53 protein-coding genes and 5 tRNA genes (2 of these 58 running past the window's edge) are annotated in these 55,079 nt (G+C 67.6%); 23 read left to right on the top strand and 35 right to left on the bottom strand.

What is annotated here, in order from left to right:
- The 4 genes in view from K344_RS0115695 to K344_RS0115680 are tightly spaced (at most 38 nt apart) and all read right to left on the bottom strand, a layout consistent with a single transcriptional unit that may run on beyond the window.
- Window positions 1-3,969 carry the 5' portion of a DEAD/DEAH box helicase gene (locus tag K344_RS0115695; protein WP_028081464.1) on the bottom strand. The gene continues 1,308 nt to the left of window position 1, outside the view, so 3,969 of the gene's 5,277 nt are visible here — the first part of the coding sequence; its start codon is at window positions 3,967-3,969; its stop codon lies beyond the left edge, outside the window.
- Entirely contained in the window at window positions 3,966-4,181 is a 216-nt protein-coding gene (locus K344_RS0115690; RefSeq protein ID WP_157623010.1) for a hypothetical protein, read from the bottom strand. The genes K344_RS0115695 and K344_RS0115690 overlap by 4 nt, the downstream gene beginning before the upstream one ends.
- Window positions 4,182-4,219: 38 nt before the next feature.
- On the bottom strand, window positions 4,220-4,561 hold the full coding sequence (locus K344_RS0115685; protein ID WP_028081462.1) for a helix-turn-helix domain-containing protein: 342 nt from the start codon (window positions 4,559-4,561) through the stop codon (window positions 4,220-4,222).
- A complete protein-coding gene (locus K344_RS0115680; protein ID WP_028081461.1) occupies window positions 4,558-4,920 on the bottom strand; it encodes a type II toxin-antitoxin system RelE/ParE family toxin in 363 nt (120 codons plus the stop codon). Before K344_RS0115680 ends, K344_RS0115685 begins: the two co-directional genes overlap by 4 nt.
- Window positions 4,921-5,079: 159 nt before the next feature.
- Here K344_RS0115680 and K344_RS0115675 point away from each other — a divergent pair, with 159 nt between their 5' ends.
- On the top strand, window positions 5,080-5,745 hold the full coding sequence (locus K344_RS0115675) for a hypothetical protein (RefSeq protein WP_157623008.1): 666 nt from the start codon (window positions 5,080-5,082) through the stop codon (window positions 5,743-5,745).
- 22 nt (window positions 5,746-5,767) lie between these two features.
- On the opposite strand, the gene K344_RS0115670 is transcribed toward K344_RS0115675, so the two are convergent.
- The 3 genes from K344_RS0115670 to K344_RS0115665 form a co-directional block, all read right to left on the bottom strand.
- Window positions 5,768-6,364, bottom strand: a complete 597-nt coding sequence (locus tag K344_RS0115670; protein WP_157623006.1) for a hypothetical protein — start codon at window positions 6,362-6,364, stop codon at window positions 5,768-5,770.
- Window positions 6,361-6,576 carry a hypothetical protein gene (locus tag K344_RS24185; RefSeq protein ID WP_157623004.1) on the bottom strand — a complete coding sequence of 72 codons (216 nt, stop codon included), beginning with the start codon at window positions 6,574-6,576 and terminating at the stop codon, window positions 6,361-6,363. Before K344_RS24185 ends, K344_RS0115670 begins: the two co-directional genes overlap by 4 nt.
- Before the next feature lie 351 nt (window positions 6,577-6,927).
- A complete protein-coding gene (locus K344_RS0115665; protein ID WP_028081458.1) occupies window positions 6,928-7,383 on the bottom strand; it encodes a heavy metal-binding domain-containing protein in 456 nt (151 codons plus the stop codon).
- 189 nt (window positions 7,384-7,572) lie between these two features.
- On the opposite strand from K344_RS0115665, the gene K344_RS0115660 reads away from it, so the two are divergent.
- On the top strand, window positions 7,573-7,854 hold the full coding sequence (locus K344_RS0115660) for a helix-turn-helix domain-containing protein (RefSeq protein WP_028081457.1): 282 nt from the start codon (window positions 7,573-7,575) through the stop codon (window positions 7,852-7,854).
- A 26-nt stretch (window positions 7,855-7,880) separates the two neighbouring features.
- On the opposite strand, the gene K344_RS22055 is transcribed toward K344_RS0115660, so the two are convergent.
- The 6 genes from K344_RS22055 to K344_RS0115630 form a co-directional block, all read right to left on the bottom strand.
- Window positions 7,881-8,288 carry a hypothetical protein gene (locus K344_RS22055; protein ID WP_043114702.1) on the bottom strand — a complete coding sequence of 136 codons (408 nt, stop codon included), beginning with the start codon at window positions 8,286-8,288 and terminating at the stop codon, window positions 7,881-7,883.
- A complete protein-coding gene (locus tag K344_RS24180; protein WP_157623002.1) occupies window positions 8,288-8,503 on the bottom strand; it encodes a hypothetical protein in 216 nt (71 codons plus the stop codon). The genes K344_RS22055 and K344_RS24180 overlap by 1 nt, the downstream gene beginning before the upstream one ends.
- Complete coding sequence (locus tag K344_RS0115645; RefSeq protein WP_028081455.1) at window positions 8,500-8,742, bottom strand: hypothetical protein; 243 nt, start codon at window positions 8,740-8,742, stop codon at window positions 8,500-8,502. Before K344_RS0115645 ends, K344_RS24180 begins: the two co-directional genes overlap by 4 nt.
- Window positions 8,743-9,277: 535 nt before the next feature.
- On the bottom strand, window positions 9,278-9,781 hold the full coding sequence (locus K344_RS0115640) for a helix-turn-helix domain-containing protein (RefSeq protein ID WP_169729305.1): 504 nt from the start codon (window positions 9,779-9,781) through the stop codon (window positions 9,278-9,280).
- Window positions 9,782-10,492: 711 nt separating this feature from the next.
- Window positions 10,493-10,569, bottom strand: a tRNA-Arg gene (locus K344_RS0115635).
- A gap of 12 nt (window positions 10,570-10,581) precedes the next feature.
- On the bottom strand, window positions 10,582-11,631 hold the full coding sequence (locus tag K344_RS0115630) for a site-specific integrase (protein WP_028081453.1): 1,050 nt from the start codon (window positions 11,629-11,631) through the stop codon (window positions 10,582-10,584).
- Between the two features lie 162 nt (window positions 11,632-11,793).
- On the opposite strand from K344_RS0115630, the gene K344_RS0115625 reads away from it, so the two are divergent.
- Window positions 11,794-12,663: a fused MFS/spermidine synthase gene (locus tag K344_RS0115625; RefSeq protein ID WP_028081452.1), complete on the top strand. Its 870-nt coding sequence runs from the start codon at window positions 11,794-11,796 to the stop codon at window positions 12,661-12,663.
- 243 nt (window positions 12,664-12,906) lie between these two features.
- Here K344_RS0115625 and K344_RS23160 read toward each other — a convergent pair whose 3' ends face one another.
- From K344_RS23160 to K344_RS0115610, 3 genes are all read right to left on the bottom strand, one after another.
- On the bottom strand, window positions 12,907-13,464 hold the full coding sequence (locus K344_RS23160; protein WP_051362298.1) for a VOC family protein: 558 nt from the start codon (window positions 13,462-13,464) through the stop codon (window positions 12,907-12,909).
- A gap of 94 nt (window positions 13,465-13,558) precedes the next feature.
- Window positions 13,559-14,428, bottom strand: a complete 870-nt coding sequence (locus K344_RS22045; RefSeq protein WP_043114700.1) for a lysophospholipid acyltransferase family protein — start codon at window positions 14,426-14,428, stop codon at window positions 13,559-13,561.
- Window positions 14,429-14,540: 112 nt separating this feature from the next.
- On the bottom strand, window positions 14,541-15,416 hold the full coding sequence (locus tag K344_RS0115610) for a sterol desaturase family protein (RefSeq protein ID WP_028081451.1): 876 nt from the start codon (window positions 15,414-15,416) through the stop codon (window positions 14,541-14,543).
- A 129-nt stretch (window positions 15,417-15,545) separates the two neighbouring features.
- On the opposite strand from K344_RS0115610, the gene K344_RS0115605 reads away from it, so the two are divergent.
- Entirely contained in the window at window positions 15,546-16,544 is a 999-nt protein-coding gene (locus K344_RS0115605; RefSeq protein WP_028081450.1) for an AraC family transcriptional regulator, read from the top strand.
- On the opposite strand, the gene K344_RS0115600 is transcribed toward K344_RS0115605, so the two are convergent.
- Together K344_RS0115600 and K344_RS0115595 are read right to left on the bottom strand one after the other, a co-directional pair.
- On the bottom strand, window positions 16,537-17,364 hold the full coding sequence (locus tag K344_RS0115600) for an ABC transporter permease (protein ID WP_051362296.1): 828 nt from the start codon (window positions 17,362-17,364) through the stop codon (window positions 16,537-16,539). The genes K344_RS0115605 and K344_RS0115600 overlap by 8 nt on opposite strands.
- Entirely contained in the window at window positions 17,361-18,128 is a 768-nt protein-coding gene (locus tag K344_RS0115595; protein ID WP_028081448.1) for an ABC transporter ATP-binding protein, read from the bottom strand. Before K344_RS0115595 ends, K344_RS0115600 begins: the two co-directional genes overlap by 4 nt.
- 206 nt (window positions 18,129-18,334) lie before the next feature.
- On the opposite strand from K344_RS0115595, the gene K344_RS0115590 reads away from it, so the two are divergent.
- From K344_RS0115590 to K344_RS0115580, 3 genes are all read left to right on the top strand, one after another.
- A tRNA-His gene (locus tag K344_RS0115590) sits at window positions 18,335-18,410 on the top strand.
- Window positions 18,411-18,427: 17 nt separating this feature from the next.
- A tRNA-Lys gene (locus K344_RS0115585) sits at window positions 18,428-18,502 on the top strand.
- A 66-nt stretch (window positions 18,503-18,568) separates the two neighbouring features.
- Window positions 18,569-20,488, top strand: a complete 1,920-nt coding sequence (locus K344_RS0115580) for a SurA N-terminal domain-containing protein (protein WP_028081447.1) — start codon at window positions 18,569-18,571, stop codon at window positions 20,486-20,488.
- 150 nt (window positions 20,489-20,638) lie between these two features.
- On the opposite strand, the gene fabV is transcribed toward K344_RS0115580, so the two are convergent.
- The 10 genes from fabV to K344_RS0115530 form a co-directional block, all read right to left on the bottom strand.
- Window positions 20,639-21,853 (bottom strand): enoyl-ACP reductase FabV, encoded by a 1,215-nt coding sequence (gene fabV, locus K344_RS0115575; protein WP_028081446.1) that lies wholly within the window; start codon window positions 21,851-21,853, stop codon window positions 20,639-20,641.
- Between the two features lie 156 nt (window positions 21,854-22,009).
- Window positions 22,010-22,987: an AgmX/PglI C-terminal domain-containing protein gene (locus K344_RS0115570; RefSeq protein ID WP_028081445.1), complete on the bottom strand. Its 978-nt coding sequence runs from the start codon at window positions 22,985-22,987 to the stop codon at window positions 22,010-22,012.
- Complete coding sequence (locus tag K344_RS0115565) at window positions 22,984-23,490, bottom strand: ExbD/TolR family protein (RefSeq protein ID WP_245586241.1); 507 nt, start codon at window positions 23,488-23,490, stop codon at window positions 22,984-22,986. Before K344_RS0115565 ends, K344_RS0115570 begins: the two co-directional genes overlap by 4 nt.
- Complete coding sequence (locus tag K344_RS0115560) at window positions 23,487-24,008, bottom strand: ExbD/TolR family protein (RefSeq protein WP_245586240.1); 522 nt, start codon at window positions 24,006-24,008, stop codon at window positions 23,487-23,489. Before K344_RS0115560 ends, K344_RS0115565 begins: the two co-directional genes overlap by 4 nt.
- Before the next feature lie 28 nt (window positions 24,009-24,036).
- The gene (locus tag K344_RS0115555; RefSeq protein WP_028081442.1) at window positions 24,037-24,666 is read right to left on the bottom strand and encodes a MotA/TolQ/ExbB proton channel family protein; all 630 of its coding nucleotides are present in this window, start codon (window positions 24,664-24,666) and stop codon (window positions 24,037-24,039) included.
- Between the two features lie 84 nt (window positions 24,667-24,750).
- Window positions 24,751-25,143 carry a hypothetical protein gene (locus tag K344_RS0115550; protein WP_028081441.1) on the bottom strand — a complete coding sequence of 131 codons (393 nt, stop codon included), beginning with the start codon at window positions 25,141-25,143 and terminating at the stop codon, window positions 24,751-24,753.
- Window positions 25,140-25,841 (bottom strand): tetratricopeptide repeat protein, encoded by a 702-nt coding sequence (locus K344_RS0115545; protein ID WP_084197516.1) that lies wholly within the window; start codon window positions 25,839-25,841, stop codon window positions 25,140-25,142. The genes K344_RS0115550 and K344_RS0115545 overlap by 4 nt, the downstream gene beginning before the upstream one ends.
- Window positions 25,825-28,716 (bottom strand): tetratricopeptide repeat protein, encoded by a 2,892-nt coding sequence (locus K344_RS0115540; protein ID WP_245586239.1) that lies wholly within the window; start codon window positions 28,714-28,716, stop codon window positions 25,825-25,827. Before K344_RS0115540 ends, K344_RS0115545 begins: the two co-directional genes overlap by 17 nt.
- A complete protein-coding gene (locus K344_RS0115535; protein ID WP_157622997.1) occupies window positions 28,709-30,529 on the bottom strand; it encodes a tetratricopeptide repeat protein in 1,821 nt (606 codons plus the stop codon). Before K344_RS0115535 ends, K344_RS0115540 begins: the two co-directional genes overlap by 8 nt.
- The gene (locus K344_RS0115530; protein ID WP_157622995.1) at window positions 30,526-31,092 is read right to left on the bottom strand and encodes a hypothetical protein; all 567 of its coding nucleotides are present in this window, start codon (window positions 31,090-31,092) and stop codon (window positions 30,526-30,528) included. Before K344_RS0115530 ends, K344_RS0115535 begins: the two co-directional genes overlap by 4 nt.
- A gap of 441 nt (window positions 31,093-31,533) precedes the next feature.
- Between K344_RS0115530 and K344_RS0115525 the strand changes: the two genes are divergently transcribed.
- From K344_RS0115525 to K344_RS0115515, 3 genes are all read left to right on the top strand, one after another.
- The gene (locus K344_RS0115525; RefSeq protein ID WP_028081436.1) at window positions 31,534-31,806 is read left to right on the top strand and encodes an HU family DNA-binding protein; all 273 of its coding nucleotides are present in this window, start codon (window positions 31,534-31,536) and stop codon (window positions 31,804-31,806) included.
- 58 nt (window positions 31,807-31,864) lie between these two features.
- Window positions 31,865-31,940: transfer RNA gene (locus K344_RS0115520), tRNA-Val, on the top strand.
- An 11-nt stretch (window positions 31,941-31,951) separates the two neighbouring features.
- Window positions 31,952-32,028: transfer RNA gene (locus K344_RS0115515), tRNA-Asp, on the top strand.
- A gap of 95 nt (window positions 32,029-32,123) precedes the next feature.
- Here the strand turns inward: K344_RS0115515 and K344_RS0115510 are convergent.
- Complete coding sequence (locus K344_RS0115510; protein WP_028081435.1) at window positions 32,124-32,492, bottom strand: rhodanese-like domain-containing protein; 369 nt, start codon at window positions 32,490-32,492, stop codon at window positions 32,124-32,126.
- Between the two features lie 75 nt (window positions 32,493-32,567).
- Between K344_RS0115510 and K344_RS0115505 the strand changes: the two genes are divergently transcribed.
- From K344_RS0115505 to K344_RS22040, 7 genes are read left to right on the top strand one after another with little or no spacing between them, the layout of a single operon-like run.
- Window positions 32,568-33,356: an alpha/beta hydrolase gene (locus K344_RS0115505; RefSeq protein ID WP_028081434.1), complete on the top strand. Its 789-nt coding sequence runs from the start codon at window positions 32,568-32,570 to the stop codon at window positions 33,354-33,356.
- Between the two features lies 1 nt (window position 33,357).
- A complete protein-coding gene (locus K344_RS0115500) occupies window positions 33,358-34,134 on the top strand; it encodes a DUF3450 domain-containing protein (RefSeq protein WP_043114696.1) in 777 nt (258 codons plus the stop codon).
- Window positions 34,131-35,510: a MotA/TolQ/ExbB proton channel family protein gene (locus K344_RS0115495; RefSeq protein ID WP_028081432.1), complete on the top strand. Its 1,380-nt coding sequence runs from the start codon at window positions 34,131-34,133 to the stop codon at window positions 35,508-35,510. The genes K344_RS0115500 and K344_RS0115495 overlap by 4 nt, the downstream gene beginning before the upstream one ends.
- The gene (locus K344_RS0115490) at window positions 35,497-36,027 is read left to right on the top strand and encodes a MotA/TolQ/ExbB proton channel family protein (protein ID WP_028081431.1); all 531 of its coding nucleotides are present in this window, start codon (window positions 35,497-35,499) and stop codon (window positions 36,025-36,027) included. The genes K344_RS0115495 and K344_RS0115490 overlap by 14 nt, the downstream gene beginning before the upstream one ends.
- A 2-nt stretch (window positions 36,028-36,029) precedes the next feature.
- Entirely contained in the window at window positions 36,030-36,443 is a 414-nt protein-coding gene (locus K344_RS0115485) for an ExbD/TolR family protein (protein ID WP_028081430.1), read from the top strand.
- Window positions 36,444-36,470: 27 nt separating this feature from the next.
- Window positions 36,471-37,205 carry an energy transducer TonB gene (locus K344_RS0115480; RefSeq protein ID WP_028081429.1) on the top strand — a complete coding sequence of 245 codons (735 nt, stop codon included), beginning with the start codon at window positions 36,471-36,473 and terminating at the stop codon, window positions 37,203-37,205.
- Window positions 37,206-37,207: 2 nt separating this feature from the next.
- Window positions 37,208-39,766, top strand: a complete 2,559-nt coding sequence (locus K344_RS22040; protein ID WP_245586238.1) for a DUF1329 domain-containing protein — start codon at window positions 37,208-37,210, stop codon at window positions 39,764-39,766.
- Between the two features lie 154 nt (window positions 39,767-39,920).
- Here the strand turns inward: K344_RS22040 and K344_RS0115470 are convergent, their stop codons facing one another.
- Window positions 39,921-40,448 carry a DUF6918 family protein gene (locus tag K344_RS0115470; protein WP_157622993.1) on the bottom strand — a complete coding sequence of 176 codons (528 nt, stop codon included), beginning with the start codon at window positions 40,446-40,448 and terminating at the stop codon, window positions 39,921-39,923.
- Between K344_RS0115470 and K344_RS0115465 the strand changes: the two genes are divergently transcribed.
- From K344_RS0115465 to K344_RS0115450, 4 genes are all read left to right on the top strand, one after another.
- Window positions 40,375-41,784, top strand: a complete 1,410-nt coding sequence (locus tag K344_RS0115465) for an ABC1 kinase family protein (protein WP_028081427.1) — start codon at window positions 40,375-40,377, stop codon at window positions 41,782-41,784. The two genes, K344_RS0115470 and K344_RS0115465, sit on opposite strands and share 74 nt — an antisense overlap.
- A 132-nt stretch (window positions 41,785-41,916) precedes the next feature.
- Complete coding sequence (locus K344_RS0115460) at window positions 41,917-43,272, top strand: DUF1329 domain-containing protein (RefSeq protein ID WP_028081426.1); 1,356 nt, start codon at window positions 41,917-41,919, stop codon at window positions 43,270-43,272.
- Window positions 43,273-43,343: 71 nt separating this feature from the next.
- Window positions 43,344-43,835, top strand: coding sequence for a DUF2505 domain-containing protein (locus tag K344_RS0115455; protein WP_028081425.1), 492 nt, complete (start codon window positions 43,344-43,346; stop codon window positions 43,833-43,835).
- A gap of 101 nt (window positions 43,836-43,936) precedes the next feature.
- Window positions 43,937-45,697 (top strand): DUF885 domain-containing protein, encoded by a 1,761-nt coding sequence (locus K344_RS0115450; protein ID WP_051362293.1) that lies wholly within the window; start codon window positions 43,937-43,939, stop codon window positions 45,695-45,697.
- A 274-nt stretch (window positions 45,698-45,971) separates the two neighbouring features.
- Here the strand turns inward: K344_RS0115450 and K344_RS0115445 are convergent, their stop codons facing one another.
- The 5 genes from K344_RS0115445 to mutS form a co-directional block, all read right to left on the bottom strand.
- Window positions 45,972-47,543: a DHA2 family efflux MFS transporter permease subunit gene (locus tag K344_RS0115445; RefSeq protein WP_028081423.1), complete on the bottom strand. Its 1,572-nt coding sequence runs from the start codon at window positions 47,541-47,543 to the stop codon at window positions 45,972-45,974.
- A gap of 1 nt (window position 47,544) precedes the next feature.
- Window positions 47,545-48,645, bottom strand: coding sequence for an HlyD family secretion protein (locus tag K344_RS0115440; RefSeq protein ID WP_051362292.1), 1,101 nt, complete (start codon window positions 48,643-48,645; stop codon window positions 47,545-47,547).
- A 49-nt stretch (window positions 48,646-48,694) separates the two neighbouring features.
- Window positions 48,695-50,005, bottom strand: coding sequence for a TolC family protein (locus K344_RS0115435; protein ID WP_028081421.1), 1,311 nt, complete (start codon window positions 50,003-50,005; stop codon window positions 48,695-48,697).
- A gap of 28 nt (window positions 50,006-50,033) precedes the next feature.
- Window positions 50,034-50,522 (bottom strand): MarR family winged helix-turn-helix transcriptional regulator, encoded by a 489-nt coding sequence (locus K344_RS22035; protein ID WP_051362291.1) that lies wholly within the window; start codon window positions 50,520-50,522, stop codon window positions 50,034-50,036.
- Window positions 50,523-50,603: 81 nt separating this feature from the next.
- A complete protein-coding gene (gene mutS, locus K344_RS0115425) occupies window positions 50,604-53,204 on the bottom strand; it encodes a DNA mismatch repair protein MutS (RefSeq protein WP_028081420.1) in 2,601 nt (866 codons plus the stop codon).
- A 153-nt stretch (window positions 53,205-53,357) separates the two neighbouring features.
- On the opposite strand from mutS, the gene K344_RS0115420 reads away from it, so the two are divergent.
- Complete coding sequence (locus K344_RS0115420; protein ID WP_028081419.1) at window positions 53,358-54,389, top strand: Lnb N-terminal periplasmic domain-containing protein; 1,032 nt, start codon at window positions 53,358-53,360, stop codon at window positions 54,387-54,389.
- Window positions 54,386-55,079, top strand: the 5' portion of a protein-coding gene (locus tag K344_RS0115415; RefSeq protein WP_028081418.1) for a DODA-type extradiol aromatic ring-opening family dioxygenase. It continues 122 nt past the right edge of the window; 694 of the gene's 816 nt are visible here — the first part of the coding sequence; the start codon lies at window positions 54,386-54,388; its stop codon lies off the right edge, out of view. Before K344_RS0115420 ends, K344_RS0115415 begins: the two co-directional genes overlap by 4 nt.

Below are 55,079 nucleotides of genomic sequence, written 5' to 3'. Positions count from 1 at the left end.
GCGCACGACACGGAATGCGCGACCCTCGTGATACACGAGGCTGCGTGGGCCGAACTCCGCAATGCCGAGGAATCGGGGACGCTGCAAGAAGGTCTGGTTGCGCGAGCCATCACCGCTGCCCGGCACGTAGGCCATTAGCGGCAGGCGCGGGAAGTTGTAGCCCGGCAGGAAGCCCTCGGTCGCCAGATAGCGGTAGGTATAGAAGTCGCTGGAGAGTGTTTCCTTGCCGTGCAAGAGTAGCTCAATCTGTTCGATGGCTTGCCGATGCCGGCGCTTGGCGGCGTCCTTCTCCTTGGGATCGCGGATCGTGAAGTCGTTGATCGTGGCCTGGGCCTGATCCCGCTGGCGAACTGCGGCGGCGAAGAGATTGCGCCAGCGATCGAAGGCCCGTTCGAAAGACGCGATTGCGCTGCCGAGAATCCGCGCGGCAAATGCCTCGGGACCGTCGTACCAAGGTGCATCGCGCGGCGTCAGAATTTCGCTCAGTCTCTGCAGGATGGGGATCGCCTGAGCCTTTGCATGCACGGAAACGCTGGCTTGGCTGAACGCCTCGATCACTTCCCGGCGGACCGGAAGACCCGGCTGTTCGGGTTGAACGACCTCGGCGATCGCTTTGCCCAGTGCCGTGCCACTGGCGGCCAGCCAGATCGCATGAAGGTGACTCTCAAGGAGTTGCCGATTCGCCAGTTCGATGAGTGGTGCGCGCACCTCACCGTGAACCATCTGGCGGGGCTCACGGAAGAAGAACTGGTCGTGTGGGCTGCGTGCCGCGCAGTAGGTAACCACAAGGGCCGCCTGACCGCTGCGTCCGGCACGTCCCGCTCGCTGCGCATAATTGGCGGGCGTTGGCGGCACATTTCTCAGGTAGACAGCGTTGAGCGCCGAGATGTCGACGCCGAGTTCCATCGTGGGTGAGCAATAGAGCACTGGCAGGAAGCGCGTGCTCTCGCCCATGCTGCGCGCGGTTTCCCCGAGCTTGCCATCCAGCGCCTCGCGATCTTTGTCGCTCTGGCGGAAGCGGGCCTCGCGGATTTCACGAATGCTGGCATCGACCTGCGCCGTATGCTCGCGACCCTCGAATCGGAAAATCGCTGCGCCGCCACCCTGCAAGGTCTGGGCTAGTGTGCGATACAGCTCCGTGAAGAACGCGTTGGCCCTGCCGCGTTCCAGAATCCCGTCGCCAGTCGTCAGGAGCACCGCGTTGCTGCGCAGTCGCCAGCCGGCCCGCGCGAATGGTGTCGCCTCATCACGCCGCACAAAGCCCTTGGCAGCTTGGAGCATCCATTCCAGAAGTTCGCGGTATGCATCCCTCCCAAGGGGTTTGTCAGCGCCCCATAGCGACGCCCTGCGCAGCTCCTTGCCAAGCGGACTCTGCAGGCCTGCACGCAGAATCAGATCCTCATCGCGCCCCTGTCGCTGGCCACCGCCAGGCGGGTCCAAGAACAGCCAACGGGCAGAGCGCAATTGCTCGTCGCGACCGAAGGCCCACGGCAGACGCAGAAACTTGCGACTTTCGTCCGCGAGCTTGCGCAGCTCCTGGTCGTCCAAGGCTGCAGCGTCTACGGCAAGCCCCCGGCGCAGGTAGTCGAAAAGCTCGTTAAACGCGCGTCGACGAGTCTCGTGTGACGCGCCTTTCAGGACCGAAGGCGCGTTCTTGAAGCGGTCGTCGCTCGCAACGAACGTATCGAGGTCGCGATAGGACACCCGCAGCATGACCAACTGCTCAAGATTCGGATTCGTGTATCGCCAACCACGCCGCTGATCGAACCAGGCGCGATATGCGAGAACCTGCCGAAGGATGTTCTTCGCGTCCTGCAAATCGCGACCCGAAAGCGCCGGGTCCTGCAGCCATTCGGCGAGGTGTGTCGTCGCGGGATCAGCGCTGGCAGGGATAGGTTGATCGAAACCCAGCGCGCCCACCATCTGCTCGCCCAGATCGGCATCCGTGATGCCTTCCTTCTTTGCATTGATCGCGCCGAAGAAGGCCGACCGAATGAGGCTCACGAAGATGAAGTCGTTGAAGTGGCCGGCCTGAAGCGCCGCATCCTGCCGGTTATCCGTGAAGCCGAGCAGCTTACGGGTGTGCCGGGTGAATCCGGCACTTTGTTTGTGCATCCACTCCAGGATGGACGTGGTGAGGACTGTCGTCGCGGAGCTGCGGCCCTCAGCCGACAGCGAAGCCAGCCGGTTGATGTCCTTGCCTTGCACGCTGTGGGCAGCCCTGCACCGCAGGCAGAAACGGAACTTCCCGGGCAGGAAATACGACGGCACTCCGCTGCCCACCTTGCCGTCGGCAGCAACGTCGAGTGGCACGGCTCTGAGCTTGCGGTAGGTTGGCCGCAGACGTGGGGTATTGGCAGGACCGATCTCCAGCCAGGTCTCCGGGTAATCCTCGATTTCGCCCGTGAACGTAAAGTCCGCATCGCCGGGACTGGCCAGCAGAAAGCCGGTCTTTTCGCCCTCGCTATCCTCGTCGGCTTCGTCTTCGTCCTTGACTGCGGCGACATCATCAATGTCGCGCGGGAGCACGAAAGACGTGTTGTTTTCGGTGCGGACCCGAACGCAGTAGTAGTCCTGGCCGCAGTCTCGGCAGAAGTAGGTGGGATACAGACGCTTGGTGTTTTCCGAGCCCGGCAGATATTGCTGGCCTTCCAGCTGAACTGTGCGCGATCCGGGCGCCTCCAAGGTCACGTAGGCTGTCGAGGCTCCCGATATGAACTGGTGGAGCTTGAACGCAAAGAAGGGCTTGGTGCCGCCCCTCGCTGCTGATGTGCGAGACGACTCGGGCAATGCGGCTGCGAGCAGGAACGCCTGCAATGCAGAGAGGCACTGAGCGAGATTGAGATGCGAAGCTTCGCTCAGCGTGTCGGCGGCTTCTTCGAGGGTTAGCGGTTTCGCGCGAACGGGCTTTCCGTCGCTGAAATCGAGGCCGAGAGTCGTTTCGACCCAGACCGCCAGCGGATGGTCCCGAAGTTCTTTGTCCGAGAGCTTGTCGAAACCACCGGCGTTGATCGTAGCGGGCAATTTGGCTCGCACGCTCTCCGCCGTTTGCTGCGGGTCCGTGGCGCGTTCAAGCGTTTCTGTGACCACATCGGAGGGCTGAATCGTTGAATCAAAAAGCTTCGCGGCAACACCGGCGACGACTTTGTTCTTTTCCTCCTGCGTGCCCTGGCTCGCCATCGTGGCCGACGTGCCGATGCATTGCAGGTGATCAGCCCTCAGGCGCTGCCGCACTCGGCGCACGAGCAATGCCACGTCCGCACCTTGGCGGCCGCGATAGGTATGCAGCTCGTCGAGCACGAGAAAATTCAGCCCGGCGCAATGGTCGATTACGTCGCGGTCAAGCTCGTCCTGTCGGGTGAGCAGCAGTTCGAGCATCATGAAATTGGTCAGCAGGATATCCGGCGGGTTCCTGCGGATGCGTTCGCGGACCTCGTCACTTTCCTGGCCTGTGTATCTGGCGAAAGTGATCGCCGGGGTGTCACCGGGCAGGAACTTCTGCAACTCTTCTAGTTGACTGTTCGCCAGCGCGTTCATCGGGTAGATCACGATGGCGCGCGTTTTGGGCGTGGGGTCCTTTTCCTTCGCGCGCAGGATCGCGTCTACGATTGGGATGAAGAAACAGAGCGACTTGCCCGATCCGGTTCCGGTCGTCACGACGAAGCTGCGTCCTGCTCGGGCAAGCGCTACCGCCTCGGACTGGTGCCGGTGCAAGCGCATCGGCTGTCCGTCGGCCCGGAAGATTGCCTCGGTGCCTGGGTGAAGATCGCCGGTCGCGATGTGCTCGGGGATCGATTTCCCCGGCTTGAAGCGGGGATTGATCTGAATCAGAGGCTCGGGCCAGTAGCGCCCGGAACCGAAGGCTGAGTCGACCTGGGTCCGAATATCTTCGGCACGAATGTGCGTGAACGACCGGGCGAACGCGCTGTAGCCGCCGATCAGATCGCTTCTCAGAGAAAATACGTTCACTGAGCTTCCTCCACCGTCTTGCCGGCATTCTTCTTCGCATCGATAGCCACGATGACGCGTCCTTTCCGGTCGCGCAGGATGTAGTCAGCTTTGACCCTGCCATAGAGGGTGCACTCGAAACCCTCGAAACTGCTGTCAAGAACGTTCCAGCCCTGATCGTTGAGCTGGGCAGCGATCTGGACGCGCGGAAGGTCCTCGTTCGTTCTTGGCATTTGGCGGTCCCCCCCGGGGCCGCTTTCCGTCATTCTGATTACCTGACCGCAACCGTCAAATGCCCCATCGCTCTGCGCGCCGGCTTGACCTTGATCTCGATGTCATACCCGAGACGGTTCAGGCAGTCCATCAGCTTGCGCTCGGAGAGGTGGGTGAAGTCTCCGCGCAGCATTGCCGAAACCTTCGGCTGGGCGATGCCCATACGGCGACCGGCTTCCTCCTGCGTCAAGCCGAGCCTGCGCACAGCACGGGTGATTTCGATCACCAGGCCGGACTTGATTTTGAGTTTCTCGGCGTCGGGCAGCCCCAGATCGGCAAAGACGTTGCCGGAGCCGGTTTCGACCTCGATGCCTTCAACGGTGCGGGTACGCTTGCTCATTTCTTCATCTCCTTGGCCATCGCCTCGGCCACCTTCAACCGTACGCGAATGATCTCGATGTCCTCCTTGGGAGTTGCGATGCCGCTCTTGCTCTTCTTCTGGAAGCAGTGCAGGACGAACACCGCTTCCGCGAATCTGACCGTGTAGACCGCGCGGTACGTGCCACCGGCATCGTCCTCGACGATCTCCAGGACACCGCTGCCGCCGAAGCCTTTGAGCGCCTTCGCGGCATCGTGCCGATCGCCGCGCTGGGCGAAGTCGAGGGCGTGGCCGAAGAATTTGCGGACGCCGATCGGCAGCGCCATCAAGTCCCTCTTGCTGCCGCCAATCCAAACGAGGGGCCTTTCGCGGTCAGTCATGCTGCGGACTATACCAGAACAAGTATAGATCCGACGACGCCTGCTAGCAGTCCTGCGCACATGCAGACGCCCCAAACAGGCTCGGTTTTCGAGCCTGCCGCCGCATAATCTGGTCAGCCTGAACCGATGCCGCGGCCGGCAGCCCGAAGGAATCGCATAGTGACCAGAATCCGACAATCCATCCAAACCTGCGGAGCCTGCGGCAAGGTCGAGGAATACGGCTGCTTGCTCAGCGTCAGCGACTTCAGCGGGCTGGGTCCCGATCTCGATTGGCGTCCCCCGCCGGGATCGAGTGCATACATGCACCTCTGGCTCCAGCTGTGCCCGGATTGCGGCTACGTGGCAGAGGACATCACCCAGACACCCGAGGACATCGGCGTGTATCGCTCCGAGCCGTACCTGTCAGCGCTGCACCGCGCCGACTTCCCGGAACTGGCGCGGCGCTTTCTGGCGCACGCGCAGATCCACACCCGGGCCTCCAATCCCTATGCGGCGGGCGTCGCGTATCTGTACGCCGCCTGGGTCTGCGACGACGAAGGATTGGCGATGGCGGCCGCCTTGAGTCGCAGATGGGCCGCCGAATGGCTCCTCCAGTGCAAGCCCTTCGCCGACACCGGGCCGGGATGGATTAACGGTGCCATCCTCGTCGATGTGTTGCGGCGCAGTGGCCAGTTCGAGGTCGCGGCGGCCGAGTGCGCTGGACTGCTGAAGCGCCCGGTCATCCCGAAAGATTTCGCATCCGTGCTGCAGTTCCAGGCGCGCCTGATCGCTGAGCGGGACGCTGCCGTGCATCGGCAATCCGACTATCTGCCACTGGCATCATGAGCCATCAGCGAGGGCCGGTGCATCACGCGTCGGCGGCGGCGAGGTAGTCCATGAAGCCGTATCGCAGCGCCAGCGCATCATGAAAGGCGTTGTGCCGCCGGTAGTCCTCCGTGAAGAAGGTTTCCATCGCGCGCTCGATGCTGAGCATGCCTTCGAGCAGGAGTACGTCGGTGTCGGGCGGCAGCGCCTCGACGAGTAGGAACGCGTCACCGGCCCAGTCGACAGCAATCGCCGGCGGCTTGCCGGTGGCCCTTCGGCGATCCGAAAGGAATGCCCGGAGCTGTTTGCGCAGTTCGGCCGGCGAGCGGAAACGGGTGGTCGGTGACACGGCTTCCAGATGCGGCAAGACTTTCTCGATCACGAAGCTCGTGCAGCGGCTGCGCAGCTTCTTGTCGAGCGGCCGAACGGCGTACAGGCCGGACGGCGAAATCGATGATTCGAGGCAGGTGATGCCCAGCGACAGCAGCTCGCTCTGCTGCGCCCAAGCGAAGACGCTCTCGGTCGGCAGCGGCAGGCGCGAGAACTCGGTGTCGGCGAACAGGACGTCGAATTCCTGTGCGATGCCAGGATGAGGCAACAGGAATGGCTTGCGGCGATCCATGGCGTGCTGGACGGTCACAGTTTCTCCGCTTCATTGTCCTTGCCGTGCTTTTTCAGGCGGCGCAGCTGCCGTAACGCTTCGCGCCCAGCGTCTCGCATTTCCTCGCACCAAGGCGGATCGCACTCGCCTGCGAGCGCCCTGTTGAGCTGCTCCTGTCGGCTATTGAAGGTCTCGACGGCATAGTCGAGCCGACTCTGAAAGCCCTCGGATGGTGGAATTTTCTTGCTCATCGACTTCACTCCCTCGCGATCCGCGGCCCCAGTTTCGCATGTGATCTTCGCGCCGGATGGGAGCGCCGCGTTTTCAATGCGTTACCGCGATGCATGACCGGGGTCATACGTGTGACACCACGCGCGTCATACCGAAAAGCGCTTTCAAGTCATCGACTTGGACGCGCCTGTACGGCACGACACCCGTGCGTCAGGTGTGAAGGGCGGTAGACCGGCGCAGCCGGGGGCGTTCTTTGCTCGACGCATGGCCAGTCTGCCGCGAGGTTTTCTGTTTCGAGGGAACGGCCCTACGCCATTTCCGAACATCCGCAAGGTTCGAAAACGGTTGCTGCCTCCGACTGGTCTCGTTCATCAGCTATGACCGGCGCTGCTCGCGCCCAGCATGACCGCCGTGCCCGTGTAGACGATCTGTGAGACCTGCCATTTCGATCCTTGTTGCTCATAGGTGCTCGCGCTGAGCCGCGTGTCCAGGATCGCCTTCGCGCCCAGCCGCTTGGCTTGCTGGAGCATATTGCGCAGCGCTTCCTTCTCGGCCAACTCGAACTGCTGCTTGGTGCTCGCCTGCGTCTCGGACATACCACGGACAAGACCGATCACGCGCTCAACGGTCGCGCCCGGAACGCTGGCGCCGGTCACAACGGTGATCTCGGTTTGCAGCTCTTGCGTGAGCGCATCGATCGCCACGCTCTTGGTTGTGGCTCCGATCGTCGACTCTCGATACGACCTGATCATGGCGAAGATCAATACGACGAGGAACGCGATGCCTAGACCAATGCCAACGACGACCCCGATAGGTGCTGAGCTCATTGGACTATTTCCTTCTGACGGTAACGTGGAGAGCCGCTTGCTGGATCGTCATCGCGTCGTTGTTTCCTGCGCGCATTGGGTTTGCGGGCCTCGTCGGCGGCAACGCCCGATCATGACCATTGGCCAATATCGATTGTATGTGATGTTAACACCGTGGAGTTATAGGCCAATGTGACAAAAATGGGGAAGATGCGTACCCCGCATCATTCCCTCGCTCTCGTCGGACAGCAGATTCGCGCGCTGCGCGAGGCAGCCGGTTTGTCGCAGGAGGACTTCGCCGGTCGGATCGACGTGGACCGCTCGTACTACAGCCACATCGAGCGAGGCCGGTACAACATCACCCTGGAGATGCTGTTTCGGATCGCTCAGGGCCTCGGTTGCGAGCCGGCAGAGCTGCTTCCGTTGCGGCGACAGATCGGTCAACTTCCGCCGCCGCCGAAGTCGAAGGGGAGACGGACGCCAAGGAAGTAGCTTGGCGCATGCAGTCGGCCAGGCGTTCACGCCGTGCCTTCCTTGACCAGCTTGTCGAAGGCCTCGCGTGTATTCTGGCGCGCCTTCTCGAACAAGTCAGGTTTCACTGCCCCAACGAACTGCCGCAAGTACATCACTGATTCGAGTACTGTGATGAGCATCACCCGGTTGTAGTCCGGGTGCTTCGGCACGCGCTGCCGCAGCTCCGAGATCAGCATGTGCACGTCCGGTATCAGCTCGTGCAGCCTCACACTGTCGGCTGCAGATGCTTCCTCTCCCTTGACGATCAACTCGCGCACTGCCTCCGAGAAGTTGCAGCCAGTGCGCATGCAGTACGCTTCCACAATCTCGCGGACTGACCCGGTCGGGTCGCGGACGCTAATGTCCGCGGATCTGCGCCGTGGTCGCCTGGAAGTGGTTTGCTCGTTCATCATCAGTGGTTCTCCATGAGCAGCCCGAGTCGGTCGTCGCGCGCGAGGCCGACGTTGGGTGCCTGGGCGCCGAATGCGCAGTCCTGCGCGTAGGCGAATTCGCGCTCCAACTCGGCGATGCGGGCCTCGGCCTCGATCACGCGGCGTTCCAGCGCCTTGCGTGCCGCCAGTGCCAAATCAAGCGCGAGCCACAGCCTCGATCGCGAGCGGGCCATCATGAAGTCCTAAGCTGACACGGCACCTGCTCGATCAGGTCTTGCTCGAACAACGCGGGCAGCTCGCGGATCAGGCGCAATGTCGCTGCCTCGATCGCCGCCTGCCGCGTGATGTACGTCCGATCGGTGTCGAAGGTGCCGGCGCTGTCGACAGCCAGCCGATACGTCCAGCCGGTGCGATGGCGATGCGTGCGGATCTCGATCCCATGCGACTTAAGCTCGCGTGCGTGATCTTTGTTCATGGCCGTTCTCTGTGGTCCTGGTCGCAAGCGCGGCAGACCGCCGCCGCGCTTGTGATCGGGAACCGATCGCCACGCCGTCGAGCACGGGTCAATCGCCGCCCGAAGGGGCGCGCGCAGCGCGACTCGTCGGCCGCGCAGTGGGCGTCGAGCGGACCGGTTGACGCGCGCGCAGCAAGTGGCACCTAAGCGACCCGCGGAGCGTCCGAGCATGGATACGGTGTCGGCGCAGCCGGCACGGTGGCCCAGGCTTTGCCGAAGGACGAGGCCGCAGGCCTGGTCCTGCGGTGCTTTTGGGCCGGCGCGTCGGAAGAAGGCGAATCGCGCAACGGCGCGGGCCGCGTGACTGCGGTTGTCCACAGTTCCGCGCAGTCTAGAAGCTTTGTCTTTATCTCAAAGAATCTATGCAGGGGGACGGGACGGCGCTTGGTGCCGGGGTACGGGCCTAACCCCCGCGTGTCGTGCCGGGCTCGCGTGTCTGACCCCAGCACGTCCTGCCGGGGTCCGTCGGCTATCCACAAGCGCCGCGTGAGCGAGTTCACGGCACCTCCCTGCGCGGCTCTTGCACGACGAGGACGTTGATGGATCCGATATTGATCGTCGTCCGAGCTTGGCCGTTGGCGAGCTGCTCGATGGCGGCGGCGACGACGCGCTTGAGTTGGTCCCTCCATTCCGTGCTGGAGAATGGCCATTCGGCCGCGCCCGCGGGCCGCCCGTCAGCGGTGACGATGGATAGCCGCTCTATGAGCTGGTAGGTCGTAGGCTTTCCACACGCCGCGGCGGAAGACACCAAGCCCTCCCGCTCGAGCCGGCGGATGGCCTCTCGAGCGCTTCGTTCGCTCATTCCGGTGTTGTCCGCGATGCTGCGGACCGATACGGCAGCTTTGCCAGTTTTTAGGTTGGCTTCCGCCTTGATCGCCAAGTAAGCAGCGATGCCGTATGGCCCGAGACGGGCCATCGCTCCTGTGCGAATTAGCGCGCGCAGCACCGGGAACCACGCAGCGTCGGCTTTGAACAGTTCACCCTGGACGGGCGGATTCACCTGGCTCGACCGTGGGCGCAACGTTGGCGGTCTCGGCAAGCGGTCCAGGATGTCGCTGATTGAGCGAGGGTCGGTCATTGCCGACTACACCGTGTCAGCAGCAGTTCGGCGCGATACGGGCTGCAGCGACCGCGCGATCCGCTGCTCCTCTTCGTGCTCCCGTGCCGCAAGCCAGCGATCCACCGTCTGGCGTCGCCAGCGGAGCGGTCGCGTATGGAACGGCGGTGGCAGCGAGTCCGGACAGCGGCTCCGCGACGCCTTCAGCGTCGCGTATGGCAACCCGAGGTAGCGAGCGAGACCGACCAGAGACAACACCGGGCTGTCCGGGCTGTCGACGTCCTTTAGGCTGGCAGTCTGGCTGGTTTGCATGCTTGCGCGACATGTTGCAACTGTCCGCAGCCTACCAGCATTAAAAACAGCAGCTTACGAGCCAAAACGACCATCTCGGCTCCAAAAAGACCGCCTTGGCTTCCAACTCGACCGTCTTGGGCTCGAAATGACCGTCTTGGATAACCAGGATAACGGCAAAATATGGACGAACGGCGCCGATTGGCCGATGAGCGGTTGTTCGGCGACGCAACGCTTGGTGCTGGCACTTCGAAACAAGAGCGCAGCTTATTGATTCTGCGCGCTTATCCAGCATCTTCCGCTCGCGCTACGCAGTGCGGGGCGTGGGTGCCGGCTGTCCTGCCGCTCAGGCTAGTCGGCCGATGGCGCGCCTGGAGGGAATCGAACCCCCAACCCCGGACTTAGAAGGTCCGTGCTCTATCCAGTTGAGCTACAGGCGCAATCTGGAAAGTTTAATCGAGCCGCTTCGCCACGTCTTCTGCACGCAGATGCGTATAGCGCTTGAGCATGCTCAGCGTCTTGTGTCCCGTCATCGTGCTGAGTGCGATCACGTCACCATTGAGCTTCTCAGCAAGACGGCTCGCAGCCTCATGTCGCAAATCGTGCAGCCTGATGTTCTCTAGCTTCAGTCGTTCGCAGATTCTCTTGAACGCTTGCGTGAAGCTACTCGGTTTGACGCCGATGACGGCATCGTTCTCATCGCCGTCATGGCGCGGCAGGGATTTCAGAACCTCCACTGCGCGCCGGGAGAGGGCGACGTTGCGTGGCTCGCCATTCTTCGTCTCCCTGCATCTGGCGACACGGCGATCGAGATCGATGTCGCCCCAGACTAGGTTGCAGATCTCCCCGCGGCGCATGCTCGTCTCGACAGCAAGCTCGATCGCAGGCGCGAGCTTTGGGGACTTCGAGGCACGTGCCTCGCTCAGGATGCGCTCGTATTCGTCACCCTGGGTCCGTCGATCGCGGGGTCGACCTTGAGGCGGAAGCTTGACGTTGCGCAATGGATCGCCGGCGGGCAGCTCCAGCCCCCATTCCCGCATTGCATGCTTGATGACGGTGCCGATCAGCTTCAGCTCGTGCCTCACAGTTTGCGTTGCTATCGGGCGCAAGGTCTTGCCGCGTGGACCGCCGAGCCGAACACGGGCTCTGAGCCGCGATTTCCGGAACTGCACGAGCCGTTCTGGCGAAACTGCGATGAGGTTTAGGCGCGCGATGTCGAAATCCCGCAGGCGGTTGAGCCGGCCTTTCAGGTCGTTCGCCGATTTCTTCGTCGGCGCGACTTCATCGTGGTATCGCTCAAGCAACTGCGCGAGCGTGGTTCGCTCCGCCATCGCCGTACTGCGCCAGGCGCCGCGCTCTATGTCCCGCTCGGTCTCTCTTGCCCAGCGTTCGGCCGTGGCCTTGGTGCGGAACGTGCGCGTCTGCCGAGGCGCACCACGGCGGGTTACAGTAACGTCCCAACGCGCCTCGCCGTTGAGGGACCGCTTGCGGATCGATGCCATTGGACATCCTCAGTGCAGATATCGTGCAGATGAACCTGCCGTCTATCTGAGAAAATCCAATGGTATCAATGGAGAATGGAGAAAAGAACTCTTGCCTTCTAAGCCGTGGGTCGGGGGTTCGACTCCCTCCGGGCGCGCCATCCACGTACTCCCATCATCGCCATGAGCCCCCCAGCGCGCGCCGCGCGCGCGTCGTGGCTGGAACTGCCAGCCAAGCTGCTGTCCGAGGACGGCACCATCCTGCTGCGCGAACCGCGCCACGCCAATGTCAGCGAGCTGATGCGGCGCCTGCGCGCGGGCGCCTACGACAAGCCCTTCGTCGTCGACAACGGCGTGACGCGACGCCTGCACTTCAGCCTGGACTTCGTGCAGAGCGAGATGACCATCGCTGATCCGGACGCGCTGAAGTTCGTCTATACGCGGCAGATGATGGCCTTCCTGCTGTTCGTGACGCGGCCGCGGCACATCGCCATCGTCGGCCTCGGCGGCGGCTCGCTGAGCAAGTTCTGCCATCGCCGGCTGCCCGGCGCACGGATCACCACCGTCGAGATCGACGGCGACGTGCTGGCCTTCGCGAAGCTGTTCGAGCTGCCGCACGAGAACGAGCGTTTCCGCATCGTGCACGCCGACGCCGCCGACTATTTCGCGACCACCGAGGACCTTGCCGACGTGGTGCTGATCGACGGCTGCGACCGCAGCGGCGTGGCGCCCTCGCTGGCGAGCGAAGCGTTCTATCGCGACGTCGCCGCGCGCCTGCGGCCGCGCGGCCTGCTGGTGATGAATCTCATCGGCCCGGAGCAGTCGGTGGAAGCACACTTGCGGCTGGCCGCGCAGTTCTTTGCCGGGCGCCTGATGCTGCATCGGCTCAAGCGCGGCGGCAATCGCCTGCTGTTCGCCTTCAAGGATCCCCGCTTCGTGCCCGACTGGATCGCGCTCGACGAACGCGCCCGCGCGCTCGAGGCGCGCCACGGCCTCGACTTTCCGGCGTTCGCGCGCCAGCTGCGCGGCAGCCGGCAGATCCAGCTCGGCTGAGCGGTGTGACGCGGCGCGGCCGGCGGGCATCGTCCGCCGCCGCTCACCCGGCCGCTCTTTTCGCCGCCGCCGCGCCGCAAGCTGCCGTATGCCATGCGTTGTCATGGTGATGGGCCGGTAGGCGATGATGTCCAGCCCAGCGCGCGCGGTTCGCGCCCTTTCTTCGAAGTGGCATGTACTGCCGGCGCTGCGCGCCGCGGTGATCTACCTGCTGTCCGCCGGTGTCCGGATCTATCGGTCGGATCACTGGCTGCAGTCGCTGCCGAACGCCGAATTCGCCGCCGCGGTCGGCACCTGCAAGGGCCTGCTGTTCGCGCTCGTCACCGCGATCCTGTTCTTCATGTCCAGCCTGCGCGCGCCGCTGCGGCGACGGCGGGCGAGCGCCGCGTGAAACTCCGCTCGTCGCCGGTGCGCTGGGTCGTGCTGGCGCGCGATGCCGCGGAGGACCTGGCAATGGAAGCCGAGTTCAGGGCGCAACACCTCGCCGAGTGGTATGCCTCGCGCAGGATCGTCGCTGTGCCAGCCGAGATGATGCATGCCGATGCGCGGCCGGCCATCCTCGTGCCGGTAGGGCGACGGGCTGCGGCTGCGCGACTGGATCAGCTCGATCTGCAGCTCGCCGCGGTACGACGGCGCGACGTCCATCGTCGCCGTGCCACGGCGGCGTCCGCGGATCGTCGCCTTGCGGAACGCGGTCCACGGTCCGATGCCGGCGCAGGCGGCCCAGTGGGCGATGCCCGCCGCCAGATCGTCCACCCCGTAGGCGACCTGGCGGATCGGTGATTGCGCGTGCGGCGTCATGACGCTCCCCGGCGAGACGGCGGCACTACAGCAAGCCGCACGGCGCCCGGCTTGCGCCGAACCGGACGAACAGGCGACGCGCGCGCCGTTCCGCTCAGGCGCCGCCGTAGACGCTGGCGAGCCCCTGCGGCTGGCGCCGGAAGCGCTTGTAGCCCCACCAGTACTGTTCGGGACAGGTGCGCAGGCAGCGTTCCAGGCCGCGATTCATCGCCGCGGTCGCGATTTCGACATCGGCGTTGGCAATGTCCGGCGGCGCATCGAGGAAATGCGCGATGAAGCCGCCGGCCTGGGGCAGGCGCTCGCCGAACAGGTAGACGACCGGCGCGCCGGATTCGTGCGCGAGCCTGGCGACCAGCGTCGGCGTATGCGCCGGCACGCCCATGAACGGCACGAACACGCCGCGGCCCGGCGGCGGGTCATGGTCCGGCATGAAATAGACGCCGAGCCCTTCGCGCAGCAGCTGCAGCGACTGCTGGCGCACGCCGGCCTGGGTGATGCGCAGCTGGCCGCCGAAGCGCCGGCGGCCGCGGATCGACAGCGCGTTGAGCGCGCCGCGCTGCGGCTTGTACAGGCCGCAGAAGGGAAAGCGCGCCGACATCGGGATCGCCACCGCCTCGAACGCGCCCTGGTGCAGGGTCAGCAGGATCACGCCCTTGCCCTGCGCGAAGGCGCGCTCCAGCACCTCGAGGCCGCGCCACTCCTTCACCGCGTCCTTGACCGCCTGGGCGGGGCCCAGCCAGATGCGCAGCGTCTCGATGTAGGTGGTGAACTCGTGCCGCAGGGAGGCGCGCGCGATGCGCTCGCGTTCGGCGCCGGAGAGCTCCGGCATGCAGCGTTCGAGATTGCGCAGGGCGACGCGGCGGCGGCCCGAGTTGCCGGTCCAGGACAGCCAGCCGACCAGCGCGCCGAGCGCCTGCAGGACGGACAGCGGCAGCTGTCCGAGGACGATGAGAAGAATGCGCACGGCCTGTCCTCGGGAAAGTGGAGCACAAGCCGTCATCCGGGGACCGAGAGCCTGCGGCGTGCATCATGCCATCGCGCCGGCCGCCGCGCCGGCCGCCGGTGCGAGCCGCGCCTCAGCCGCCGGCGCGGCCGTGCTGGCGTTCGACCCAGGCCGGATGGCGCACGAGGATGCGCGGGTCCTTGTAGCGCCACAGATCGCGCAGCAGCGTGCCGAGCTCGTGCAGCTGCAGGAAGAAGGGATTGTTCGAGCGCGGCTGGCGCTCGGTGACGCCGTAGACGATGGGCCCGGCGTCGCGCTCGCTGCGGAAAGTGCCGAACAGCCGGTCCCAGACGATGAGCACGCCGCCGAAGTTGCGGTCGATCTGCAGCGGGTTCGAGCCGTGGTGCACGCGATGATGCGAGGGCGTGTTGAGCACGGCGCCGAAGCGGTCGAGCAGGCTCGGCGTCTCGGTGTGCAGGAAGAACTGATAGAGCAGGTTGAGCTCCAGCGCGACGATCGCCCAGGTCTTGTCGAAGCCGACCAGGGCGATGGCGACGGCGATGATCATCGTGCCGCCGTTGAAGATCACCAGGTAGTTCTGGCGCAGCGCCGTCGAGTAGTTCATGCGCTGCGACGAATGGTGAACGGCGTGCGAGGTCCAGAACCAGCGCACCTTGTGCCAGACCAGGTGCGCCAGGTAGAACGCGAAGTCGCTGACCAGGAAGATCAGCAGCACGCTGCCGGCGATGCTCCAGAAGCCGCTGCCGGGCCGGTACTGCAGGCCGTGCGGGTAGACCAGGTCGTAGAACGCGCTGCCGACCAGGGCGACGACGACGCCGTCGACGACCTTGTAAGTGAAGCCCATGGTCATGTTCGACAGCGTGTCCTTCAGCTCGTAGGCCTCGCTGCGGCCCTTGCGCTTCCAGTACCAGGCTTCGGCCGCGATCACCGCGACGAAGATCAGGCCGGCGAAGAGGATGAACGACAGCGCGTGCAAGACGTCCTGCATAAAAAGCTCCGCGGCGCCGGGCGCCCGCTGATTCGATGCCGCATCTTCGCGCCGCGGCGCCGGCACGTCTTGACGCGCTGCCCGCGTTTTTGACATTTTCCGCCAACATTCACGACCGCGGAGGCGCGCGTGGCCGACAGCGGCGTCTACGTTTCCGCGGCGCTCGCCGAGCTGCTCCTGCGGTATCTGGACGAGTTGCGGCTCGACGCGCCGGCGCTGCGCGACGAGCTGGCGTCGTTCGCCGGGTTGCAGCGCATGCCGGTCGAGAGCTGGTGGTCGCTGCTGCGGCGCATCGACGAACTGCAGCCGCGCACGGCGACGGGCCTGGCGATCGGCCGGCTCGCGCGCCCGCACCACGTCGGCGTGCTCGGTTATCTCGCCATGTCCTGCGCGACCCTGGGCCAGGCCCTGCAGCGTTTCCAGCGCTTCCAGCCGCTGCTGCACAACCTGACGCCGACCCGGGCGGCGCAAAGGAGCGGCGCGTTCGAACTGAGCTGGGATCCGTCGTACGGCCGTTCGACGCGGCTGTCCGACGAAGTGCTGGTCTCGGCGATGCTGACGCTGGCGCGCCAGCTCACCGGCCGTGCCGATCTGCGCCTGCGCGGCGTCGAATTTCCGGGGCCGGCGCCGGCCGACGTCGCCGCGCACGAACGCCTGCTCGAATGTCCGCTGCGCTTCGACGCGCGCACGCTGGTCGTGCTGCTGCCGCTCGAAGCGCTGGCGCTGCCGATCAACACGCGCGATCCGCACCTCATGGCATTGCTCGAACAGCAGGCCGAGGCCCTGCTGCGCGCCTCGCCGCAGCCGGACGCGCTGATGACGGCCCTGCAGCGGGCGATCGTCGACGCGCTGCAGGAGGGCGAACCGGCCTTCGAGACGATCGCCGCCAGGCTCGGCGTGCCTTCGCGCTCGCTGTACCGCCGCCTGCAGGAGCGCGGCCTGAGCTACAAGGGCGTGCTCAACGACACACGCCTGCAACTGGCGCGCGCCTATCTCGCCGACGCCAAGCTGCGCCTGCCGGAGATCGCCCTGTTGCTCGGCTATTCCGAGCAGAGCGCGTTTTCGCGCGCCTTCAAGAGCTGGAGCGGCGTGACGCCGCTGCGCTATCGCCGGCAGCGCCTCAGCTGACGCTTTCCGCGCTGTAGCGCGCGAGCAGGCCGCTGCGCACCGCCTTGCGGTGCACGGCGGCGAAGCACCAGCCGGCGGCGACGATCTGCACGATGGCGAGCGCCAGGCCAACGAGCAGCGAAGCCGCCGAGAAGCCGTGGCCGGCGACGATCGCGCGCATGCCCTCGAACACGTACGAGGGCGGCAGCAGATGCCCGACCCACTGCATCCACGCCGGCAGGGTCGACAGCGGATAGAACACGCCGGCGAACGGCGACAGCAGCGCCGGGATCGGCCACACCAGCCATTCCGACGCCGGCCCGAGGCGCAGCACCATGGCGCTGGCGAGGACGCCGAGCGCGATGCCGAACAGGAACAGCACCAGCAGGAAGGGCAGCAGCATCAGGCCGTAACTGAAGAACGAGAAGCCGAACACGCCGGTCGCCAGCAGCAGCATGGCGGCGAGGCCGACCACGCTGGTGGCGACGCTGGTGATGACCAGGCCGCTGACGTACTCGGCTATCGACAGCGGCGTGGCGAAGATGTTGAGGAAGTTGCGCGACCACACGTCCTCGAAGAAGGCGGTGGTCACGCCCTGCATGACGCGCGAGAAGAAATCCCAGAGCAGCACGGCGCCGAGCAGGGTCGGCACGAAGTTCACGCCGGGCGTGCCGAGCGAGTTCAGGTAGCGCGTGATGAAGCCCCACAGCACGATGTCGATCGCCACCCAGGCGAAAGTCGGCAGCAGGCGCGTCGGGCTGCCGCGCATCAGGTAGTACTGGCGCAGCACGACGCCGGCGATGTGGCGTCCGTTCAGGCCGCAGCGGAGCGACGGGCTCATGCGCGATGCTCGGCGAAGGCGAGCGGCTCGCGCGCCACATGAATGAACAATTCCTCGAGGTTGCCGACGCCGTGTTCGGCCGGCAGGCGGCGCGGGTCTCCGGAAAGCAGCACGCGGCCGCGCGAGACGATCAGCACGTGGTCGCAGACTTCCTCGACCTCGTACATGTTGTGCGAGGTCCACAGGATGCCGCTGTCGCCGCCGGTGGCGATGTCGCGGATCAGGCGGCGGATGTCGCGTGCGCTGGCCGGGTCGATCGATGCTGTCGGCTCGTCGAGCAGCAGCAGGCGCGGCGCATTGAGCATGGCCTTGGCGAGGCACACGCGGGTCTGCTCGCCGGACGACAGCAGACCGCATTTGGTGTTGCGGAAGCGCACGAGACCGAAGCGTTCGAGCAGGGTCTCGATGCGCGCATCGAGCTGCGTCACGTCGTAGATCAGGCCGAAGACCTTGAGGTTCTGCGCGACGGTCAGATTGCCGGGCAGCGGCGCATAGACGGCCGCGAAATTGGTCCGCGCCAGGGCCTGCGCGCGCTGCGTGCCGACGTCGCAGCCTTCGATCGAGATGCGGCCGGCGCTCGGCGCCAGCACCCCGAGGATCATGTTGATGGTCGTGGTCTTGCCGGCACCGTTCGGGCCGAGCAGGCCGACGATCTGGCCGGGCGCGACGTCGAAGGAAATGTCGTCGACGGCGAGCGTCGATCCGTACTGCTTGCGCAGGCCGCGGACGGCGAGCACGGCCGGTGCGGCGGGGGAGGCGGTCATGGGGCATGCTCGATGAAGCGGCGCGCCACGCGGGCGACGCCCTGGAGGGTTGCCTAATATATGAGGCTGCCGGCGCGGAATTCACTGCCGTGCCGGCAGCGCGATGCCGCTGGTGCGGGCGATTGTTTCGGCCGGATTCGTTCTGCTATGATTCGCGCCCCTGACGGCTCCCCCCTTGAAAGGGACCAGACGGGAACCTCCCGATGGTGGCCGTAGCTCAGTTGGTAGAGTCCCAGATTGTGATTCTGGTTGTCGCGGGTTCGAGCCCCGTCGGTCACCCCAGTTTCGTTTGAAACAGCGGGCTGTTAGCTCAATGGTAGAGCAGCTGACTCTTAATCAGTAGGTTCGGGGTTCGAGTCCCTGACAGCCCACCAAAAGAAAAAAGCCCGGCCACGCCGGGCTTTTTGCTATAAGAGCGCTCCACGCCAAGAGAGACAGGCATGCTGCAGAGTATCCGTGATCGCACCTCCGGCATCGTTGCCGGTTTCATCGTCGCCATCATCGTCGTGCCGTTCGCGTTCTGGGGTGTCGAGTCGTTCATGACCGGCGGCGGCGATCCGGTGGTCGCCAAGGTCGGCAGCGAGAAGATCAAGGATTCGCAATTCCGCCGCGCCTACGAGCAGCGCTACCAGCAGTACCTGCAGCTGATGGGCGACAACTTCCGCGCCGACCAGTTCGACCAGAACCGCTTCCGCCAGAGCGTCCTCGACGACATGACGCAGGAAGCGATGATGCGGCAGTACGCAAACAAGGCCGGTTATCGCGCCAACGACGCGCTGCTGTTCTCGCAGCTGTCGTCCTACCCGGTGTTCCAGAAGGACGGCAAGTTCGACACCGAGACCTACAAGGAAGCGCTCGCGCGCCAGCGCCTGTCGCCGCAGCGTTTCGAGGCGCAGCTGCGCGAATCGCTCGAGATCGACCAGATGCGCGAGGCGGTCGTCGACACGGCCTTCATGACCGCGACCGAGCGCCAGCAGCTGATGCAGATCGCCGGGCAGGAGCGCGAAGTCAGCTACGCGCGGTTCGATCTCGCCAAGTACGAGGCGCAGCTCACGGTGTCGGACGCCGACGCGCAGAAGCGTTACGAGGAGAGCAAGAGCCAGTACATGGCGCCGGAGCGCATCAAGCTCGCCTACGTCGAGCTGTCGCCGGACACGCTGCCCGCCGCGCCGGTGCCGGACAAGGACGTGCTCAAGGTGCTCTACGACGCCGAGAAGGACAGCCGCTTCACGACGCCGGAACAGCGCAGGGCCAGCCACATCCTGATCAATTTCGGCGCCGACAAGTCGGCCTCGGAGAAAAAGGCCGAGGATCTCGCCGCGCAGCTGAAGAACGGCGCCGACTTCGCGGCGCTGGCCAAGGCCAATTCCGATGACGCCGGTTCCAGGGCCAAGGGCGGCGATCTCGGCTGGCTGAAGCGCGGGCAGATGCCGGACAGCTTCGAGAAGGCGCTGTGGTCGCTGAAGTCGGGGGAGACCAGCGCGCCGGTCGAGACGGAATTCGGCTGGCACCTGATCCATGTCGACGAGGTCAAGCCGTCGACCGTCAAGCCGTTCGAGGATGCCGAAGTGCAGGCCGAGCTCATCGAGCTGTACCGCAACCGCGAGAAGCAGAAGCACTTCCAGGAGCTGAGCGACAAGCTCGAGCAGCTGGCCTTCGAAAACCCGGCCTCGCTCGACGTGGTCGCCAAGGAACTCGGCCTGCAGGTGCAGACCACCGACTGGTTCACGCGCACCGGCGGCGAAGGCCTGGCGGCGAACGATGCGGTCAAGGAAGCCGCGTTCTCGGCCGAAGTGCTGAAGGACGGCGAGAACAGCAAGCCGCTCGCCATCGGTGATGACAAGCTGGTGGTGATCCGCAAGGCCGAGTACGAGGCGCCGCGCCAGCGCAGCTTCGACGAGGTGGCCGCTGACATCCGCACGGCGCTGCGCGCCGAACAGGCCAAGGCCAAGGCCAAGGCCGATGCCGACGCGCTGCTCGCGGCCGTCAAGGGCGGCGAGACGCTGAGCGCCGCGGCGGGTGCGAAGGGCATCGAGATCAAGGACGTCGGCGCCCTGCGCCGCGACAATCGCGAGGCGGACCAGGCGCTGGTCGACGCCGTGTTCAAGATGCCGCGGCCGAAGGGCGACGTGCCGAGCTATGGCGAGGTCACGCTGGGCGACGGCAATGTCGCCGTCGTCGCGCTGCGCAAGGTCAGCGCGCCGGCCGCCGATAATCTGCCGCCGGAAGCCGGTGCGCAGTTCAACCAGCTCGCCGCCGGCGAGGAATTCCAGGCCTACCGCAGCTACGTGGCGAGCCAGGTCAAGGTGAAGATCGTCAATCCGCCGCAGGCCGAGACGCCGGCGTCGCCGGATCAGTAAGGAACCGGCGCCCGCACCGCCTCCTCACCCAACCCTCTCCTCCTGCGGAGGAAAGGGCTCGGTAACGGGCGCCAACCTCACGCTGCGTTGCCGCGGTGATTCCCTCTGCCCGCTTGCGGAGGGAGGAGTCGGGCGAGGCGGGGTGCCGCCTCAGCCCGGCGTCAGCTCGATGCAGTCGAAATGCACTTCGGGATTGACGTCGGCGTCGTAGTCCACGTCCTGGCGCGTGAAGCCGAACAGCTTGAGAAACTCCTGCTTGTAGCTCGCGTAGTCGGTGAGCTGGAACAGGTTCTCGGTCGTCACCTGCGGCCACAGGGTCTTGCAGGCGCCCTGCACGTCGTCGCGCAGCTCCCAGTCGTCGAGGCGCAAGCGCTGCTCCTCGTCGCTCTTCGGCGGCTGGCCGTCGGCGCGATACAGGTAGTCGCGGTACAGGCGGTTGAGCTGCTCGATCGTGCCCTCGTGCAGGCCTTTCTCCTTCATGACCTTGTAGACCATGGAGATGTACAGCGGCATCACCGGGATCGCCGCGCTGGCCTGCGTGACGACGGATTTCAGCACGGCGACGTTGGCGTGGCCGCCGCTGCTCTGCAGCTTGCGGTCGAGGCGCCGCGCGGTCGCGTCGAGATCGGCCTTGGCGCGGCCGAGCGCGCCGTGCCAGTAGATCGGCCAGGTGATCTCGGTGCCGATGTAGCTGAAGGCGACGGTGCGCGCGCCCGGGGCGAGCACGCCGGCGGCGGACAGCGCGTCGATCCACAGTTCCCAGTCCTGGCCGCCCATGACCGTCACGGTGTCCTCGATCTCCTGCTCGGTCGCCGGTTCGACGGAGGCCTGGATGATCGTGTCCTTGTTCGTGTCGATGGCGGTCGCCGTGTAGGTCTGGCCGATCGGCTTGAGCGCCGAGCGTTTCACTTCGCCGGTCGACGGCAGCTTGCGTACCGGCGAGGCGAGCGAGTAGACGACCAGATCGACCGTGCCGCCCATCTCGTTCCTGATCAGCTCGATGACCTTGGCGCGCGCCTCATCCGAGAAGGCGTCGCCGTTGATCGACTTGCTGTAGCGGCCCGCGGCCTTGGCGAACTTGTCGAAGGCCGCCGAGTTGTACCAGCCGGCGGTGCCGGCCTTCTTGTCGCTGCCGGGCTTCTCGAAGAACACGCCGAGGGTGTCGGCGCCGAAGCCGAACGCGGCGGTGATGCGCGCGGCCAGGCCGTAGCCGCTCGAGGCGCCGATCACCAGCACCTTCTTCGGGCCGTCCGTGCGTACGCCGCGCGCGCGTGTCGCTTCGATCTGTTCCTGCACGTTGCGCTCGCAGCCGAGCGGGTGCGTGGTGGTGCAGATGAAGCCGCGAACCTTCGGGTGGATGATCAACTTGCTGTCCTCGTCGGTCGGTGGGTTCGCGGATTCTACTGGCTATGGCGCCGTTAGCGGGTGGTCACACCGGCACATCGCGACATGCCGGACACGGGTCCAATGAAAAAGGCGCCGGTGTGCGCCGGCGCCTCGCATGGCCAGAACGAAACGATCTCAGGACGGCAGGAAGTTGATCGGATAGTTCGGGTAGGTGAACGGCGGCACGTCCTTCGGGCCGAAGTTCAGCAGCATCACGCGCTGGATCACCTTGCGCTCGAGATCCGGATCGCTGAACGTGCTCGACACCAGCTTGCAGTCGGTGACGCTGCCGTTCGGCGCGATCGTCAGGCTCACGACGATCTTGCCGGCGCTGATGTTCGGGTTCTCGCGCATCGCGCGATTGAAGATCGCGTAGAAGGCGCCCTTGTTGCGGTCGAAGGTCAGCTGGATCTCTTCAAGCGTGCGGCCCGGCAGCAGCTTGTCGCCGTTCTGGCCCGGCTTGGTCCGGTCGGGGCCGGCGCCTTTCGGCGCCTCGACCATCGTCGTGCGGCGCTGGCCGAGACCGGCGCCGGACTGCGTGCGCCGCTCGTCGCCGGTGCCGACCGCGCCGATGCCGCCGCTGCCGCGCGTGGCCGCGTCGGCGAAGGCCGCACTCGATCCGCCCGTCGCGCCGGTGCCGGCCTGCGCCGTCACGCGCTCGTTCGACAGCGGCCGGCTGGTGTCGAGCCCGCGCAGCGACTGATCGCGCAGCTCGGCGAGCTGGTCGGCCATCGCCAGCACGCCGGAGTTCTGCGCCACGGCGCGTGCCTGCGCCTGGCGTTCGGCCTCGGTCGGCTGCGGCGGCGCCTTCGGCTTGTCCTGCACCGGCTTTTCCGATTTCGCCTTCTGCTCTTCGGGCTTCTTGTTGTCCTCGGGCGAGGGCTTGGGCTCCTCGACCTTTTCGGCGACCGGCGCATCCGGAATGATGCTGACGTAGCGCTCCTCGATGGTCTCGCCGCCGCCGCGCTGCAGGCCGGTCAGGTGGATCAGCGGGATGACGATGCCGAGCACGACGAACAGCGCCAGCAGCGCGCCGGCGATGCGGCGGAAGCGGCGGTCGGCCTCGGCATTGATGTCCCAGCCGTCGAAAGCCGTCACGAAGGACGCATTCATGGCGTGCCTCCGCGCTTCTTCTCGAGCACCGCGAGCGAGATCTTCGCGAAGCGGGCCTCGGTGCAGGTCGCCATCACTTTCTTCAGCACTTCGTACGGGATGGCCTTGTCGGCCATGATGTTGACGTCGCCGCGCGTGACCGACGCCGCGTCCTGGCCCTCGACGCGCATCAGCGGCGCGCGCAGCAGCTCGGTCTTCAGCGCCGGCAGGAAGCCGTTGCCGACCGCTGCCGCGTCGTCGGTGCCCATCACGCGCACGTTGTCGACGAGGATGTCGTTCTTGGTGACGACGATCACCGTGGTCTGCTTCGGCTCTTCCTTGACCACCGACTTCGGCAGCTGCAGGGCCTGCGGGCTCGGCAGCACTTCGACGGCGAGGGCGTTGACGAGCAGGTAGAAGACGAGGATCGCGAAGATGTCGATCAGCGACACCACGTTCATCTCGACTTCGTGGCCGGCGATGCGCCACTTGCGGGCGGCGCGCTTGCCCATTCGCAGCCTCATGGCGCACCTCCCGGGGCGTCACCGAGCGAGACGTTCGGGAACATCTCGATCGGCAGGCCGGCGGCACGCGCCTCGGCCGGCGCGAAGCGTGCGACGTCCATGATCTTGATCAGGTCGTCGTACGGGATGTCGGCCTCGAGCAGCAGGGTCACGTTGTTCTCGCTGGGCGCCGCCTTCTTGACCTCGACCAGCAGATCGCCGAGCGCCTGCAGGTTGTAGCCTTCCGGCGTGTTGTCGAGATGGCGCAGCGCGCCGTTGCGGTCGGACACGTCGAGGCCGTTCTTGCGCAGCGTGATGGTCAGCTGCAGCGGCGGCTTGTCGGGTGCGGCCTGCTGGTCGGGCGAGGGCAGGTTGAGGTTGATGACGTTGAGCTTGGCGGCGGTGATCGACGAGCTGACGAGCAGGAAGAACACCAGCACGGCGAACACGTCGATCATCGACACGATGTTCAGCGATACCGCGCGCGCCCTCAGTCTCTGATGGCGTTCGAGGCGTCGCGTGCGACGGGATACTTTCATCCGGGTACTCCCGAAAAAGGGAGACCGACTACTTGCGCCCGACGGCGCTGACGAACTTGGCGCAGGCGGCTTCGAGGCTGTCCACGAGTTCGGTCGTCTTGGCCTGCAGCCAGGCGTGGACGATCAGCGTCGGGATCGCGACCATCAGGCCGAAGGCCGTGCAGTTCATGGCTTCGGAAATGCCGCGCGACAGCAGGTCCGCCTTCTCCGTCGGGTCGGCGTTGCCGAGCGCGGCGAAGGCGCCGATCAGGCCGATGACCGTGCCGAGCAGGCCGAGCAGCGTCGACATGTTGGAGAAGGTGGCGAGATAGTGCGTGCGCTTCTCGACCGCCGGCAGCACTTCCATCAGCGCTTCCTCGGTGGCCGTCTCGACTTCGTTGCGGTGCGGATCGACCTTGGCCTGCGCGGCGCCGGCGGCGACGATGCGCGCGACGGCGGCGTCGGAGCCGGAGGCGAGCTGCTCGGCGGTGGCGACGTCACCCTTGGCGAGCAGCGGCGACACATCCTTCCAGAGCTTGCGGTTCTCGCGCTCGATGCGGCCCAGGAACAGCCAGCGCTCGATGGCGATGGCGACGCTGAGCGCCAGCACGATCGCGATCGGATACATCATGAAGCCGCCCTTCTGGAAGAAGTGCAGGATGGTGACGAACAGGTCCATGTTGCTTCCCTCTGTGAAAACGTACAAAAGTGCTATTTGTACAGCGGGATCGCCGTCGATCCGCTGCTCTGCTGTTCTGCTGCTCTAAGGTGCTACCGGCGAGACTACGCCCTTCTTCTTCAGCTCCGCCGCCAGGGCTTCGTAGTACTCCACCTGACGATTGAACACGGTGCGGTCGATCGGCATGGCCTTTTCCTGCAAAAGCCGGGCCGGTCGATCGATGTCGCGCTCGGCATGCGCATCGCGCCAGGGCGTGATGTACAGGCCGATCGGCGATTCGCGCTCGCCGAAGATGGTGGTGCCGCCCGCCGCCGCGGCGGCGTCGACGTTCGGCGTCGGCGAGGCCGGCCTGGCGACGATCGGCTTGTCGGCCGCCGGGCTGCTGACCGCCGGCATCTCGTCCTGCGCGCGGGCCAGGCCGCTGCCGAGCAGCAGCGCGGCGGTGAGCGCGAACGGCTTCAGGTGCGCGACCTTCATGGTTTTTTCTCCGGCTTCGCAGCCGGCGCCGGCGCGGCGGCCTGGGTCTTGGCCTCGAGTTCGGCGCTCCAGGCCAGCACGCGCAGGTCTTCCTTGCCGGCCTGCGCCTGGTGCTGCTGGTACGCCTGGTACTGCGCCAGCGCCGCCTGCGGCTGCTTCAGGTACTGGTCGAGCAGGATCGCGTAGTTGAGGCGCGCGAGCTGGTCATCCGGATCGATCTGCAGGGCCTTCTCGTAGGCGAGCCGCGCGCGGTCATAGTTGCCCGCCTCGCGGTTCAGCATGCCGAGCCAGTTGAAGGCGACGTGGTTCTGCGGATTCAGCGTGGCGGCGCGCGTCAGCGCGGTGATGGCGGCGTCGCGGCGCTTGGTCTTGGCGTAGACGATGCCGAGATTGGTCCACGGACCGGCGTAGTCGGGGAAGTCCTTGGTCAGTTCGCCGAACTGCTGTTCGGCCTGCTGCAGGTCACCGCTCTTCAGCACCTCGAGCGCGGCGTCGAAGCGCGCCTGCACGTCTCCCTTGTCGGGCGCGGGCGCCGCCGGTTTCGGCGTTGCGGCGGGCGTCGTCGGCGCGCTGCTGCGCGCCGGTGGTTCGGGTCGGCTCGGCGCGCTGCCGCAGGCGGCCAGCAGCAGCGCCGGCAGGGCGAGCAGCGCGGCCCGCAGGGCGTGCCCGGCTGCGACGCGCTTACTTGAGGCTTTCATAGCGGTCCTGGCCCTGTTCGCGCTTCTCGTACTTCGCCGGCGCCATCGCCACGAGCTGCTGCAGGCTCTTGACGACCCACTCGTCGTAGACGCCCTGCTTGATGCGGCGCAGATTGTTCTCGTAGGTGTCGATGGCTTTCTCCTCGAAGGGATTGGCCTGTTCTTCGAGCAGCACGTTGTACTGTTCGAGCTCCAGCTCGGAAAGTTTCTTCGGGCGCTCCGAATCGAGCAGCGCGCGACCGAAGGTCTGGTACAGGCGGCCGGTCTCGTAGGTGGCGGCGGTGACGACGTCGGCGTAGCCGTAGCTCGCCGATTTGTCGAACCAGCCCAGGGCCTGCTGCATCGACTGCTTGCGGCGCGCCAGAGACTTGTCGAGCGGCACGGTGATGGCGATGCCCTGCGTCTCGGTCGCCGACAGGCGGCCGAGCTCGAGCGCGGCCTTGGCGGCGAGCGCGCGCGAGTGATCGTTGGCGCGCGCACCGGCACTGTCGTTGACGGCGACCTGCTCGCGCAGCGCCGCCGTCAGCTGCTGCGCATTGCCGCTGCCGCGCGCGAACTCGACGAGGCGGCCGCGCGCTTCGACGTTGCGATCGAAGGCGGCGGGGAAGCTCTTCACGTAGTAGTCGTAGGCCTGCGCCGCGCCGGCCGTGTCCTTGGCGCTGTCATAGAGGCTCGCCGACCGCCAGGCCGCCTCTTCGCGCGTTGCGCCGTCCTCGCTGCCGCGGCGGGCGATGCGCGCATAGGTCTGCGCGGCGGGCAGCGGCTTGTTGTCCTTCTCGTAGGCGACCGCGAGCTTCTTGTCGACGTCGGCTTCGAGGGCGTTGCCGGGGAACTGCTGGCGGAAGCCTTCGAGCACGCTCGCCGCATGCGACCAGTCCTGCAGCGCGAGCAGGGCGGCGGCGCCGTCGTACTCGGCGGTCGCGCGGATCTTGGCGCCCGGCGCGACCTGGCCGACACGCAGGAAGTGCTGCGAGGCGGTCTTCAGATCGCCGGCATCGCGTGCGGCCTCGCCCTGCTTGTAGACGGCGGCGGCAAGCTGCTCGACGACTTCGCCACGCTGCGGCGCGCTGCCCGGCGTCAGCTTCAGCTCCTCGCTGAACGCGGCTTCTGCCTGCGGGTAGTGCTTGAGCGCGAATTGCGAATCGCCGGTCACGCTCCAGGCCAGACGGCGCTGATCCTGGGTGAGGTTGTTGCCGGCCTTGATGACGCGGTCGGCGACGGCGATCGCCTGCTCGTAGTCCTTGAGCTCGTAGAGATCCTCGGCGGTCTGCGTCAGCACGGCGTTGCGCTGCGCATGCGCGGGGTAGGTGTCGGCCAGCTTGAGGCTTTCGGCGATCGCCAGCTTGAGCGCCTCCGGACGCTGCGCGGCCGGCACTTCCTTGGCGTTCTTCTGGTAGGCGAGCACGGCAGCGTAGGCGGCTTCCGGCGCCTTGACGTGCGGCCGGTAGCCGTAGGCCGTCTTGCTGTATTCCTGCGCCGCTTCGAGCGTATGGCCGCCGTCGAGCAGCGCATCGCCGAGCAGGAAGTTGATGTCCGGCAGCTTTGCGTCCTGCGGATACAGCTCGATGATGCGGCGATACGACTTGGCCGCCGTCAGGAACTCCGCCGGCGGCGCGCCGCCCGGCGTCTTCGCCTTCTGCTGCGCCGTCGCGTGATAGGACTTGGCGATGTCCTCGAGGTGCGTGCGCAGCGCCGCCATCACGTCCGGCGTCGCCGGCTTGCCGGCCCAGTAGGCGGCGGCCGGATCGTAGCTGGCGACGTAGCGTTCCTTTTCCTTCAGCGTCAGCTCGCCGAAGCCGCCTTCGTCGTAAGCGGCGATGACGCGCGTCTGGAAGCCGGGCGCCAGCGGCGAATTGGGATAGCGCTGGATGAACGCCGCGTAGGCGTTGGCGGCGTCGGTGTAGCGCTTCTTCTCGAGCAGCGAATCGCCGAGCGCGGCATAGACCAGCGGATAGAAGCGCGGGTCGCCATGCTTGGCCAGATAATCGTTGAGCGCCGGGCCGCCGCCGAGCGTGGCGAGCGACAGCGTGACCACGCGCAGCGAATCCTTGGCGAGATCGTACTTCTCCTTGGTGACACCGCCGAGCGCGGCATCCGGATCGGTGGTCTCGCCGGGCGGCAGCTCGCGGTCGAGGATCGCGAAGAAGGTGCCGATCGCCGCTTCGTACTTCGACTGCTTGTACTGCGACCAGCCGTACTTGTACTGCGCCGGCACGAAGAACGGCGTCGCGTCCTTCATGTCGAGCACGATCTTGTACTCGCCTTCGGCGTCGGCGTAGCGGTTGGTCGCGAACAGCAGCTCGGCGCGGCGGAAGTGCGCGTCGCCGGCCAGGCGCGAGTCGGGCAGGCGGTCGCTGAGATTCTTCAGCGTGGCGATCGCCGCGTCGGTATCGCCGGCGTTCTGCTGCGCGCGCGCCAGCTGGTAGTAGATGCGATCGTTGTTCGGATCTTGGGGATGCGCGGCGAGCAGCTGGTTGTACAGGCGGATCGACTCGCGCAGCGACTTCTCCGACTGCTCGGAGCTGCCGGCGGCGTCGGCCATCTGCACCTGCAGGTCGGCGAGGCGGCGTGTCGCCTCGTCGCTGGTTTCGGCGTCGGGCTTGAGATCGAGCAGCTTGCGATAGTTGTCTGCCGCCTTCTGCGGATCGGGCGCGATGTCCTCCGACTTGATGATCGGCAGCACGCTTTCGGCAGGCGCCTTCTGCTTGCCGATCGCCTCGCGGATCGGCGGCGCCGACTGCTTGACGACGGCCGGCGTGCAGGCCGACAGCGCCATCGCCGCCTGCGTCACTGCGGCGAGCACGAACAGCGGGCGGCGCCGCGCGCCGCGCGGCCTGCGGCGCTGCGCTTGATCGATGATCGGGGGCTCAGTCACGGTCCAGTTCACCCTTCTGCTGGCGGTCGTAGAGGCGCGCGAGCGCGAAACGCGCCTCGACCAGATAGCGCTCGATCTGCTTGCGCTGGCCCTCGAGTTCCTGGGTCGCCATCTGCTGCAGCAGCTGCGACTGCGCATTGCCGATCGTCGCGAGCTGATCGCGCAGGTTGCCGACGCGGGACTGCAGCGTCTGGATGCGCTCGTAAGGTCCGTTGAAGCGCGTCGGCGCGGCGGCGATCTCCAGCGGCGGAATCTGCGGCGCGGGCGCCGACGGCTTCTGCGTGTAGCCGCCCGGCGCCGCCAGACGCGGCGCGAGTATCAGTTTTGCCCGGGTGCCGGCGTAGGGGTCGTCGTGTTCGCGCAGTGCGCGCTTGACGATCTCGTCCGGGTTCGCCGGCTGCTGCGTCGCGCTCACGTAGTCCTGCTCGATGCCGGCCAGGTGCGTTCGCCAGCCGTCGAGATCGCGCGCCAGCATGCGCACGTCACGATAGTTCTTCAGCGCTTCCTGGAAGCGGTGCTCGGCGAGCAGGCTTTGCAGGAAGTAGGTCTCCGGCGCGTCCGGCAGGTCGCGCAGTTTCCAGTCCCAGCCGGCCTCGGAATCGATGTCGCGGCGCACGATGGTCTCGACCATGCGGCCCTGCTTGATCGAGGCCATCGCATCGTTCATGCGCTTGCGGCTGGTCTCGAGGACCTCGACCGCCTTCTCGTAATACTGCAGCGCCTGCGTGTGCGCGCCGAGCTGGTCGAGCGTGTAGGGAATCGCCAGCCAGGCTTCCTGCACGGCGGGATCCATCGGATCGCGCGAGATCAGCTCGAGCCACGGCACCAGCGCGCGGCGCAGCGCCGCCTCGCTCTCCGGATTGCCGCTGCGCAGGCGGAAGGAGCGCATGCCGGCGCGATCGAAGACGTCGCTGTCGAGATAGCCCGGGCGCAGCAGCACGCCGAGCGTCGAGAACGAAATCTTGCTCGGACCCTGCGCCTTGTCGTCCGGCGGGTCCGAGCGCTGGATGCGCGCGCCCTGCGGCGCCAGCTCCGACCAGCCGAGACCGAGCAGGGCGCGATTCGAGAACGGGCCCTCGACGCGCACGCGGCCGAAGACCGGCTTGGCGGTGCCGCCCTGCTGCGTCTGCAGGAATTGCCAGCCGAGCGTGAGATTGGCGCGGTCGCGCAGCGCCAGCTCCTCGGCATTGTCCGGGCGCAGCGTGCCGACACGGTCCAGCACCGTCTGACCCTGCGCGACGCGGCCGCTGTTGAGCAGCGCGATGCCGAGGTTGTAGCGCGTGAACGGCGACTGCGTGGTGGCGTTGTCTTCCTTGAGCAGCATGTCGGCGGCTTCGCCGTAGCGGCCCTCGGCCATCAGCACGCGCGCCAGCAGATCCTGCCAGTCGGCGATCAGCTCCTTCGGCAGCTTGTCGCGCAAGCGGTACAGGTTGGCGCGCGCCTGCGCCGTGTAGCCGCGCTGATAGTCGAACTCGGCGAGGCGCAGCTGTGCCTTGGCGACGTCCTTCGGGTTGTTCGCGGTCGCCGCGAGGCTGCGGTAGACCGCCTCGGCGCGTTCGCCCATGCCGAAGCCGAGGTAGTTGTTGGCGAGCCGCCACTGGTATTCCGCCGGCATCTTCAGCGGGTCCTGATCGCCGGCGAGCTGGCGCAGTTCGATCAGCGCCGAGAAATGGCGGCGGTCGGCGTCGAGGAACTGCGACAGGCGGACCTGCGGATCCCTGGCGCTGCCGGCTTCGTAGGTCTCGACGGCGGCGGCGGCGAGCGGCAGCGCGAGCAGCGCCGCGCTCAGGGCAAGAGAGACGCGGCGTTTCATTGCGCGGGCCTCCATTGCTTCATCGTCAGTTTCGGCCGGCCGCCGAAGCGGCTTTCGCGGCTGATGACGAACTCGACGTCGGTGGCCTGCGCGGGCTTGTCGATGGTGGCGCTGTAATGGTCGGTGAGCGGCGGATCACCGGCCTTGGCATCCGCGTAATTGCCCGTGAAGCTGATGCGCAGCTGGTGCGCGCCCGGCGCCGCCGCCACGCGCAGCAGGCGCTGCACGCTGTTCTTCTCGAGGATGGCGCGCGAATCGAAGTCGTCGTAGTGGTAGATCTCGGCCGGCTTGTCGTCGATGGCGACCGTGACTTCCTGCAGCAGCAGGCCGCCGGTGGTGACGCTCAGATAGACGTTGAGGCGGTTGTAGTCGGGCAGCAGGGCGTCGACTTCGACGGCCGCGGCGTCACTGTTGAACTCGAGCACCTCGTCCTTGAGTGCCTGCACGGCTTGGTCAAGCTTGATCGCCTGCTCGTCGAGGTCCGCCGTGGCGGCCGCTGCGGGCAGGCTGCTTACGAGCGCGAGAATCGCGCCTAGGGCCTTGAGGCCTCGAGTTCTCGGCATCGGCTGGTTTGATCCAGATGGGTTGACCGGAGTGTAGCAAAGGCATGCGGACGATACGCCGACGAATTGACGGTAATCACTATAGGGAGAATCCGTACAAACGCGCGGCAGAAAGTCCTCAGCGGTGCGAATGGTAGCAAGCGCGCGGACGAACGGTGTGGCGCGTGCCGCGTCGTTGTGCGAATGCGCGCGGCGCGTGCCAACTGTCGCTGTTTGGCGACACACGCATGTCATTGCATGACATAAGGATATGCGTCGTGCGTTCGTGTTGACGCTCGAAAACTCAGTTGCTATAAAGCGCCGCAACCCGCGTATCCCTACGACAACGCGCTCTCGCAGCGAGCGCGATCCGCAGACATCGTCGCAGCGCGGGTAACACCTACACGCGATCGCCGCATCTTCCGGCTCCGGCCGATTCATTATTTAGGGGACGTACGATTCATGAACAAGACTGAACTCATCAACGCGGTTGCCGACAAGGCCGACCTGTCGAAGGCCGATGCCGGTCGCGCGGTCGACGCTTTCTTTGAAGTCGTCGGCAAGGCGCTCAAGAAGAAGGACAAGGTTTCGCTGGTCGGCTTCGGTACCTTCCTCGTGCGCGAGCGCGCCGCCCGTGCCGGCCGCAACCCGAAGACGGGCGCGACGATCAAGATCAAGGCCAGCAAGACGCCGTCGTTCAAGGCTGGCAAAGCGCTCAAGGACCTGATAAAGTAGCGGTCTTTCCACGGTTGGTTGCTGAAGGCCGAAGTTCTGGCCAGAGCAATTGCCTGCAGGGTGCTTAGCTCAGTCGGTAGAGCGTCGCCCTTACAAGGCGAATGTCGGCGGTTCGAGCCCGTCAGCACCCACCAAAAGTTGAAGTGGAGCGGTAGTTCAGTCGGTTAGAATACCGGCCTGTCACGCCGGGGGTCGCGGGTTCGAGTCCCGTCCGCTCCGCCATCAAGCTGTGAAAGAAGCCGCGCCTGAACTCGCGGCTTTTTTGTTGCCCGTCGTTCCGGATCGAGCGTCGGCCACGACGCAATGCCGCCGTGGAATCAGCTCTCGGTCGGCAGCAGTTCCTGCAGGGCGCGCCAGCCGCCATCGATCGACCAGACCTGGCGGTAGCCCATCTTCTGCAGGTTGTCGGCGGCGAGCGCCGAGCGGTAGCCGCCGCCGCAATAGAGAAACAGCGGCGTGTCCTTGTCGGGCACCGCCTTCTCGATGTCGCGCTCGATGATGCCCTTGCCGAGCCATTCCGCGCCGCGCACGTGGCCGGCGCGATATTCGCTTTCCTCCCTCACATCGATGAGGCGCGCGCCGCGCTGCGATGCGAGGGTGCGCGTCAGGTCGGCGGCGGCGACTTCGCGGATGCGCTGGCGCGCCTCGGCGACCAGCGCGATGAAGGCGGGCGAGTGATCGGCCATTGCATCGTTCCTGTTTGAGGGAGGGCAGGGCTGCGACTAGATTACGGCTTTGCACGGGGCTTGGGGGAGTGCGGCATGAGTCATCCGGTGGTCTTGGTCCACGGCATGTGGTGCACCGGCGCGAGCTGGAAGCGCGTCGTCGATATCCTCGCGCCGCGCGGCTATTCCTGTTTCGCGCCGTCCTTGCCGGCGCACGACGACGCGACCGACCAGCCGCTGCAGGTGCGGCGCAAGAGCCTGCGCGACTACCTGCAGTTTCTCGAGGAGGCGATCGCCGCGCGGCATTTCGACAAGCCGCCGATCCTCATCGGCCACTCGATGGGCGGACTGCTCGCGCAGCAGCTGGCGACGCGCATCGATCCGCTGGCGCTGGTGCTGCTGACGCCGGCGCCGCCGCGCGGCATCAATCCGCTGACGCCTTCGGTGGTCGGCGCCTTCGCGCCATGGATGTTCAGCGGCCTGTTCTGGCGCAATCCGCACAAGCCGTCGTTCGCGCATGCGCAGCGCTACGCCTTCAACAACGTGCCGGTGGACCGGCATCGCGCGCTGTATGAAAGCATGGTGCACGAGTCCGGGTGCGCATCCTTCGAGATCGGCATGTGGCCGCTGGATTTTTCGCGCGCGTCGGCTGTCGAAGCGGCCAAGGTCCGCTGTCCGGTCTACGTCGTAAGCTGCGGCAAGGACCGCCTGACGCCGGCGAGCGTCGTGCGCAAGGTGGCGAAACGCTACGCGCACGTCACGCAGCGCCACTACGCCGAGCGCGGACACTGGGTCATCGACGACGAGGAGACCGAGGAAATGATGCACGCGATCTGCGGGTGGCTGAGGCCTCTCGAGCACCGTCACGAACGCACGGCCCGCTGACATGGCGGCGACGGCGAGGGACCGCCGGCCGCGGCGCGGCATCATCGGCGCTGCGCTGCTGCTCGCCGCGGCGGCGGCGCAGGCACAGAACGATCCGCTCGGCAAGGCGCTGGACGCCGCGCAGCAGGCGCAGCGCGCCGCCGTCGCTTCGCAGCAGCGCGTCGACCAGCTCGACGACCAGACGCGGGCGCTGCTCGAGCGCTATCGGTCCGCGACCTGGCAGGCCCAGCAGCTGAATGTCTATGCGCAGCAGCTCGACGAGTTGCTGAGCCAGCAGAGCGCCGAACTGCAGAGCCTGCGCCAGCAGCTCGGCGACCTCGACCGTGCGGGCGAGGACCTGACGCCGCTGATGCTGCGCATGACCGACAGCCTCGAGAAGTTCGTGGCCCTCGATCTGCCGTTCCTGCGCGACGAGCGTCGCGAGCGCATCGCCGGCCTCAAGCGCGCGCTCGGCGATCCGCAGATCAATGCCGGCGAGAAGTTCCGCCGCATCCTCGAGGCCTATCAGGTCGAGGTCGACTACGGACGCACGCTCGGTGTCGAGCGCTACGATGCCGACGGCGAGACGCTCGACGTGCTGCGTGTCGGTCGCGTCGAGCTCTACGCGCTGGCGCCGGACGGCAGCCGGCCGCGCCTGTGGAGCGCGGGCGCCGGCCGATGGGAGCCGTTGCCGCGCCGTTACGCGGGCTCCATCCGCGACGGCCTGAAGATGGCCCGCGAACTGACCGCGGTGAACCTGCTCGAACTGCCGCTGCCGGCGGCGCGGAGCGCGCCATGATCCGCCGCCTCGTCGTCGCGCTGGCGCTGTGCCTGCCGCTGCCGGCACTGGCCGCCGATCCGGCCAGCGCTCAGAGCGGGCTCGATGCCCTGCTCAAGCAGGTGCAGGACGCCGCCGGCCAGAACGCCAGGCTCAACGCCGAGCGCGAGCAGCGCTTCCTGCGCGACAAGAACCAGCAGGCGGCGCTGGTGCAGAAGGCCGAAGCCGATCTCGCCGCCGCCAAGGCCCGCGCCGACGCGGTGCGCGCGCGTTTCGCGGCGAATCAGAAGGAGATCGCCGAGCTCAAGGCGCAGCTGCAGGCGCGCGCCGGCGATTACGTGCAGGTGCAGGGCGCGGTCAAGGAAGCGGCCGGTGCATTCCGCGCGATCGCGTCCGAATCCCTGATCAGCGCCCAGCTGCCGGAGCGGGCCGCGACGCTCGACGCGCTCGCCGATCGCGACGGCTATGCGCCGGTCGCCGATCTCGAACGCTTCTGGTACGACCTGCAGTTCGAGCTGACCGAGAGCGGCAGGATCGCGCGCTTCAAGGCGCCGGTGATCGATGCCGGCGGCGCGCGCGCCGAGCGCGAGGTACTGCGCATCGGCAGCTTCAGCGCCTTCAGCGACGGCCGTTATCTCGTCTTCGATCCGCAGGCCGGCGCGCTCGCCGAGCTGACGCGCCAGCCGGCGCGGCACTGGCGCTCGCTTGCCGCCGACTACGTCGAGGCGAAGGACGGCGTGCAGCCGATGATGATCGATCCCTCGCACGGCAGCCTGCTCGCGCAGGAGGCGCTGCGGCCGTCGCTGCGCGAGCGCATCGACCAGGGCGGGGTGATCGCCTACGTGATCATCGTCATCGGCTTCGCCGGCGCGGTGCTGGCGCTGTGGCAGCTCGTCTACCTGCTGCGCGTCGGTGCGCGCGTGCGTGGGCAACTCGCCGACATCGGTCACCCGCGCGCCGACAATCCGCTCGGCCGCGTGCTCGCCGCGTTCAAGGGCGATCCGGCGCAGGGCATCGGCAATGCCGAAGTGCTCGAACTGCGCCTGTCGGAGGCCATCCTGCGCGAGATTCCCGCGCTCGAACGCTTCCAGCCGCTGCTGCGCCTGATCATCGCGGCCGGTCCCTTGCTCGGTCTGGTCGGCACCGTGACCGGCATGATCATCACCTTCCAGGTGATCCAGGAACAGGGTGCCGGCGATCCGCGCCTGATGGCGGGCGGCATCTCGCAGGCCATGATCACCACGGTGCTCGGCCTCGGCGTCGCGGTGCCGATGCTGTTCGTCAACGCCATCCTCTCGGCACGCTCGCGCGTGCTGGTGCAGATTCTCGACGAGCAGAGCGCCGGCCTGCTGGCGCGGCATATCGAGACGGGCGAGGGCGGCGATGCGTCTGCTTGATACGCTGCTGTCGCCCTTCGCGTCGGTCTCGGAACTGATCGCCGCCGGCGGCTGGGTGCTGCCGTGGATCTTCGTCTGCGCGCTGGTCATGTGGACGCTGATCGCCGAGCGCTGGTGGTACTTCCGCCGCGTCTACCCGCTGCAGCGCGCCGAGCTGCGCGCGCAGTGGCTGCGGCGGCGCGAGCGGGAGTCGTGGAGCGCGCGGCAGGTGCGTGCGATGCTGATCTCGCAGGCCAGGGTGGCCCTGTCGGCGCCGCTGCCGCTCCTGCGCGTCACCGTGCCGATCGCGCCGCTGCTCGGCCTGCTCGGCACCGTCACCGGCATGCTGGAAGTGTTCGACGGCATGATGCTGCGCGGCTCGGCCGATGCGCGAACCATGGCCTACGGCGTCTCGCACGCGATGATCGCGACCATGGCCGGCCTCGTCGTCAGCGTCAGCGGCATGTTCTTCCTGAGCCGCTTCCAGACGCGCGTGCAGCGCGAGACCGAGCGCTTCGGCGACGAGCTGGTGATCTAGCCATGCGCACACGCCGGCACACGCATCCGCCCGAGGAAACCGGCATCGACCTGGCGCCGATGCTCGACTTCGTCCTGAACCTGCTGATCTTCTTCATCATCACCAACACCTTCGTTTCGGAGGCCGGCATTCATGTCAACCGGCCGGTGGCGAGCACGGCGGTGAAGCAGGAGCGCAGCAACGTGCTCGTCGCCATCGCGCCGAACGGCGAGGTGTGGAGCGACGGCCAGCGCGTCGACATCCGCGCCCTGCGCGCGCACCTGCAGAAGCGCCGGCAGGAGAATCCGAACGCCGCCGTCATCGTGCAGGCCGATCGCGATGCGCGCGCCGGGCTGGTCGTCGAAGCCATGGACCAGGCGCGGCTCGCCGGTTTCAAGGACGTCGCGCTCGCGGCCACGCCCGCGCCGCGGCCGTGACCGACGGCGATGCCGGCTGCCGCCACGATGCCCGCTGAGCGCCGCTTCGAGCGGCGCTGGTCGCGTGTCGTCGTGCCGCCGCTGCTCGGCGTCGCGGCGGCGCTGCTGCTGTTCTGGCTGATGGTTCGCCTGATCCACCCGCCGGTGCGCGAAGGCGAAGGCCTGCGCACGCTCGACAACATCGAGGTCGTCGCGCCGCCGCCGGCGCACGACGAGCCGCCCGATGCGCAACTCGCCAACGCGCCGGCGCCGCCGCCCGATGCGCCGCCCTCGCTGGCGCGTCCCGATCTGCCGTCGCTGTCGGCGGCGGCGCTGGCCGCGGCGCCGCTCGACGTTGGCCCGATCAGTGTGCCGCTGACGCTCGGCGCGAGCGGCCTGTCGATCACCGGCAGCAGCGGCTTCGCGGGATTCGCCGGCAAGGGCAGCGGCGGCGCGGGCGGCGGCGGCAATGGCAAGGGCATTGGCACCGGGCAGGGCTTTCAGGGCAAGCCGCTGGTGCCGCTGTCGACGGCGCGGCCGCAGATGCCGGATTGGGCCTGCAAGCAGAAAATCCGCGGCTGGGTCGAAGTCGTGTTCACGGTGATGCCGAACGGCCGCGTGCGCGACGTGCGCCTGGTCGACGCCGACCCCAAGGGTGTGTTCGAGGCGGCCGCCGTCGAGAGCATCTCGAACTGGATCTACGAGTCGGGCAAGACCGCGCGCGAGGTCAAGCAGCGCGTCGACATGCTGCCCGAAGATTGCGCCTACAACTGGAAGCAGTGAGCGTGCGCGCCGCCGTCCGCACGCTGCTCGCGTCCCTGCTCTGCGCGCTCGTGCTGCCGGCGCAGGCCGACCAGTACCGCAGCGAACAGCGCATCGTCGACACGCCGACGGCGCCGCCGCAGCAGGAAGACCCGCAGAAGCTGCTGCAGATCACCAGCGATCCCTACGCCAAGGCGCTGCTGCTGCGCGATCTCGCCGCGCAGGCGGCGCAGCGCCGCGACTACGCGAAGGCGCGCCAGTATCTCGAACAGGCGCTGGCGCAGAACGCGCTGTCGGGGCCGGCGGCGGCGCAGATGAAGAACGATCTCGCCCAGCTCTACCTGTCGGGCGGCGACATTCGCAAGGTCCTGCCGCAACTCGAGGCGCAGCTGCGCAGCGGCCAGGCGACGCCGCAGGTGCTGGCCGCGGTCGGCGCCGCCTACATCGGCGACCGGCGCTACGCCGAGGCGGTAACGCTGCTGCAGAAGGCCGGCGCCGACAGGGCCGACGCCGACATTGCCTGGCGCCGCGCGCTGGCGGCGGCGCTGATCGGCGCCGGGCGCGAGCGCGAGGCGACGCCGCTGCTCGAAAAGCTGCTGCGCGAGGACCCGCGCAATCGCGAGGACTGGATGCGCCTGGCCGCGCTGCAGCTGAAGGCCGGCAACAAGGAGCGCGCCGCGGCGACCATGGACCTCGCCAACCGGCTCGGCTTCCTGCAGACCGCCGAGGAACGCCTGCGCCTGGCGACGCTGACCGCGCAGATCGGCGCGCCGTTCGAGGCCGGCTCGCTGCTGCAGTCGCTGCTCGAACGCAAGCTGGTGCCGGACGACCGCAACAGCCGCAAGCTGCTCGCGCAGTTCTGGCTGGCGGCGCGCGAGGACAGCCTGGCGATGCCGGCGCTGGAAGCGTTGCTGAAGACCGCGCCGGACGCGGCGCTGTACCAGCAGCTCGCCCAGCTGCATCTCGATCGCGACGAGTACGCGCAGGCCGCGCAGGCGCTGCAGCAGGCGATCGCGCTCGGCAAGCCGAGCGGCAAGACGTATCTGGCGCTGGGCTTCGCGCAGTACCAGCAGGCCGACGTCGATGCCGCGCTCGCCGCCTTCCGCGAAGCCGACAGGCTGCCGGACGGCCGGCCCTCGGCGGCGCAGTGGATCAAGTATCTCGAGAGCGGCAAGGCGCGCGAGCAGGCGCTGCAGGCGGCCGCCGCGCGTGGCGCGCGCGAAGGCGACGCGGTGCAGCTCAGCGACCGGCTCAGCGGCGGCGGTGGCGTGCTCGGCGCCGCCGCGTCGGCCGGTGCCGTGGCCGCCGTGCAGAGCGGCAAGGAAACGCCGATCGGCGCCGATGCGAGCGGCAATGCCGACGGCACGATTCCGCCCTGGAGCGGTGGCCTGCAGCGCGCGCAATGGCCGGCCGCCTACAGGAGCGGCCAGCGCCTCGCCGATCCGTACCCGGACGACAAGCCGCTGTTCACCATCACCGCGAGCAATCTCGCGCAATACCGCGGCCGGCTGAGCGCCGGCCATCTCGCGCTGTTCGCGAAGTATCCCGACTACCGCATGCCGGTCTACGCGACCCGGCGCAGCGTCGCCTATCCGCAGGCGATCTACGACGCCAGCCGCGCCAATATCGGCAGGGCGCGCCTCACCGGCTCGGACGAGCTGACCGGCGCGCGCCTCGGCGTGCCGTTCCCGCATCCGGCTTCGGGCGTCGAGATCCTGTGGAATCACCGCACGCGCTACCGCGGCAACTCGATCGTCACGCAGTCGACGCAGGCCGTCGTGCGCCCCAGCGGCACGCCGACCTTCCTCAAGCAGACCGAGCGCGTGCTGTTCCGCTACGGCAACACGAAGAATCCGCTCGATCTCGCCCAGGACAACACGCTGCTCTACTACCTGACCTGGTTCGGCAAGACGCGCAACGACATCGACTTCGTCGCGCTCGTGCACGAGTCGGCCAACTCGCTGAAGCAGCCGCGCAACATCTGGGTGATCCCGCCCGGCGTGCCGCGGATGTTCCGCATTCCGCCGGTCGGCTACGACCAGCCGTTTCCGGGCGCCGACGGCCTGATGTTCGTCGACATGATCGACATGTACAACGGCGCCTTCGATCGCTACGTGTGGAAGCTCACCGGCAAGCGCGAGCTCTACGTGCCGTACAACAGCTATCGCCTGGGCGACGGCCGCTACCGATACGCGCAGCTGCTGACGCCGAAGTTCTTCAATCCGGAGGGCACGCGCTACGAGCTGCATCGCGTCTGGGTCATCGAGGCGAGCGAACGCGGCGGCATGCGGCACAGCTTCGGCACGCGGGTGTTCTACGTCGACGAGGACAGCTGGAACGTGCTGCTGGTCGAGAACCAGGATCATGACGGCCGCCTGTGGCGCTTCCAGGAGGGCCATCTGCTGCCGGCCTACGACGTCCAGGCCGCGAACTGCGCGCCGGTCGTCACCTACGACCTCAAGGACGGCCGCTACTTCGTCAACCGCCTGTACGCCGAGGATGCGCCGCCGCAGCTCGACGTGCCGATGCGCGAGGCCGAGTTCCTGCCCGACGCCGTGCGCGGCCGTTACGCGCATTTCTGAAGACCGGCGGCGGTGGCGGCGAAAGCGCGCGCGCCGGATGCAACTTTTCCGCGGGCCGGCGCATCCAAGCCATGAACACCGCCGGTGTTCGTATCACTCCCAAGATGGCCGGGCGGCCGCTGCGCCGCCCGGTCCTTTCTGCGCGATTCCGGGCTCAGAGATAGCCGCGGATCAGACGGCCCAGGGCCGGAATGATCGCCTCGACTTCGCCTTCGGCGCCGCCGCGCAGCTTCTGGTAGGCGGCCTTCAGGGACGCATTGCGGCTTTGCGCGATGCGCGCATCGGCCACGCCCAGCAGCGCATCCCGGGCTTCACCCGCGTGGCGCTGCAGGAACACGCTGAAATCCGGCTCGCGGTCGTTCCGGAACGATTCATACAGCGGTTCGAGCGCGGCGATAAACTGCGGCGCGTGGCGGCGCAGCGCGCCGGTCAGGAGATCGGGCTTGGCGGCCTTGAGCAGGGCGAAACCGGTCCTGACCGCCATGCCGCGCAGGCCGCCGCGGCTTTTCACGTGCTGCTCGACGAGCGTCGCCAGATCGGCGGCGAACGCTTCGCGCTGGAACGGCGACCACAGGATTTCGCTCAGGGATTTCACGATCGGATCAAGCATGGCATCGCGTGACGACAGGGATGAGAAGGGTAGCATCGCGGCGCTGAAGACCCGCCCGCTCGAACGCAGCATCGCGCTGACCAAGCTCGGCGTCGGTGCCGGCGCCAAGATCATGGCGCACTCGCTCGCCAACATCTTCCGCGGCGAGATCTCGCGCGATGCGGCGAACCGCGAGTTCTACGAACGGCAGGCGCAGATCCTCGCCGATGAGCTCGGCAAGCTGAAGGGCAGCGTCATGAAGGCCGGCCAGATGCTGTCGCTGTACGGCCAGTACTTCCTGCCCGAGGAAGCGGTGACGGTGCTCTCGCAGCTGCAGGACGACACGCCGCCGGTGGCCTGGAACGTCGTCGCGCCGGTGCTGGAGCGCAGCCTCGGCCGCGCGCGCCTGCGCGAGCTCGAGGTCGATACGCGGCCGATGGCCGCCGCCTCGCTCGGCCAGGTGCACCGCGCGCGGCGCAAGCGCGACGGCCTCGAGCTGTGCGTGAAGATCCAGTATCCGGGCGTCGCCGATGCCATCGAGAGCGACATCCGCACGCTGTCGCGCCTGCTGATCATGACGCGGCTGTCGCCGAAGGGCCTCGACCTGACGCCGGTCTTCAGCGAGGTGCGCGAGATGCTGCACCGCGAAGTCGATTACGAGGCCGAGGCGCACTTCACGCGCACGTTCGCCGAGCGCCTCAAGGATGATGCGCGCTACGTGGTGCCGCAGGTGCTCGACGAGTACAGCGGCGATCAGGTGCTGACGACGACCTACGAGGCCAATCAGCACGTGCGCGATCCGCGCGTGCAGAACCTGTCGCTGGCGCGCCGCAACCGCCTCGGCAGTGCCTTCCTCGATCTGTTCTTCAACGAGTTCTTCCGCTGGGGCATGGTGCAGTCCGACCCGCACTTCGGCAATTACCGCATCCGCGTCGACGAGCGCGGCGAGGACGATCGCATCGTGCTGCTCGATTTCGGCGCGACGCGGACCTTCGGCCGTGGCTTCATCGAGAACTACAGCGACATCGTCGAAGGCGCGCTGCATCGCGATCGCGCGCAGATCGTGCGCGGCGCCAGCGCGATCGGCCTGCTGCACGACAAGATGCCGGACCCGGCGCTCGACGCCTTCGCGGGCATGTGCGAGGCGATCGTCGAACCGTTCCGGACCGGCAACGACGCGACCGGCGGCCCGCACAACGCCGCCGGCGCCTACCGCTGGGGCGACAGCGATCTGCCGATGCGCGCCGGCCGCATCGCCGCGGTCAACGCGCTGTCCGTGCATTTCCGCGTGCCGCCGCGCGAGATCGTCTTCCTGCATCGGCGCCTGGCCGGCGTCTTCATCATGCTGGCGACCCTGCGTTGCGAGCTCGATTCGCGCGAATTGCTGGTTGCTGCACTGCAGGACGCGCGTCGCGTGCGGGATGCGTAGGCCGTACAGACAAAGTCTCCTGTCCGTCCGTTCAATTGTGGGCGACCGGCGGTTTGGATAGCATCGCCGCACCCGTAGGCTTGCAGAACGAACGCCGGCGACATCGGCGACCCATCCCCAGAGGAGAGCGACATGAAGAAGCATTACGCACTCGCGACCGCCTCGCTGCTGCTGACGCTGGTTGCAGCGCAGGCCGGCGCCAAGGTCACGCAGCAGGAGGCCGAGGCGCTCGGCAAGAACCTGACGCAGATCGGCGCCGAGAAGGACGGCAACAAGGAAGGCACCATCCCGGCGTGGACGCCGCGTCCGCAGGAAGGCAAGCTGAAGGACGAGTGGCCGCGCGATCCGAAGGTCGACGACGACAAGCCGCTGTTCACCATCACCAAGGCGAACATGGCCCAGTACGCCGACAAGCTGTCGGAAGGCCACAAGAAGCTGCTGTCGATGTACGACGACTACAAGATGAACGTGTATCGCTCGTACCGCCCGGTCGACTGGCCGAAGGAAATCAAGGACGCCACGGTCAAGAACGCGACGACCTGCGAAATCCAGGGCACCGACGTCCTCAACAACTGCAAGGCCGGCTTCCCGTTCCCGGTGCCGAAGACCGGCGCCGAGCCGATCTGGAACCACAAGCTGAAGTGGCGCGGCGAAGCGGTGACGCGCTACAACAACCAGATGATCGTGCAGCAGAACGGTGACTACCAGCTCACCAAGATCATCGAGGACGTGGAATTCCCCTACGCGTCGATCAAGAATCCGCAGCCGATCAACTCGGGCAACGGTGAATACCTCGAGTACCTGTCGCGCGTGGTGGCGCCGCCGCGTCTGGCCGGCACCTTCATCCTCGTGCACGACAAGACCGGCACCGGCGCCGACGGCCGCGCCGCCTGGCTGTACTCGCCGGGCCTCAAGCGCATCCGCCGCGCGCCGACGGTCTGCTGCGACAACCCGTACGAGGGCACCGACGGTCACCAGTTCTACGACCAGGTCGACATGTTCAACGGCGTGCTCGAGCGCTACAACTGGAAGCTGGTCGGCAAGAAGGAGTTCTACATCCCGTACAACTCCAACCGCATCGCCGGCAACAAGACCAAGTACAAGGATCTGGTCCGTCCGAAGCACCTGAACCAGGATCTGCCGCGCTACGAGCTGCACCGTGTCTGGGTGGTCGAGGCGAACCTGCGCCCGGGCACCAGCCACACCTTCAAGACCCGCCGCTTCTACATCGACGAGGACAGCTGGACGATCGCGCTGGTCGACGACTACGACAACCGTGACCAGATCTACGAGTTCCAGGAAGGCCACATCATCAACGCCCCCAACCTGCTCGCGGCGACGACGGTGCCGGAAGTGATCTATCACTTCACCGCCGGGCGCTACTTCATCACCGCAGCCTGGAACGAGGACAAGCCGATCGACGCGACGGTGCAGTTCAAGCCGGACTACTTCACGGCGGCGTCGGTGCAGAAGATGACGACGAAGTAATCATTCAGGCGCTGCGCGAGGCCGCCGGAGCGATCCGGCGGCCTTTTGCGTTGGGCGCAGCAGGAACCACGATGAAACACGAACAGAAGCAGACTTTCGAGAAGCCCGCGGCGACGGTGATCCGCATGTTCGGCGATCGCCGCTACTTCGAGCGCAAGTACGAGCTGCTGGGCTTCAAGAACGTCGAGGTGCTCGAGCACCGGCTCGCCGGCGACGATTTCAGCATCCGCATCCGCTACACCACGGCGGCCAGCGTGCCGCTGCCGGACTTCGCCAGGAAATTCATTTCCGGCGACATCACCATCGTGCAGGAGGACCGCTGGAATCTCGCCAGGCGCGTCGGCCGCCTCGAAGTCGATCTGCGCGGCCTGCCGGTCAAGGTCGCCGCCGACATGAAGCTCGGCGAGCACGGCAAGGGCGGCGCCGCCAACACGCTGAGCTGGGACGTGCGCTGCACGATTCCGCTGATCGGCGGCAAGCTCGAGAAGCTGCTGGTGGCCGACATCGAGGCCAAGGCCGACGCCGATCTGGCCGCCTCGCGGCGGATTCTCGCCGACTACTGAGCCCGGCCGCGGCGCCCGCCGTCTGGGCAGCTTCCCCGCTTGCGGCGTGGCCGGCGCCGGGCGCCATAATCGGCGCCCGACACGCCGAAGGGAGCCTGACGATGAAAACCCTCTGTGCCGCGCTGGCCGTGCTGGCCTGCGCCTGTGGCATGGCCCGCGCCGAGACGCCGGCCTGGGTCACCGAAAGCAACCGCAATGCCGAGGTGCTGCTCAAGGTCATCGCCGAGTTCAATCCGGAGAGCGCCGGCGAGATCGGCGTCGACGGCTTCGACGACAGGATCGTCGACCTGCAGCCGAGGATCTACGAGCGCAGCACGGCGGCGACCCGCAAGGCGATCGCCGAGCTGCAGGCGATCCGCGCCAAGACCAAGGACGCGGCCGTCCTGCAGGATCTCGACATCCTGATCGCCTCGGCGCAGGACAGCATCGGCACCAGCACCCTGAACCATGATCTGATGCTGCCGTACTACGCGGTGGCGTCGATGACTTTCAGCGGCATCAAGGCGCTGCTCGATCCGCGCGTGCCGAAGGAGCGCCAGGCCGCGGCGCTCAAGCGCCTGCGCCTGTACGCCGGTCTCGACGGCGGCACGCCGCTGGTCGAACTGGCCAAGGCGCGCAGCAAGGAGCGCTTCGGCGTGAAGGGCCTGGTCGGCCCGTACCGCGGCGAGGTCGAACAGGATCTGTCCGACGCGGCGCGCTATGTCGACGGCATCGGCGAGCTGTTCGCCAAGTCCGACCTGCCTGGCTACGAAGCGCCGCTGGCGGCGCTGCGCCAGCAGCTGTCCGACTACAACGACTGGCTGCGGAAAGAGATCATGCCGCGCGCCCGCGCCGATCACCGCCTGCCGCCGGCGCTCTATGCCGACAATCTCAAGCAGGTCGGCGTCACCGATCTGGCGCCGGACGAGCTGATCCGCCGCGCACAGCTCAGCTTCGTCGAGATCCAGAACGAGATGCGCGCGCTGGCGCCGCTGGTCGCCAGGGAAAAGGGCTACAAGTCCGGCGACTACCGCGACGTGATCCGCGAGCTGAAGAAGCAGCAGGTGAAGGGCGATGCGATCCTGCCGCTGTACCGCGACACGCTGAAGAAGATCGAGGACAGCATCCGCGCCGGCCACGTCGTCACGCTGCCGCAGCGCGAGGCGAAGATCCGTCTCGCCAGCGAGGCCGAATCGGCGCAGATTCCGGCGCCGTTCATGAGCCCGCCGCGGCTGATCGGCAACACCGGCGAGTACGGCGAGTTCGTGCTGCCGCTCAACGTGCCGGGCAAGGCCGGGCGCGGCGACCTGAAGACCGACGATTTCACCTTCGAGGCCGGCGCCTGGACGCTGACCGCGCACGAGGCGCGGCCGGGCCACGAGCTGCAGTTCGCGGCGATGATCGAGAAGGGTGTGTCGACGGCGCGCGCGGTGTTCTCCTTCAACAGCGTCAACGTCGAAGGCTGGGCGCTGTACGCCGAAGCCGAGATGAAGCCGACGTTCCCGCTCGACGGCCAGCTGATCGGCCTGCAGCTGCGCCTCATGCGCGCGGCGCGCGCCTTCCTCGATCCGATGGTCAATCTCGGCCGCATCACGCCGGACGAGGTCAATGCCTTCCTGCAGAAGGAAGTCTGCCTGTCGCCGGGCATGGCGCAGTCGGAAACCGACCGCTACGTGTTCCGCTCGCCGGGCCAGGCGACCGCCTACTTCGTCGGCTACCAGGCGATCATGGGCATCCGCGCCAAGGCCGAACTCGCGCTCGGCGACAAGTTCGATCGCCAGCGCTTCCACGATTTCATCCTCGGCCAGGGCCTGCTGCCACCGAGGCTGCTCGACCAGGCGGTCACCGAGCAGTTCATTCCGGCCGAGAAGGCGCGCGGCTGATCCTCGCCGTCGCCCGGCCTGCTGACGCCACGGTGTCAGCGGGCCGGGCCGACACTGGCGCTCCCGTACCTGCCGCGTACACCATCACCGCTGGGCCTGTATTTCCGGGGCGAGGTCTGGGCGCTCGGCGCCAGTGCGAGCTGCGCGAGGACTTGCGCAATTTCCGCAGCGATCGCGTCGTCGACGCGCGCGATGGCGGCGCGCTCTCTTTCCCGATCAGGCCGGCCGCCGCCTCGAGGTTGCGTGCGGCGCATGCGCGACGGCTGAGACGGCCTCAGTGCGCGCCTTCCGGTGCCGTGGCACCCGGCCGGGCGCGCCGCGACAGCCAGATGATCGGGATCAGCGCCAGGGCGACCATGGCGAGGAAGTAGAAGACGTCGATGAAGGCGAGGGTGCCGGCGTGCTGCGCGACCTCGGCGGCGATCGACGCCTGCGCGAGCTGCTCGCTGCCCATCGCCTGGCTCAGTGTCTGCACGCTGCTCTGGTAGACCGGATCGAGCACGCTGACGCGGTCGACGAGATGCGCCTGTTCGGTCTGCGTGCTGCGCGCGAGATAGGTGGTCACCAGCGAGATGCCGATGCCGCCGCCGATGTTGCGCATCAGGTTGATGATGGCGCTGGCGCTGCCGGATTCGTGCTGCGGCACGCCGATGTAGGCGAGCAGCTGGATCGGCACGAAGATGAAGGACAGGCCGACCGTGGTGAAGATGCGCAGCAGCACGAGCCGGGTGTTGCTGATGTCGAGGCTGATGGTGGTCAGCGCGAGCATCGAGGCCGAGATGCCGATGAAGCCGATCGTGCAGAGGATGCGCGGCTCGACGCGCTGCGCCAGACGCGCCATCAGCGGCATCATCAATACGCTCAGCACCGCCGCCGGCGACATCACCAGGCCGGCGTCGAACGCCGAATAGCCGAGCAGGGTCTGCATGAACTGCGGCATCAGCAGCGTGGAGCCGAGCAGGGTGATGCCCATGGCGATGATCATCAGGTTGGCGACCGCGAAGTTCGGCACCGCCAGCAGGCGCAGGTTGACGATCGGATGCTCGTGGTTCAGCTCGCGATAGACGAGGAAGACCGTCGAGACGACGAACACGGCGAGGCAGGCGACGATGAAATCGGAACTCAGCCAGTCTTCCTGCTGGCCCTTGTCGAGCATGATCTGCAGCGAGCCCATGCTGATGGTGATGAGCGCGAAGCCGAGATAGTCGATGTTGAGGCCGCGCTCGCGTCGCCGCCGCTGCACTTCGATCTGCGTCGCCGAATCGTGCAGCGTGGCGCTGGCCAGCGACATGAGCAGCAGGCCGACCGGCGCATTGATGAGGAAGATCCAGTGCCAGCTGAAGTTGTCGGTGATCCAGCCGCCGAGCGTCGGGCCGATCGCCGGGCCGGAGACGACGGCCATGCCGTAGATCGCCATCGCCATGCCGCGCTGCGCCGGCGGGAAGGAATCGGCGAGGATCGATTGCGAGACCGGCTGCAGGGCGCCGCCGGCGACGCCCTGCAGGATGCGGCACACGATCAGCATCGGCAGCGAGGTGGCGAGGCCGCACATCACCGACGCGCCGGTGAACAGCGCCATCGAGATCAGGTAGTAGCGCTTGCGGCCGATGGTGTCGGCGAGCCAGCCGGTCATCGGCAGGATGATCGCGTTCGACACCAGGTACGAGGTCAGCACCCAGGTCGCTTCGTCGCGGCTCGCCGACAGGCTGCCGGCGATGTGCACCAGCGAGACATTGGCGATCGAGGTGTCGAGCACCTCCATGAACGCCGCCATGCCGCAGATGAAGGCGATCAGGTACGGCGCCTTCGCCGGCGCCGCGCTCGCCTTGGCGGCCGCCGTCGCCATCTCAGCGCGACTCGAGCCGGGCGCCGCTGTCGTCACGGATGTCGACCTTCGGCACCACCGACATGCCCGGCGCCAGGTGCAGCGTGGCCGGCGGCGCCGGGTCGAAAACCAGCTTGACCGGCACGCGCTGCACGACCTTCACGTAATTGCCGCTGGCGTTCTCGGGCGGCAGCAGGCTGAAGGCCGAACCGGTGCCGGCCTGCAGGCTGTCGACGCGCGCCGCGAACTTCCGGCCCGGATAGGCATCGATCCTGACTGTCGCCGGCTGGCCGACGCGCATGTGGCGCAGCTGCGTTTCCTTGAAGTTGGCGACGATCCACGGCGCGTTGCCGACCAGCGCCAGCACCGGCGAGCCGGCGGCGAGCTGCGAGCCGGGCTGTATGTTCTTGCGCGTGACGCGGCCGTCGCTGGGCGCGGTCACCTTGGTGTAGGAGAGCTGCAGCTGCGCCTGATCGAGCGCCGCCCGTGCCTGCGCCACCGCGGCGCGCGCGGCGGCGAGCTGCGCGCGCCGGGCGCCGAGCTGCTCCGGCGTGGTCTGCGCGGACCTCAGCTGCGCGGCCGCCTGTTCGGCCTGAGCCTGCAGCGCGCGCGCCGTGGTGCGCGCCTGATCGAGCGACTGCTGCGAGATCTCGTCCTTCGCGTACAGCGCCTCGTAGCGCCTGGCGTCGGCCTGCGCGCGCTCGGCCTGCGCGCGTGCCGCGACCAGTGCCGCCTGCGCCTGCGCGACCGCGGCCGGCGCGCTGGTCTCGGTGATCGTCAGATCGGCCGCCGCGGCGTCGGCCTGCGCCTGCGCGGCGGCGAGATTGGCCTCGGCCTGGCGCACGCGCGTTTCGTAGTCGGCCGGGTCGAGCTCGAACAGCGCCGCGCCGGCTTTCACCGCCTGGTTGTCCTCGACGTGCACGGCGACCACGGTGCCGCCGACGCGCGGCGCGATCATCGTGATGTCGGTCTGGATGAAGGCATCGTCGGTCGACTCGTAGCCGCGCATGATCCAGTACGCGATCGCCGAAACGACGAACAGCGCTCCGAGCACGGCGATCAGCAGCTTGCGACGCGAGCGCTTCTGCGCATCGTTGGCCGGCGGAGGAATGTTGTCGTTCATGCGGTCGTTCCTTGGCGGGCGGGCGCGCTGGCGTCCGCCGCGTTCTTGTTCAAAGCGAGAAATCGCTGGCCATGCCCTGCGCCGCGGCGAGATTGACGCGCGCGCGCTGGTGCGCCGCCTGCGCGGCGATCAGCTGCGCGCGGGCTCGCGCCAGGCTGGTCTGCGCGGTGATCACGTCGGTGTTGTCGGCGACGCCGCTGGCGAAACGGTCGCGGGCGATCTCCAGCTCGCGCTCGGCGAGATCGCGGGCGGACTGCGCGGCGCGGATCTGCTCGGCGGTGCTGGCGACGCCGACCATCGCCAGGCGCACGTCCTGCTCGATCTGCTGGCGCAGGTCTTCCAGCTGCGCGCGCTGCTGTTCGAGCTGGTGGCGCGCCGCGCTCTCCTGCGCGGCGAGCGCGCCGCCGCTGTAGATCGGCAGATCGAGCGAGGCGCCGTAGCGATAGGTGTCCTCGGCATTCTGCACGGGCGTGTTCGCCGAGATGCCGTAATCGGCGAACAGCGACACGGTCGGCAGGCGCCTGCGCTTCGCCGCCGCCAGCTCGGCATCGGCCTGGCGGATCGAGGCTTCGATCGCCGCCAGTTCGGGGCGCCGGCGCCGCGCCGTCTGCAAGGCCTGGGCGACGTCGACTGGCGCGCCCTGCGCGCTGGCGAGATCGCCGCGCAGCACCGGCGCCTGGTCCATCGGCAGCACGGCGATGCGCTGCAGCTGCAGGCGCGCCTCGGCGATGTTGGCCTCGGCGACCGAGACCGCGTAACGGTCCTGCGCCACGGAGGTCTCGGCGCGCGCGACGTCGACGCCGGAGGCGATGCCGGCGCCGCGCTGGTCGCGCGACAGCGTCAGCAGCTCGTCGGCGAGCGCGAGGTCGGCCTTGGCGCTGCCGAGCATCTGCTCGCTGTTCAGCACTTCGATGTAGGCGAGCGCCGCCTGCGAGGCAAGGCGCTCGCGGCTCGCCGCCGCCTGCGCCTGGGCGGCGCGCACCGCGAAGCCGGCGCCGGTCAGCTCGCTGCTGGCGGCGAGATCGAGCAGCTTCTGCGAGATCTTGGCGCGCGCGTCGAACACCGAGAACGGGCCGATCACGTCGGGCAGGCCGGGGAAGGAGAAGCCGAAGGTCACCGGGTTCGTCGTCTGGCGCAGCTGCGAGGCGGAGACGCCGAGCTGCGGCAGCAGGTTGGCGCGCGTCGCATCGCGTTGCGCCTCGGCGATGCCGACCGATTCGTCGGCGACGCGCTGCGGCGGCGCCAGCCGCAGCGCGCGCTGCACGGCGTCCTGCAGCGTCAGCGCCGCGGACGGCGCATCGCCCTGGGCGGCGGCCGCGGTCGTCAGGGCGAACAGCGCGGCGCCGAAGAGGAGGCGCATGCGCGGGAGTCGGGTGCGGATGATGTCGTCACTCATGGTGATGATCAGTGTGCTTACGATCGAAGGACGCGGCGACCAGTCGCAGGAGCAGTTCCTGCAGCAGGGTGCGTTCGCCGGCGCTCAGCGGCGCGAGGAAGCGCGTTTCCTGCTCGATCAGCAGCGGCAGCACGCGCTCGCGCCAGGCGCGGCCCTCGGCGGTCAGCTCCAGCGCGTTGGCGCGACGGTCCTCGGCATGCGGCGCGCGCCGCACCATGCCGCGGCCTTCGAGCTCGTCGACGATCTTCATCGTCGTGGTGCGATCGATGCCGATCAGGCCGGCGAGGTCGGTCTGGCGCAGGCCGGGCCTGGCGTGCAGGACGCCGACGATGGCGAAATGCCGGGCCGCCAGGCCGTCGCCCAGCGCGGTGTCGATCTCGTCGACCAGCGCGCGCTGCGCCTTGTTGAGCAAAAAGCCCAGATGCCCGCGGTATTCCGGCGGGATGAGCTGCGCGAAGTCGGGACGGTCGGTGGTCGCCATGGCAATAAAGTCAGCGACGCTGATTATATTGCCACTAAGCTTTTCGACAAGAGCCGAGCCCCGGTGCCGGCCGGCCGCCGTTCACAACTCCTTGCGGCGCGTCCTCTTCAGCTGGTAGAGCGCGTCGAGCGCGGCTTTCGGCGACAGCTCGTCGGGATCGAGCGCGTCGAGCATTTTCATCGCCGCCGACGGCACGGCCGGCGCGAACAGCAACAGCTGCGGGGCGGCCGCGGCCGGCGGCGCGACCGCGGCGCGATCCTGCGGCGGCCGGTTCTCCAGGGTCTGCAGATGTCCGCGCGCGGCGCGGATCACGCCCGGCGGCAGGCCGGCCAGCGCCGCGACCTGCAGGCCGAACGAGCGGTTCGCCGGTCCTTCCTTGACGTTGTGCAGGAACACCAGCTTTTCGCCCTGCGCATCCGTGTACTCGGCGGCGTCGAGATGCACGTTGGCGATGCCCGGCAGCAGCTCGGCGAGCGCCGTCAGCTCGAAGTAGTGCGTGGCGAACAGCGTGAAGGCCTGCACCTCGGTGGCGAGGAACTCGGCGACCGCGCGCGCCAGCGACAGGCCGTCGTAGGTCGAGGTGCCGCGGCCGATCTCGTCCATCAGCACCAGCGATTCGCGCGTCGCGTTGTGCAGGATGTTGGCGGTCTCGCTCATCTCGACCATGAAGGTCGATTGCCCCGAGGCGATGTCGTCGCCGGCGCCGATGCGCGTGAAGATGCGGTCGACCGGGCCGAGCGTGGCGGCATCGGCCGGCACGAAGCAGCCGGCGTGCGCGAGCAGCACGATCAGCGCGGTCTGCCGCATGTAGGTCGACTTGCCGCCCATGTTGGGGCCGGTGATGACCAGCAGGCGGCGCGTGTCGGAGAGTTCCAGGTCGTTCGGCACGAAGGGCTCGCGCAGCGTCTGCTCGACCACCGGATGGCGACCGCCGCGGATCGACAGGCAGGGCTGCGCGACCAGCCGCGGCCGGCACCAGCGCAAGGCGCGCGCGCGTTCGGCGAAGCAGGCCAGCACGTCGAGCTCGGCGAGCGCCTGCGCCATCTGCTGCAGCGCCGGCAGATCGGCGGCGACGCGATCGAGCAGGGCCTCGTACAGCTCCTTCTCGCGCGCCAGCGCGCGGTCGCGCGCCGACAGCACCTGGTCCTCGAACTTCTTCAGCTCGTCGGTGATGTAGCGCTCGTAGTTGGTGAGCGTCTGGCGACGCGTGTAGTCGGCGGGAATCCTGGCGGCGTGCGTCTTGCCGACCTCGATGTAGTAGCCGTGCACGCGGTTGTAGCCGACCTTGAGCGTGTCGATGCCGGTGCGCGCCCGCTCGCGCGCTTCGAGATCGACGAGGAAGCCGTCGGCGTTCTGCGCGAGATGGCGCAGCGCGTCGAGCGCGGCATCGAAGCCGGCGCGGAACACGCCGCCTTCGCGCGCCAGCAGCGGCAGCTCGTCGGCGAGCGCGGCCTGCAGGTGCGCGCCGAGCCCTTCATGCTCGCCGAGGCGGCCGATCAGCTCGTGCAGCAGCGGGGCCTCGACCTGCTGCAGGGCCTGGCGGACCGCGGGCAGCGCGGCGAGGCTGGCGGCCAGGCCGGCGAGATCGCGCGGCCGCGCCGAGCGCAGCGCGACGCGCGCCAGGACGCGCTCGACGTCGGTGACATCCTTCAGCGCCGCGCGCAAGCGCTCGTCGCCGCTGCCGCGCGGCTGCGCGTCGCCGAGCGCGGCGACCGCGTCATAGCGCGCGTCGAGCGCGGCGTGGCTGCGCAGCGGCCGCGTCAGCCAGCGCTGCAGGGCGCGCGCGCCCATCGCCGTCACGCAGGAGTCGACCACGCGCAGCAGCGTGTGCTCGTGCTGGCCGGACAGGGCGCGGTCGATCTCCAGGTTGCGGCGCGTCGCCGCGTCGAGGATCAGGGCCTCGCCGGTCGTCTCGACGCGCAGGCCGCGCAGATGCGGCAGCTGCGATCTCTGCGTCTCCTGCACGTACTGCAGCAGCGCGCCGGCGGCGGCGATCGCCGCGTTCAGGCCTTCGGCGCCGAAGCCGCGCAGATCCTGCGTGCCGAATTGCTCGATGAGCAGGCGGTAGGCGGAGCCCGCGTCGAAATGCCAGACCGGCCGCGTGCGCGGCTTGAAGGCGTCGTAGGCGCCGTCGAAGCCGTCCGCGGCCAGCAGCTCGCTGGCCTGCAGGCGGTAGAGCTCGGCATGCAGCTCGCCGAGTGAAGCCGTCTGCAGCACGCTGAAGCGGCCCGAGGACAGTTCGAGCCAGGCCAGGCCGTGCTGCTGATCGACCGCGGCGACGGCGGCGAGCAGCGTCTGCGCGCGTGCGTCGAGCAGCGCGTCGTCGGTCGCCGTGCCCGGCGTGACGATGCGCGTCACCTCGCGCCGGACCGGCCCCTTCTCCGCGCCGACTTCACCGACCTGCTCGGCGATGACCACGGATTCCCCGGCCTTGATCAGCCGCGCGAGATATTGCTCCAACGAGTGGTACGGCACGCCGGCCATGACCACCGGCTGGCCGGCCGATTCGCCGCGCGAGGTCAGCGTGATGTTGAGCAGCCGATGCGCCTTGCGCGCGTCGTCGTAGAACAGCTCGTAGAAATCGCCCATGCGGAACAGCACCAGCGTGTCCGGGTGCTGCGCCTTGATCGACAGGTACTGCTGCATCAGCGGCGTGTGCGCGCTGAAAGGCGTGGACGTCATCGCGAGCGGGTGGCGGAAGCGGGCAGGGCGGGATTATCGCAGGGCTGGCGGCCGGGCGGCGATCCGGCAGAATGCCGGCATGACGAAGACTGCCATCGGACGGCGCCGGCGCGCCCCGCGTTCGCCACGCGCCTGCAACGCCGGACCGGCGTGATGCGGGCGGCGCGCGTGCTCGGCCTCGTCCTGCTCACGCTCCTGCTGCTGCTGGCGTCCGCGTGGGCGGCGCTCGCGCTGTGGTTCCAGGTGCCCGGCACGGCGCGCCTGGCCGCGGTGACGGCGTGGACCCTGTTCGCCTTGCTCGTGCTGCTGTGGCTGTGGCGAGCGCAGGCCGGTCCGGCACTGCTCCTCTACGTGGCCGCGTTCGCCGCGATCCTCGTCTGGTGGCACGGCATCCGTCCGTCGAACGCGCGTGTCTGGGCCGACGACGTCGCCGAGCAGCTGTACAGCGAAGTGGACGGCGACCGCGTGACGCTGCACAAGGTGCGCAATTTTGTCTGGCGCACCCGCGAGGACTACGACGTGCGCTGGGAAACGCGGCAGTACTCGCTGTCTGCGCTGCGCTCGGTCGACGTCGTGCTCTCGTACTGGATGGGGCCGGCGATCTCGCACACGCTGGTCTCGTTCGGCTTCGCCGACGGCCGCTATCTGACCTTCTCGGTGGAGATCCGCAAGGAAAAGGGCGAGGCCTATTCGGCGCTCGGCGGCTTCTTCAAGCGCTTCGAGCTGAACCTGATCGCCGCCGATGAACGCGACATCATTCGCGTGCGCAGCAATGTGCGCGGCGAGGACGTCTATCTCTACCGCGTCGCGATGCCGCCGGCGGCGATGCGTTCGCTGTTCCTCGCGTATCTGGCCGAGGCCGAGTCGCTGCGCGCGCGGCCGGCCTGGTACAACACGGCGACCGCCAACTGCACGACGATCGTCTTCGAGATGATGCGGCACATCGTCGCCGGGCTGCCGCTCGACTATCGCCTGCTGCTGTCCGGTTACCTGCCCGAATACCTGCATAAGGTCGGCGGTCTGACGCCGGGCTACACGGCCGCGCAGCTGCGCGGCGCCGGACGCATCGACGAACGCGCGCGCGCCGCCGACTCGGCGGCCGACTTCTCGCAGCGCATTCGCGCCGGCGTGCCCGGCGTCGACGCGCTACAGTCGGTCGCGCCCCCGCCCGTCGAACCGAAATGAACACCGCATCGTCCGTACGCCAGCCCACGCTCTTCATCCCGCACGGCGGCGGGCCGTGCTTCTTCATGGAATGGAATCCGCCGCACATCTGGGACCGCATGGCGGATTTCCTGCGCGGGCTCGCCGCCACGCTGCCGGCCCGGCCGCGCGCGGTGCTGCTGATTTCGGGACACTGGCTGGAGCCGGCCTTCACCGCCGGCAGCCACCCGCGGCCGCCGCTGATCTACGACTATTACGGCTTCCCCGAGCACACGTATCAGCTGCGCTACGACGCGCCGGGCGATCCGGCGCTCGCCGCGCGGGCGCGTGAGTTGATTGTGGATGCGGGTTTGCCGGCGGACATCGACGCGCAGCGCGGCTATGACCACGGCGTGTTCATTCCGCTCAAGCTGGTGTTGCCGGATGCGGATGTGCCGCTCGTGCAGCTGTCGCTGCTGAACAATCTCGATGCCGCCGCGCATCTGGCGGCCGGCCGCGCGCTGGCGCCGCTGCGCGACGAGGGCGTGCTGATCGTCGGCAGCGGCATGAGCTTCCACAACATGCGCGCCTACGGCGATCCGCGCTTCGGCCCGGTGTCCGACACCTTCGACGCGTGGCTGACCGGCGCGGTCGAGGCGGCGCCCGGCGAGCGGGAAGCACGGCTGGCGCGCTGGGACCAGGCGCCGTCCGCGCGGCTCTCGCACCCGCCGC

The organism is Solimonas soli DSM 21787, assembly GCF_000474945.1.
GTDB lineage: Bacteria > Pseudomonadota > Gammaproteobacteria > Nevskiales > Nevskiaceae > Solimonas > Solimonas soli.
The sequence above is the reverse complement of the archived record's forward strand: the minus strand, read 5'-3'. Positions and strand labels throughout refer to the sequence as shown.

Excerpts from the sequence above, each read along its gene's own strand:
- K344_RS0115570 (WP_028081445.1), bottom strand. The coding sequence starts at position 22,987 with ATGAATGCGTCCTTCGTGACGGCTTTCGACGGCTGGGACATCAATGCC.
- K344_RS0115660 (WP_028081457.1), top strand. The coding sequence starts at position 7,573 with ATGCGTACCCCGCATCATTCCCTCGCTCTCGTCGGACAGCAGATTCGC.
- K344_RS24180 (WP_157623002.1), bottom strand. The coding sequence starts at position 8,503 with ATGATGGCCCGCTCGCGATCGAGGCTGTGGCTCGCGCTTGATTTGGCA.
- K344_RS0115685 (WP_028081462.1), bottom strand. The coding sequence starts at position 4,561 with ATGAGCAAGCGTACCCGCACCGTTGAAGGCATCGAGGTCGAAACCGGC.
- K344_RS0115525 (WP_028081436.1), top strand. The coding sequence starts at position 31,534 with ATGAACAAGACTGAACTCATCAACGCGGTTGCCGACAAGGCCGACCTG.
- K344_RS0115460 (WP_028081426.1), top strand. The coding sequence starts at position 41,917 with ATGAAGAAGCATTACGCACTCGCGACCGCCTCGCTGCTGCTGACGCTG.
- K344_RS0115435 (WP_028081421.1), bottom strand. The coding sequence starts at position 50,005 with ATGCGCCTCCTCTTCGGCGCCGCGCTGTTCGCCCTGACGACCGCGGCC.
- K344_RS0115690 (WP_157623010.1), bottom strand. The coding sequence starts at position 4,181 with ATGCCAAGAACGAACGAGGACCTTCCGCGCGTCCAGATCGCTGCCCAG.
- K344_RS23160 (WP_051362298.1), bottom strand. The coding sequence starts at position 13,464 with ATGACGCCGCACGCGCAATCACCGATCCGCCAGGTCGCCTACGGGGTG.
- K344_RS0115505 (WP_028081434.1), top strand. The coding sequence starts at position 32,568 with ATGAGTCATCCGGTGGTCTTGGTCCACGGCATGTGGTGCACCGGCGCG.
- K344_RS0115600 (WP_051362296.1), bottom strand. The coding sequence starts at position 17,364 with ATGAGCCCGTCGCTCCGCTGCGGCCTGAACGGACGCCACATCGCCGGC.
- K344_RS0115530 (WP_157622995.1), bottom strand. The coding sequence starts at position 31,092 with ATGCCGAGAACTCGAGGCCTCAAGGCCCTAGGCGCGATTCTCGCGCTC.
- K344_RS0115440 (WP_051362292.1), bottom strand. The coding sequence starts at position 48,645 with ATGAACGACAACATTCCTCCGCCGGCCAACGATGCGCAGAAGCGCTCG.
- K344_RS0115420 (WP_028081419.1), top strand. The coding sequence starts at position 53,358 with ATGCGGGCGGCGCGCGTGCTCGGCCTCGTCCTGCTCACGCTCCTGCTG.
- K344_RS0115680 (WP_028081461.1), bottom strand. The coding sequence starts at position 4,920 with ATGACTGACCGCGAAAGGCCCCTCGTTTGGATTGGCGGCAGCAAGAGG.
- K344_RS0115495 (WP_028081432.1), top strand. The coding sequence starts at position 34,131 with ATGATCCGCCGCCTCGTCGTCGCGCTGGCGCTGTGCCTGCCGCTGCCG.
- K344_RS0115555 (WP_028081442.1), bottom strand. The coding sequence starts at position 24,666 with ATGGACCTGTTCGTCACCATCCTGCACTTCTTCCAGAAGGGCGGCTTC.
- K344_RS0115665 (WP_028081458.1), bottom strand. The coding sequence starts at position 7,383 with ATGAGCTCAGCACCTATCGGGGTCGTCGTTGGCATTGGTCTAGGCATC.
- K344_RS0115625 (WP_028081452.1), top strand. The coding sequence starts at position 11,794 with ATGAGCCCCCCAGCGCGCGCCGCGCGCGCGTCGTGGCTGGAACTGCCA.
- K344_RS0115630 (WP_028081453.1), bottom strand. The coding sequence starts at position 11,631 with ATGGCATCGATCCGCAAGCGGTCCCTCAACGGCGAGGCGCGTTGGGAC.
- K344_RS0115510 (WP_028081435.1), bottom strand. The coding sequence starts at position 32,492 with ATGGCCGATCACTCGCCCGCCTTCATCGCGCTGGTCGCCGAGGCGCGC.
- K344_RS0115500 (WP_043114696.1), top strand. The coding sequence starts at position 33,358 with ATGGCGGCGACGGCGAGGGACCGCCGGCCGCGGCGCGGCATCATCGGC.
- K344_RS22055 (WP_043114702.1), bottom strand. The coding sequence starts at position 8,288 with ATGATGAACGAGCAAACCACTTCCAGGCGACCACGGCGCAGATCCGCG.
- K344_RS0115595 (WP_028081448.1), bottom strand. The coding sequence starts at position 18,128 with ATGACCGCCTCCCCCGCCGCACCGGCCGTGCTCGCCGTCCGCGGCCTG.
- K344_RS24185 (WP_157623004.1), bottom strand. The coding sequence starts at position 6,576 with ATGAGCAAGAAAATTCCACCATCCGAGGGCTTTCAGAGTCGGCTCGAC.
- K344_RS0115445 (WP_028081423.1), bottom strand. The coding sequence starts at position 47,543 with ATGGCGACGGCGGCCGCCAAGGCGAGCGCGGCGCCGGCGAAGGCGCCG.
- K344_RS0115470 (WP_157622993.1), bottom strand. The coding sequence starts at position 40,448 with ATGCTGCGTTCGAGCGGGCGGGTCTTCAGCGCCGCGATGCTACCCTTC.
- K344_RS0115455 (WP_028081425.1), top strand. The coding sequence starts at position 43,344 with ATGAAACACGAACAGAAGCAGACTTTCGAGAAGCCCGCGGCGACGGTG.
- mutS (WP_028081420.1), bottom strand. The coding sequence starts at position 53,204 with ATGACGTCCACGCCTTTCAGCGCGCACACGCCGCTGATGCAGCAGTAC.
- K344_RS0115535 (WP_157622997.1), bottom strand. The coding sequence starts at position 30,529 with ATGAAACGCCGCGTCTCTCTTGCCCTGAGCGCGGCGCTGCTCGCGCTG.
- K344_RS0115550 (WP_028081441.1), bottom strand. The coding sequence starts at position 25,143 with ATGAAGGTCGCGCACCTGAAGCCGTTCGCGCTCACCGCCGCGCTGCTG.
- K344_RS0115645 (WP_028081455.1), bottom strand. The coding sequence starts at position 8,742 with ATGAACAAAGATCACGCACGCGAGCTTAAGTCGCATGGGATCGAGATC.
- K344_RS0115560 (WP_245586240.1), bottom strand. The coding sequence starts at position 24,008 with ATGAAAGTATCCCGTCGCACGCGACGCCTCGAACGCCATCAGAGACTG.
- K344_RS0115450 (WP_051362293.1), top strand. The coding sequence starts at position 43,937 with ATGAAAACCCTCTGTGCCGCGCTGGCCGTGCTGGCCTGCGCCTGTGGC.
- K344_RS0115485 (WP_028081430.1), top strand. The coding sequence starts at position 36,030 with ATGCGCACACGCCGGCACACGCATCCGCCCGAGGAAACCGGCATCGAC.
- K344_RS0115565 (WP_245586241.1), bottom strand. The coding sequence starts at position 23,490 with ATGAGGCTGCGAATGGGCAAGCGCGCCGCCCGCAAGTGGCGCATCGCC.
- K344_RS22035 (WP_051362291.1), bottom strand. The coding sequence starts at position 50,522 with ATGGCGACCACCGACCGTCCCGACTTCGCGCAGCTCATCCCGCCGGAA.
- K344_RS0115545 (WP_084197516.1), bottom strand. The coding sequence starts at position 25,841 with ATGAAAGCCTCAAGTAAGCGCGTCGCAGCCGGGCACGCCCTGCGGGCC.
- K344_RS0115480 (WP_028081429.1), top strand. The coding sequence starts at position 36,471 with ATGCCCGCTGAGCGCCGCTTCGAGCGGCGCTGGTCGCGTGTCGTCGTG.
- K344_RS0115465 (WP_028081427.1), top strand. The coding sequence starts at position 40,375 with ATGGCATCGCGTGACGACAGGGATGAGAAGGGTAGCATCGCGGCGCTG.
- K344_RS0115580 (WP_028081447.1), top strand. The coding sequence starts at position 18,569 with ATGCTGCAGAGTATCCGTGATCGCACCTCCGGCATCGTTGCCGGTTTC.
- K344_RS0115610 (WP_028081451.1), bottom strand. The coding sequence starts at position 15,416 with ATGCAGGACGTCTTGCACGCGCTGTCGTTCATCCTCTTCGCCGGCCTG.
- K344_RS0115490 (WP_028081431.1), top strand. The coding sequence starts at position 35,497 with ATGCGTCTGCTTGATACGCTGCTGTCGCCCTTCGCGTCGGTCTCGGAA.